A 57,671-nucleotide genomic window follows, 5' to 3' on the forward strand; every position below is an offset into this window, starting at 1 on the left:
ATCTTGTCGCCATGATTGAGGGCATAATCTGTTTCAAATAATGGCGAAATCTCTATATTTTTCTCAATTCCAAATAATCTTGCAAGCCAAAGGGCCATAAGTAATGTAAAACCGCTTTCTGTTTCGGCAATTAAAAAGCGAATAGGGGTTTTGCTATCAATATGTTTAAATATCTGGGTTAACAGCATCATTAATATGCTTGCCGAGGCCTTTTCAGTTAGCAAAGCACCGAAATCCACAGGAACAGGGTCAATTTTATCCAATGCTGTATTTATCGTATTAAAAAGTGTTCTTGTATGAGAAGGATTTTCAGGATTACTGGTTATCCCCAATCGTTGACGGGCCATATTGTGAATTTGGGTGGAATTAAGTCTAACATGGGAATGTGAAAGACTTAAACCATGAGTGACAAAACCCGCCTTCGCGATCAATAAATCAATAATGAAATTATCATCAACATCGTTCATGGCTTGATCAAAAAGAGGAAGGAGCTGATCGGTTGAAAGAATTGATTCATGACGGTTTTCAATCAATATTCGGGAAAAATTTGAAAATTGATCAGGGTCAGGCTTTAAAGGACAGTTATGGATTTGATCCTTGACATGGTTTAGGGCAATTGCAACAGTATTTTTTAATTGGTCGACACCATTTGGGATGTTGTCTAATTGCTGATATAGACGTTCCAATTGTAGTTTTTTCATCTGTAGGCGTATGAGTAAACTATCCCACCAGCCTATGTCGCTTCGGCCATCCGTATCATATCCTACCCAACTGCTCAGTAAAATTGGACTGGGATTCAGATTGGTCCAATGGTCAGGCCAATATTCCTTTGCTGTCTCAAAAAGTGTATAATTGAACAGATCCAAAGCATTTCGTCCCCTAACAATAGCATTATTTGCAATTTGAAGTTCCTCTTTCAAATCAGGGGGGGCAGATCGTCTGTGAGTGGTAAAAAAAGGAATATTTGTGTCATCATCTATAGGATGACTGGCCATATCTGCCAAGGCTGTGTAAACCGGATTGGCAAGGGAAAAAGTTGGATGTGCCGTAAATATTGCGGCAAATTTGGTAGTTTCAACTAATTTCTTGAAATTTTCAAAACTCGTTTCCTTATTTTTTTCGTTTGTGTAATTGGATTGCTGGATTAATTTTTTTAAGACGGTTTCGATACGTTGCCGAATATTATCTTTAGTGGGATTGTAAAGGTATTTCTGCAGATGTTTGGCATGTGACAAAAAAGCGGAATCTCTTAATTTCTGGATTATTTCTTTGAGATTTTCTGTAGTAAGATCATTTGACTCTAATTTTTGGTTAATTTTCTGTGCTAAGGTCAGGACAGGATTTTCTGTTGGTTGGTGATCTTTTTTTGATCTCAATTGATTAGTTAACTGTAGCAGCTCATCAAGTATCTGGGAAGAGGAGTTCGTTGATTCCGTCATGATCCAAAATTATCCATTACTAGTTTCATATAAATAAATCTGTCTTAATATGATTAATTATTATAAAGAGAAATAAAAGGTATAAATTCACGATAACAATAATTACACGAAAAAATGTTGAAGGCGATGAATAAAGTTTCAAGTCCAGATGACCACGTAAAAATAATTTTCCTACGCTATCATCGATTGGCAACTATTTTGCTGTTAATCATGGGATGTATAACTTTATTAGGCTATTATCTGACGACTTATACAGGAATCAAACATAATTTCTGGGTTGAATTGATTTTGGCTGGTAGTCAGGCTGGATTTATCGGTGGATGTGCTGATTGGTTTGCGGTGACAGCATTATTTCGACATCCCATGGGTTTGCCCATTCCTCATACCGCAATTCTACCAAAACAAAAAAAACGTCTAGGATACGGGTTGGGATGGTTTATAGCTCAATATATTTTTACTGAGAAAGACATCACTCTTATTTTGAAAAAAATGGATCTTCCAAGTTTTTTGGGAAAATATTTGGATAAAACAGAGAATATTGAATATCTGAGCAGTATTTTGTTGAAATCTCTTCCTGATTTTCTTGATCGGATTGAAGATGGTCGGATCAGCAACTTAATAACAAAAATTATAAATCGTCTTTTGAGTGGAGAATCAATCTCACCTTTTATCGGTAGAATCATAAGAACAATGCTTGATATCGATCAGCATCAAGACATAATTTCATTCATTTTGGAAATTCTTAAGAAAACGCTTAAAGAAAAGGAATCCAGCCTCAGGGAAATGATTCATAGTCGAGTGGAAGAACAGGGTGGTCGTTTTCTGGGATGGATGATCGGTGATTCAATTGCGACAAAAGTTTTGGTCGCTGTAAATAAGGAAATGGATCGGATAGATCCACATAATGATGCTGTAAGAGAAAAAATCGGCCAGTGGATAAAGGATGAAATTGATAAAATTGAGAATGATCCTGAACGTGTCAAAAATATATCTGAAGCCTTTAGACAAATTGTAAATCATGAAAGTATACAGGAATGGCGTGAAAATCTTTGGAAAAAAATTAGAAAATTTATTCATGATGATGCCAGGAATGAGGAAGGATGGTTTAGGAATGTGATTATTGATTCAATTCATTATTTTTCTGAACTGCTACAAAAAGATCCCAAAATCAGAAAAAAAATAAACAAGGCTATATTGAAACTTATTTCAAGATCATTACCAAATTTTAAGGAAGGGTTGATCCGTTTTACTGAAACTGCTGTTTCGCAATGGGACAGTCAAGCGTTGGTTGATCGACTTGAATGTCGAATAGGCAAGGATTTGCAATATATACGGATAAATGGTTCTATTGTAGGATTTTCAATCGGAATAATCTTTTTTTTATTTGTTAAACTGTTTTTTAATCCTTAAACTGTTGTATTATAAAAAAAATAAAAAAAACTTTTAAATCGATAAAAATGGACTTATATAGTCCTATATAATATGTTTTATTTGATCGAATTGATAAATTATGTTGAAACTATCCAAACTTATTGATTATGCAACGATTATTATCATAAGCCTTGATCAATATAAAACTGTTGTCTCTTCATCCACACTTGCTGAGAGAACACATATTCCTGAACCTACTGTTGCTAAGATACTGAAAATGCTAACCAAGGCTTCCTTGACAAAATCTTCGAGAGGACCGGGGAGTGGGTATTATCTATTGAATGAGCTTAGTGAAATTTCCCTTGCTACGGTTGTTAGAATTATTGAGGGACCCATTAAGTTGGTTGATTGTAAAAAGGATGATTGTCGTATTGAGAATGAAGAGTGTATTTTATATGGAAAATGGGAAGTATTGAATTATCAAATAAAAAATGTTTTTGAAACTTTAACTTTGGCAGATTTAAAAAAGAGTTCTGCCAGACTTGACTTAAATAAGAATTAACAAATTCAAGAAACGAACATTTAGAAACAGAGCATATTATGAATAAACATGTCCAAGATGAGGCCTTGTTGAAGCAGCTTAAGACAGATACCTACAAGTGGGGGTTCGAAACGGATATTGAAATGGATATCCTACCCAAGGGACTTGATGAAAATGTTATCCGTTCAATTTCTGCTCGCAAGAATGAGCCTGATTGGATGCTGGAATGGCGTTTGAAAGCCTATCGGATGTGGATGACCATGGAGGCTCCAACATGGGGTAAGTTCAAACATCCTGAAATTGATTTCCAGGACTTGCATTATTATGCAGCTCCAAAAAAGAAAAAAGGACCAAAGTCTCTGGATGAGGTTGATCCCGAATTGTTAAAAACATATGCAAAATTGGGTATACCCTTAAGAGAACAGGAAATTTTGGCGGGGGTTGAAAAACCGGAAAATGGAGAGACTGTACCTGTTGCCATTGATGCAGTTTTTGATAGTGTCTCTGTTGCCACGACGTTTAAAGAAACTCTTGCGAAAGCGGGTGTGATTTTTTGTCCAATTTCAGAAGCTATACAATCTTATCCAGATTTGGTTAAAAAATATCTTGGTAGTGTGGTGCCACAGGGAGATAATTTTTATTCAGCCTTGAATTCCGCTGTTTTTACGGATGGTTCATTTGTATATGTTCCGAAAGGTGTGAAATGCCCTATGGAACTTTCAACCTATTTTCGTATAAATGCAAAAAATACCGGACAATTTGAACGTACGCTCATTATTGCTGATGATGCTTCTACAGTATCATATTTAGAGGGATGCACAGCTCCTCAACGGGATGAAAATCAATTGCATGCTGCTGTTGTAGAACTTGTGGCCATGAGTGAGGCTTTTATAAAATATTCCACAGTCCAAAACTGGTATCCGGGTGATAAAAATGGTAAGGGTGGAATTTACAATTTTGTTACCAAGCGTGGTGCTTGCCGTGGTGTACGGTCACGTATCTCATGGACACAGGTTGAAACCGGATCAGCAATTACCTGGAAATATCCTTCCTGCATTTTACAAGGGGAGGGATCAATCGGGGAATTTTATTCTGTAGCCGTAACAAATGGGCATCAGCAAGCTGATACCGGTACAAAAATGATTCATATAGGAGCCAATTCACGTTCCACCATTTTGGCAAAAACCATTAGTGCAGGAAAATCTGACAGTACATATCGTGGATTGGTTAGAATGATGCCAAAAGCCCGAAACAGTCGCAATTTCACTGAATGTGACAGTTTACTGATCGGAAATAATTGCGGTGCACATACAGTTCCCTATATTGAAAGTAAAAATAGTTCCGCCAAAATTGAACATGAAGCAACAACTTCGAAGATTTCCGAAGAACAGTTATTTTACTGTCAACAGCGTGGATTAACCAAGGAAGCGGCAATCGGATTAATTGTGAACGGGTTTTGTAAAGATGTTTTAAAAGAGCTTCCAATGGAATTCGCTGTAGAAGCGCAACAGCTTTTACAGATAAGTCTTGAAGGAAGTGTGGGTTAGTTTAAACTATGAATATGTTATTAGAAATAAAAAATTTACATGCATCCGTTATTGATGACACTGTTGAAAATGGATCAAAGCAAATTTTAAAAGGTGTCAATTTATCAATTCCCGCTGGTGAAACTCATGTTATTATGGGACCTAACGGTTCTGGTAAGTCAACGCTTTCCTATGTCTTGTCTGGTCATCCCAGTTATAAAGTGACATCTGGTCAGGTATGGTTTAAAGGGGAGAATCTTCTGGAAATGTCTCCTGATGATAGAGCCGTGGCGGGATTGTTTCTTGCCTTTCAGTCTCCCGTGGAGCTTCCTGGGGTCAATAATGCCAATTTTTTACGTACAGCAACCAATTCCGTTCGTAAGGCGCGAGGACAGGAAGAACTTGACGCGGTGTCATTTCTTAAACTGGCCCGTCAGTTGGCAAAAAAGCTTTCATTTCCAACAGACATGCTTAAACGCAATGTAAATGTCGGTTTTTCTGGAGGTGAGAAAAAACGAAATGAGGTTCTGCAAATGTCCTTACTGCAACCATCTTTTGCAATATTGGATGAAACTGACAGTGGGTTAGATATTGACGCGCTGCGTATTGTCGCAGAAGGAGTTAATACTCTTCAATCTCCAGAATTTTCCTCTTTAATTATCACTCATCATCAGCGTTTATTGGATTATATCAAGCCTGATTATATCCATATTTTAGCAAGGGGTCGCATTATCCATACTGGAGGAGCTGATTTGTCACTTCAGCTTGAAAAAGAAGGTTACGGACGGTTTTTGGATGAAATTGATGAATAATGTCACCGCGATGAACAAGCGTGAAAATTGGTTGGAAATATTAAATAGGTTGTCTTTATCTGAATATTTACAAGACAAGAGAAATATTGTTGATAAATTGCTGACTCTTCAATTCCCGACACGTAAAACTGAAGCTTGGAAATACAGCGATTTGAAATGGTTGCAAAAAACAGATTTTTCGCGTGATTTTGTTATTGATGAAGCGTTTGTTCATAGGGCCTTAGAAGAAATATTAACCGTAGATTTGCTAAATTTACCTAGAATAATCACCTATAATGGTCAATATCTAGAGACTTTTTCAACAATTAGTCTTCATTCAAACGAATTTTCTTTAAACAAGAATCTCAAAAGTGGTTGGTCAATTCCGAACGATGATTTTTTGACGGCATTGAACAAAGTTGTTGAAAATCCCGTTTTACAATTTAATTGTAATAAAAATTTCAATGATCAGACAATTTTATGTATTAATCTAGGGAAAGCTGAAACAACTGAAAAACTGTTTTTTTCACCAAAGTATTCATTTTATATTGAGAAAGAAAATAAATGTTCTGTAATTGAAATAAATTATGGAAAAGGTGTTTATTTTGCAAATTCCGTTCATGAAATAGAACTGGGAAGAAAGTCTAAACTAAACTATACCATTATCAACCATACATTATCAGAAAGCTATAATTGTTCTAGTAATTATGTTAAATTGTCTGATCATGCATGTTATCAGCAATTTTTGTTAAATAAAGGTTCCAGATTTTCACGTTATGAACTGAATATTGATTTGGCCGGAGAATGGAGTAAGGCAGATTTTGATGCTGTCCAGATTTTGTCAGGTCAACAGCATGCCGATATTGCATCAAAAGTGGTTCATAGTGTTCCACATTGTCAATCCAATCAGAATGTTAAAAATATCCTGTCTGATAATAGTCATGGGGTTTATCAGGGCAAGGTGCTAGTCAATCGTTTAGCTCAGAAAACGGATGCACAGCAGCAAAACCAGGCCCTATTATTGTCAGATAAAGCGGAAATAGATACTAAACCTGAGCTTGAAATCTATGCAGATGATGTTAAATGTTCCCATGGTGCAGCAATAGGGGCATTGGACCAAGAACAATTGTTTTTTTTAATGTCTCGTGGAATTTCTTATGAATTGGCCAGAGAAATGTTGATTAATGCATTTGTTAACGAGTCTATTGAAAAGATCGAAGATACCCTATTGCAGAATTTATTATATCATCACGTAACCGCCTCAACTTGAAAAGTGATTGCGATGTCTAACCCTGTCTATTCTTTTAATATTGAGCAAATTAGAAATGATTTTCCAATTTTAAAACAAAAAATTCACGGTAAAGATTTTGTATTCTTGGATAGTGGCGCATCAGCCCAAAAACCAATACAGGTAATTGAAGCGATGCAAAACGCCGCATATACGCAATATGCAAATGTGCATCGAGGCATTTATGCCATGAGTGAGGCTGTTACAGATCAATATGAATCAATCCGAAAAAAAATTGCCGGTTTTTTAAATGCATTTACGTCCGATGAAGTGATTTTTACAAAAAATAGTACTGAAGCGATCAATCTTGTAGCTTTTTCCTATGGAGGTCTGATAAAAAAGGGGCAGGGTGTTTTAATAACTGAAATGGAGCATCATGCCAATCTTGTTCCCTGGCAAATGTTGCGTGACAGATTAGGGATCCATTTATACATTGCACCGATATTGGAAAATGGTGATATCGATATATTGGCATTTGAACAAATTTTAATTGAAAATGATATTGCATTGGTTGCTGTAACCCATATGTCCAATGTGTTGGGAACGATTAATCCAATCAAAATGCTGGCTGAGATGGCACACAAGAATGGTGCCAAAATTCTTGTTGATGGCAGTCAAGGAATTGTTCATCAATCGGTTAATGTTCAGGATCTTGATATAGATTTTTACACTTTTACAGGACACAAACTTTACGGTCCTACGGGTATTGGCATTTTATGGGGGAAAAAAGAATGTCTGGATCAAATGCCTCCCTTTATGGGAGGAGGGGACATGATTGAGAATGTGACTTTTGAACGGTCAATTTGGGCAAAAATTCCTACTAAATTTGAAGCCGGTACACAACCCATACTTGAGGTGATCGGTTTGGGGGCTGCAATAGATTATGTTTTATCTATCGGATATGATATTTTAATGCAGCATGATAAAAATCTGGTTGAATATGCGCTGATTAAAATGAGGAATATTCCTGGTTTATCTATATTGGGATCACCATCTGTAAGGGGAGGAGTAATCTCTTTTTCGATAAAGGATATTCATGCTCATGATATTGCAACCCTATTGGATCAAAATGGTATCGCCATTCGTGCAGGTCAGCATTGTGCTGAACCGTTAGTGAAAAAATTTGGTTATACAAGCGTATCGCGGGTTAGTTTTGCAGTTTATACAACTTTTGATGAGATCGATAAATTTGTGGATGGATTGAATATGATTATTGATTTTTTTCAAAGATCTAATCATTGATAAAGATTTTTTACCCATAATTATATGAATGGCAGAGTTTTTTATGGATAATGTTGATCAAAAAAGGTCAGATAATATTGGAAAAGCAGTATCTACATCTGAATCTGATGTTAATCAAGAAAATATCGAGGCTTGGAAACCTGAGGATAATTCAAACTCACAGATTAACAATCCTAAGGAAGAAATTGATGAAAATGCAATTATTGATGCTGTTTCAACAATTTATGATCCAGAAATTCCAGTTAATGTATATGACTTGGGATTAATTTACGCTATCGATTTACATGATGATGGAAAGGTGCAAGTTGAAATGACTTTAACAGCGCCCAATTGCCCAAGTGCGCAAGAATTACCCGTCATGGTTCAGCAAGCTATTGAAAAAGTTAAAGGAGTGACCGAAGTAAAGGTGGAAATTGTCTGGGACCCTCCCTGGGATCCTTCAAGAATGAGCGATGAAGCTCGACTAACCCTGAATATGTTCTGAAATTCATATCGGTTTAAATTTTATCTGAAGATAAATAATAATGTTATTTATCTTCAGTTTCTTTTTTAAAGCTTACGAAACGGCGATAGCATAAAGGCAGGTACAAATTGTCCAAATCCAATAACAGGTGTATCGTTATCAATTAATGCATGTGTTAGAGGAATACGAGGAGCAACTTCAATCAAATTCTTATTATCCGCCTTTCTAGATTTGGTTTTTTGTTGACGAGAATTTTTATTTTTAACCAATTTCTTATCTGTTTCTTTAGAGGTATTCATAAAATCGTTAATATCAAGAACGGGAATGGTTTCATTTATAAGTTTTTCGATATTTACAATTAACTCTTTTTCCTCAAGTGTTGCAAGGCTATAGGCATAACCCGTTTTTTCCGCTCTTCCTGTTCTTCCAATGCGATGCACGTAATCTTCGGGTTGAAGAGGTATATCAAAATTGAAAACGTGCGTTAGATTTTCAACATCTATCCCTCGTGCGGCAATATCAGAACAAACGAGGAACTGAATTTTTCCATTTTTAAAATCTTCCATCGTTTGGGTACGATGATGTTGTGCGATATCACCATGAAGAGAGGCACTTTTGAAATCATGTTTCTTCAGGGAACGAGTTAAAATGTCAACATCTTTTTTTCTATTGCAGAATATTATCGCATTTTTTACATTTTCCTGCTGTAAAAGAGTGCGTAAAATTTTTCTTTTTTTGTTATCAGGAACGATGATAACTTTCGATTCAATAGTTGAGGCTACTGATGAAGGTGGTGAAATAGATATTTCAATTGGATCTACAAGGAAAGAATTTGTCAATCTTTTGATTTCTGGGGGCATCGTAGCTGACAAAAGCAGGGTTTGTTTTTGTTGGGGTAAATAGGAAACAATTTTTTCAATGTCTGGGACGAAACCCATATCGAGCATACGATCTGCCTCATCAATGACGAGTATCTGAATCTGATTGAGTAAAATTGCTCCCTGACCAAACAAATCAATCAATCGACCCGGTGTTGCAATAATAATATCGGTTCCACGTCGAAGATTTTCTTTCTGTTCAGACTGACTTTCGCCACCAACGAGTAAACTATGGGAAAATTTTACATATTTATTATATAGTTTCAGATTATCTGCAACCTGAAGTGCCAATTCACGAGTGGGTTCTAGAATTAAAGCGCGTGGCATTCTTGCCCGTCCCTTGGACTGGGAAAGCATCTCGAGAATTGGTAATGTGAAAGAGACGGTTTTACCGGTACCAGTTCTGGCTATCCCAACGATATCTTTTTTTTGCAAAGCCATGGGAATGACAGCTGCCTGAATTTCCGTAGGCTTGTCAAATCCTATTTTATCAATGGCTGACAAAATTGAGGGAGACAATTTGAGTTGTTCAAAAGTCTCAATTTTTTCAATCTCAAGATTTGTAGATGTATTGTTGTCAATTAATTTGTTTTTTTGTATATGAGAAGGCAAAATAAAACTTACCATTAACACTTAAAAATAATAAAAATCGCTTATTCATTTATATAATAAGAATATTGTAATTAATCAATATACTTATTTTGTTGTGAAATAGAATAACTAATAATAATTTCATTAAAAATTTAATAATAAAATATCTATTATTCCCAAAAATATAATTAATTTGAAAATATTACAAATTTTATTATAAAGATCAGTCTTAGGTCGTATAGATCGGTTTGCTTTTTGATAGGCTGACGTAAAACTATATAGATGGAAAATTATCATTAGAATAGTGGTAATTATGGCTGCATAACCAGACCAGTTTACAGTTTTGTCAAAATAGTGGTGAATAAAAAGAATCAATTGACAAATCAGGATGGCAAAAGCGTTAAAACCATTAATTTGATAAATTCTTTTCAGGTTTTGCAATAATACGGAAGATTTGAGTGTTTTATCAAGTAATCCCACTGATGATTGAACACTCAGACAATAAAAAAATATACTTCCGATCCATATGGAAAGAGCAATAGAGTTAATCGAAGTGATAATTCCCCAGTAAAAATTCATATGAGCCATACTAATTCCCTAGATATTGTGGTTTCGATAGATTAAATCCGTCTTATCATTGACGTGATGATTGTTAAAATCATTCATGTCAAATAAAGGCAAAAAAAGCAATTTTTCTTTATAGTTTGCCATATTATAATCATTCGTAGTTATAATTATAAGTGATATACTTAATTCATCACATTGAAAGATATATCATTATGCAATTAAAAAATGAAAAAACTAATTTGCTTCTGATAAATCCAGAAGAAATGAATCAGGTTGACAAGATCGCAATGCAATATTTGCCTGTTTTAACTTTGATGGAAAATGCTGGATTAGCCGTTGCACGGGCAATTATGCAATTTTATAAACCTTGTAAAATACTTGTTTTATGCGGTCCTGGAAATAATGGAGGTGATGGATATGTCGTGGCACACATACTTGCCAATGAGGGATGGCCAGTTAAGGTTGCCTCTTTGAAACCTCCAGAAAAGGGAACTGATGCTTACAAGGCTTTTGTTCAATGGAATGGAGATAAAACTGATTTCAATATTCAATCTGTGAGAGATGCAGATTTAGTTGTGGATGCTGTTTTTGGTGCGGGATTATCTCGTGACATTGATGATCATATAAGTTCGGTGTTGAAAGCTGCAGATCATCTTGTTGCCATAGACATGCCCTCTGGTGTTGATGGCAAGACGGGTATAATCAGAGGTTATGCTCCCCACGCTGAATTGACCGTAACGTTTTGTAGAGCCAAAGCGGGACATTATCTTTTACCTGGACGAGAATATATAGGTAAACTTGTTATTGCAAATATAGGTATACCAGAAAACATATTGTCAGAGCTATCAATAAATACCTGGTTGAACGAACCGGGATTATGGGAACTTCCAATTGCAGACGTTGAAGATTATAAATATCATCGTGGCATTGTAAATGTTGTGGGAGGGGGAACGGTAACAGGAGCCGCTCGTTTATCAGCATTAGCAGCTTCTTCCTGCGGGGCTGGATTGGTGCATATCTTTGCCTTTGGTAGCCGTGATTTATATTTGTTAACTTCACCCTGTTTTATGGTTGATGAGGGTGATTTCACTGATACCTTACAGGATAAACGAAGAAAAGTCTGGGTATGCGGGCCTGGTCTGACAGAAGATGAGGTTAAAATATCCCTAACAAATTTAATTAAGACAAATAAAACGATTGTTGCCGATGCAAGCGCTTTGACAAAAGAAAATTTTGATTTGTTGAAACAATGTGCCGTTATTACGCCTCACATAGGTGAATTCAAACGGATATTTGGTGATTTTAAAGATTGCCGGATTGAAGCGGTTAAAAAGGCAGCTAGTATTCTTAATACAGTGGTCATTCTCAAAGGTCCGGATACATTAATAGCTTCTCCCGATGGCAGGGTAGCGGTCAATTGTCATGCAAATGCACGATTGGCGACAGCAGGATCTGGGGATGTACTAACGGGAGTCATCGCGACTTTGCTTGCATGTGGTATGGAGGTATGGGAAGCGTCTTGTGCCGCGGTCTGGATTCATGGGGAGGCAGCTTTTTTACATAACAATTCTTGGCCTAATGCAATGGACTTAATTCATAATCTTGGCAAGGCAAGAGATAATGGTCGATATCACGTGGAAAAATGAAAATAAGAAAAATTGAGTTTTGTTAAAAAAATTGTTGCCCTGCGATAGATAGTGCGTTAAATAGAAAAACTTCAATGCACAGACGTGCGGATGTGGTGAAATTGGTAGACACGCTAGACTTAGAATCTAGTGGCGTAAGTCGTGGGGGTTCAAGTCCCTCCATCCGCACCAAAAACGTATGATGTTGATTCCATATGATTTTTGTGATCTGCTGTTAAAGTGATATAAATTAATGTTAATTCTGAAACGCTCTATAATATTAGGGTAAAATTTAATTTAGACCGAGAGGATGGCCTGGCTGATGCAGGTTACTGAAACGCTTTCTGAAAGCTTAAAACGCGGCTTCAAAATCATTATTGAAGAAAAACAACTCGCTGAAACGAGAAATCAACGATTAACAAAACTTGGACACGAGATGAATATCCCTGGTTTTAGGCCGGGAAAAGTGCCATTAACGATTGTTGAGCAACGTTATGGAGAATCTGTTCAGAATGAGGTTGTCAATGAGGCGATTTCAAATGCAGTCAGAGATACATTGAGTGAAAGAGGTCTGCGACCTGCCCGTCAACCATCGGTCAATCTCAAAGAGGGTTATAAAAAGGGGGATGATCTGGAATTCACTTTTGAAGTTGAATTGATTCCAGACTTTGAAATTCCAGATCTTAAAGATATTCATTTGACTCGCTTAAAAGCCAAGCCAGATGAAAAATCGCTTAAATCTGCTTTTGACACAATTGCCCAACGGCAACGTGAATTTAAGGCTATTGATGAAAAGCGGCCTGCTAAATCCGGTGATGTTCTGTCTGTTGATTTTGTGGGTAAGGTTGAAGGCGTAGCTTTTGAGGGTGGCACTGCAGAGAATGTTGATGTTGAAATTGGTGGTAAGGGGTTTATTCCGGGATTTGCAGAACAGATTGAAGGAATGACACCAGGAGAGGAAAAAGTAATAACGGTTACTTTCCCTGAAAACTATCAGGCTGCCAATTTGGCTGGCAAGGAGGCAACATTCGATATCAAGGCAAAATCCTTAAAAGAGGCTATTGTTCCTGAAGTGAACGATGAATTTGCAACCAAACTCGGATTTGAAAATTTAGATAAACTAAAAGAAGCTGTTGAAAAACAAATTGTTGCTGAATATGATCAGATGTCCCGTTTGAGATTGAAACGTGATATTTTGGATGTGTTGGCTGAGAAAGTTAATTTTGAATTGCCTGAAGGATTGGTTGATACAGAATTCAAGCAAATTTGGCAGCGTATTGAAAATGACCGTAAAAATGATCTTCTTGATGAAGAAGACAAGAACAAAGACGAGGAAACTTTAAAGGCGGATTATCGCAAAATTGCAGAAAGACGTGTTCGCCTTGGATTGCTGGTTGTTGAAATTGGAAGAGTCAATTCGATAACAATTAATGAAGACGAACTTGTTCAGGCGATGCGGGCCGAGGCAATGCGTTATCCGGGGCAAGAAAAAGAAGTTATGGAATTTTTCCAGAAAAATCCGCAGGCTGTCGAATCTATTCGCGGTCCACTTTACGAGAATAAAGTTCTTGATTATATTACAGAGCTTGCCACGGTAGAGGATAAAGAGGTGAGTCCGGAAGAGCTCTCTAATATGCCCGCTGTTAAGATTTAGGAATTTTATAGATTTTAGTATTGGGAATGTCTGGAAATTTTTCCAGACATTCTTTTTTTGGAAAATTGAATTCTATCTTATTTTTGTTGTATTTATTTTCTTAAATTGAATAAATATACTATTATTTAATCAAACATAAATTTGGGAAGAAAATTAATGAGAGATTTCAAGTCTCTGGAAATATATGATAATACACTTGTTCCAATGGTTGTTGAACAAACGTCCAGAGGGGAACGTGCTTTTGATATTTATTCTCGTCTGCTTAAGGAAAGAATCATTTTTCTCACGGGTCCTGTATATGATCAAGTTGCATCTTTGATTTCTGCTCAGTTATTATATTTAGAAAGTGTAAATCCAAAAAAAGAAATTTCTTTCTATATCAACAGTCCTGGTGGTGTAGTATCGGCTGGTTTGGCAATTTATGATACGATGCAATATATACGTTGTCCTGTGAGTACTGTCTGCATTGGTCAAGCTGCCTCAATGGGATCATTACTTTTATGTGGAGGTGAACCCAATAATCGATTTGCCTTGCCCAATGCGAGAATCATGGTTCATCAGCCTTCTGGTGGTGCGCAAGGTCAGGCAAGCGATATAGAAATTCAGGCCAAAGAAATATTGGAAATACGTAAAAAGCTTAACGAGATTTATAAATTGCATACCGGAAGAACACTAGAGGAAATTGAACAACGTCTTGAAAGAGACAGTTATATGTCACCTGAAGAGGCTAGGGATTTTGGTATAATTGATAAGGTAGTTCAAAATCGTAATGCAGATTTGTTAAAAGAAAGTGACAAATAGTCATAATATTATTATAAGATTTCTTTAAAAATTATCTTATTTAACTAAATAATTTATATAATGATATTTACTGGTTGGTATTTCTGACCCTGACTTTAATTGGGGGTGAAGGTTAAAATGACTGATAATAAAAAAGATTCAAAAAATGCGTTATATTGCTCTTTTTGCGGGAAGTCACAGCATGAGGTGCGTAAATTAATCGCAGGTCCAACCGTATTTATTTGCGATGAATGTGTCGAATTATGTATGGATATTGTGCGTGAAGAAAATAAAACGCAAATAGCAAAAAAACAAGGCAATCTACCCACTCCTAAAGAAATTTGTAAAATTTTGGATGATTATGTTATAGGACAGACAGACGCAAAAAAGGTTTTGTCCGTTGCTGTTCATAATCATTATAAACGGTTAAACCAGATCGATAAAGCTGGTGATGTGGAGATAGCTAAATCCAATATCCTGCTTATTGGACCAACCGGAACCGGTAAAACCTTGTTGGCCCAAACCCTTGCAAGAATTCTGGATGTTCCTTTTACAATGGCAGATGCAACAACCCTGACCGAGGCAGGATATGTTGGTGAAGATGTTGAAAACATATTATTGAAATTGTTACAGGCTGCAGATTATAACGTGGAACGGGTGCAGCGGGGTATCGTTTACATTGATGAAATTGATAAAATTTCACGTAAATCTGATAATCCTTCAATTACAAGGGATGTAAGTGGCGAAGGTGTTCAGCAAGCTCTTCTTAAGATTATGGAAGGTACTGTTGCATCTGTTCCTCCTCAAGGAGGACGGAAACATCCGCAACAGGAATTCCTGCAAGTGGATACTACGAATATTCTCTTTATTTGTGGTGGTGCATTTGCAGGTTTGGATAAAATCATTAGTGATAGGAGTGTAGGGTACACGATTGGATTTGGTGCAGATGTAAATTCACAAGATCATAAAGAAGTTGGGAAATTGTTTCGACAGATGGAACCCGAAGATTTGATGAAATTCGGGTTAATTCCTGAATTTATTGGAAGATTGCCCGTAATCGCTACACTTGATGATCTTGATCAAAAAGCATTGATGAAGATACTGACTGAGCCAAAAAATGCTCTAATAAAACAATATCAAAAACTGTTTGAAATGGAGAACGTACAATTGCAATTTACAGAAGAAGCTATTCGAGAAATTGCTAATAAGGCTATTGAACGACAGACAGGTGCGCGTGGGTTGCGTTCAATTCTGGAAGATATTCTTTTGTCGACAATGTATGAATTGCCAGATCTTAAAGGGGTAAGCAAAGTCGTCATTAATAAAGAGGTGATTAACCATAAAGAGGAACCGGTTTATGTTTATGAGGAGATATCTCCTCATAAAGAACAAACAGCATAAACACTTATTGTTTTATGGAAAAGACTCTTTTAAAAGGGTCTTTTTTATTATTATCAAAAAAGGTTGAGAAATATCTTATTTTTGATGTAAATTTTTTTTATATTAATTTATTATCTGTAATAAATCTTGATATTTAGGATTGTTTTTTACTCATAAAGGTTCAGGATAATTAATTCTGTTTATTACTTTAAAAAAAATTAATACACTGCATATATAATATTAAGATTGTAATCTTATAGAATGTGCCATCCTGGGCATTCTTACAGGATCGTCCATATAAGGAGGTCATAAATTTATGACAGAAAAGAAAATTGAATCCGAAATCTCTGAAAAAAAAGAGAAGGATGCCAATAAAGACCAAGAAATAAGGCAGCCCAATAATATGGCTGTTCTACCGTTAAGGGATATTGTTGTATTTCCATATATGATTGTACCTTTATTTGTAGGGCGAGAAAAATCGGTCTGCGCTTTAGAGGAAGTTACAAAAAATCATTCAAAAATATTGCTTGTTTCCCAAAAAGATGCTTCAGTTGAAGATCCTACGGAAAAGGATGTTTATTCATTTGGAACAATTGCAACTATTTTACAGTTGTTAAAATTACCTGATGGAACAGTCAAGGTATTGGTAGAGGGTATTCAACGTGCCAAGGTCAAGAAATTTATTGATCATGAAGCTTTTTTTGAGGCAGAGGTTGAGCTTATTGAAGAAACGGAGAATGATGACAAGGAGATTAATGTCTTAAAAAGAACAATGACTAATCAGTTTGAGCAATATGTTAAACTGAACAAGTCAATCGCGCCTGAAGTTCTGGTAGCTGTCAATCAAATTGAAAATTCTTCCAAGGCTATAGATACAATTACAAGCCATCTTAATCTTAAAGTTTCTGAAAAACAGGAAATACTTGAAACGGTTGATTTGAAAAAACGCTTGGAAAAACTTCTTGAACATTTGGAAACAGAAGTTGGAGTATTACAAGTTGAAAAGCGTATACGAAACCGTGTTAAAAAACAGATGGAGAAGACACAGCGCGAATATTATTTGAATGAGCAGTTAAAGGCTATTCAAAAAGAATTGGGCGAGGGCGAAGACGGCAAAGATGAGTTGACAGAATTAGAAGACAAGATAAAAAAACTTCGCTTAACCAAGGAAGCTCGTGACAAGGCATTATCTGATCTTAAAAAATTACGCGGGATGAGTCCGATGTCTGCAGAGGCAACCGTTGTGCGTAATTATTTAGACTGGATTGTAGGTTTGCCTTGGAAAAAACGTTCCAAAATTTCCAAGAATCTAAAAAAAGCGGAGGAAATTTTAAACTACGATCATTATGGACTGGAAAAGGTTAAGGAAAGAATTCTTGAATATCTTGCTGTTCAAATCCGCTCTTCTAAACTTAAAGGTCCAATTTTATGCCTTGTTGGACCGCCAGGTGTTGGTAAAACATCCCTTGCCCGTTCTATAGCCAAGGCAACGGGACGTGAATATGTTCGCATGTCCTTGGGGGGTGTACGCGATGAAGCCGAGATTCGTGGACATCGTCGAACATATATTGGTGCAATGCCCGGTAAAATTATTCAGGGAATGAAAAAGGCTGGGACTTCTAATCCTTTATTCTTACTGGACGAAATTGATAAACTTGGAGCAGACTGGCGCGGAGATCCAGCTTCCGCTCTTTTGGAAGTTCTTGATCCTGAACAGAATTCCACGTTTGTAGATCATTATCTAGAAGTCGATTATGATCTTTCTGATGTAATGTTCATTACAACGGCAAATAGTTTCAATATGCCACAACCTTTATTGGATCGTATGGAAATTATCCGCATTGCCGGTTATACAGAAGATGAGAAGGTTCAGATCGCCCGTCAGCATTTGATCAAGAAGGAGGGGGAATCTCATAGTCTTAAACCTACAGAATGGTCAATTGATGATGACGTGTTGCGTGAACTTGTCCGCACATATACCCGTGAGGCAGGTGTACGTAATCTTGAACGAGAGATAGCGAAAATTGCTCGTAAAATTGTGAAGAAGATCGTTTCTGGAGAATGTGACCATATAAAGATCACGTTGGATAATCTGGAGGATTATGTCGGGGTTAAACGGTATTTTTATGGTGAAAGTGAAGAACGCGATATTATAGGTGTCGTAACTGGACTTGCGTGGACAGAAGTAGGTGGTGACATTCTTCATATAGAAAGTGTCATGGTTCCAGGCAAGGGGCATATAAAGATAACCGGGAAGCTTGGCGAGGTAATGCAGGAAAGTGTATCTGCAGCCTTATCTTATGTAAAAAGTCGAGCTTTGCAATTTGGAATACATCCTGATTTGTTTGAAAAGCATGATATACATGTTCATGTTCCTGAGGGTGCAACCCCAAAGGATGGACCATCTGCTGGTGTTGCGATGGCAACCAGTATTGTCAGCATTATGACAGGTATTCCTGTTCGTAAGGATATAGCCATGACAGGGGAAATCACTTTGCGGGGCAGGGTTTTACCTATAGGCGGTCTTAAGGAAAAATTGCTTGCTGCATTGCGTGCAGGAGTTAAGAAAGTTTTCATTCCTCAAGAAAATGAAAGGGATTTGGTGGAAATACCTGAAAATGTCAAATCAAATCTGACAATTGTTCCGGTTAAAATGGTAGATGATGTTATTCATCAAGCATTGATTAGACCCTACGAATCTATTGAGCTAGAGGAAACCTCTGCACCAGTAATTGCGAAAAAAAGTAATGTTTCATCAAAAAAACAGCTGGCACATTAAATAATGTGGTGATATTGCAACCAAAAATAGAATAAATGTATTAAAATAACTATTGAAGTCCTTGAACGGTTGACGTTCTTGAAAAGTGCTTCAATAGTTTAAGATATGGATGTAATATCCATTAGCAGTTAAATTTAGTCTGTGATTATTATAGAAAGAAAAAAGAATGGAAAAACCTCTAAATAAACAAGAACTTGTTGCCGCTGTTGCTGAAAAAACAGAATTGTCAAAAGCCAAATCAGGTGAGGTTATCGATGCAGTATTGAGTACTATTGAAGAAACACTTGCAAAAAAACAAGAGGTTCGCCTTGTAGGTTTTGGCAGTTTCGTCACTGCTCATCGTAAAGCAGCCAAAGGGCGTAACCCACGTACAGGTGAAGAAATCAAGATTCCAGCATCTACTTCAGTACGTTTTAAACCTGGTAAATTGTTAAAAGAAGCTGTTAGTAAATAATTTTAAAAAAAGTTCATTTTTTTTGAAAAAATAACTGGACAACACAACGGCTTCAGTGTTAAGAAGTCGTTGTTCCGGTAAACGGAGCGGGCGATTAGCTCAGTTGGTAGAGCATCTCGTTTACACCGAGAGGGTCGGCAGTTCGAGCCTGTCATCGCCCACCATAAATTAATATTTTGTTAGATATTAATATTGACAAAATATTAAAGAGCTTTTAGAAAGCTTCATGTAATGCGCGGGTGTAGCTCAGTTTGGTTAGAGCGCCGGCCTGTCACGCCGGAGGTCGCGGGTTCGAGCCCCGTCACTCGCGCCATTTAATTTATAGTATAATGGCGCAATAATAGAAAATCACTAAAATTTTCATCAAAATAATTTGTTCCATTAAATTTATTAAAATAATCAATAAAAATCAATATATTTAATATTAACAGTGTAATTCTTTTTTTTCTTTGATATAAAGAATTGAGTTCATTTTTGACAAATGATTTAATTTTCTATAAAAAATTAAAGAGTATTAGCCATGCAGGCAATTTTAAACAGTTATTTACCCGTGTTAATATTTGGGATTATTTCTTTAATAATTGCGGTTGCAATGTTGGGTGCGGCATTATTTTGTGCAAAACAAAAACCATATGCTGAAAAGATAACGCCTTATGAGTGCGGATTTCCGGCATTTGAAAATGCACGTCATATGTTTGACGTGCGCTATTATTTGGTGGGAATATTATTCACGATATTTGATCTGGAAATGGTGTTTCTGTTTCCATGGGCTTTGACCCTGTCTAAAACTGGCATGTTCGGTTTTTTCTCTATGGTTGTATTTCTTTTAGTCCTGACCATAGGTTTCGCGTATGAATGGTGCAAAGGTGCACTGGAATGGGATTAAGTAAAAATTATTCCATTGTCGGTTAAAACGAGTAGATAATGAATATAAAAATAACAAATAAATCTGATCCTGATCAGGTTTACTGGAATCAAGAAACGTTACCTCCTGGATCTGAACAGGATGCAGTTATTAAAGGAATAACGGGGGCAATTTCAAATAAAGGTTTTGTTGTTGCCAAGCTTGACCAATTAATCAATTGGGGAAGAACTGGCAGTCTTTGGCCAATGACATTTGGGTTGGCTTGTTGTGCTGTTGAAATGATTCATGCCTATATGCCACGTTATGATTTGGACCGTATGGGGGTTGTTCCAATGGGATCGCCCAGACAGGCAGATGTCATGCTTGTGGCTGGTACGGTAACGAATAAAATGGCACCTGCTTTACGTCGATTATATGACCAAATGTCAGAACCAAGATGGGTTCTTTCAATGGGATCCTGTGCAAATGGTGGGGGATATTATCATTATTCCTATTCAGTCGTAAGGGGATGTGATCGTATTGTCCCTGTAGATGTTTATGTACCCGGGTGTCCGCCAACCGCTGAGGCATTGATTTATGGTATTATGTTGTTGAAAAAGAAAATCAAGCGTACAGGGACAATTCTTCGTGGTTAATTTTACAGAAAATTCTAAAAAAAGAACTTTAAATCAAAAAGCAAATTTGCAGGCGATTGGTATGATGCTCATGTCTTCGTCAAATGGCGTTGTCAAGGCTGAGTTTGATCACGATGAATTAATCATATTGGTTAAACTCAACTGTTTGCTTGATGTGTTAATTCTGCTTAAAAATCATCCCATTTGCAAATTCGAACAATTGATGGATTTGTGCGGTGTTGATTATCCCTACCGTCAAAAAAGATTTGATGTTGTCTATAATCTTTTATCTGTAACATTGAATCAGCGTATTCGTATCATTGTTCATACAGATGAAAAAGAACCGGTTCCCTCCGTTCATCATTTATGGAAAAATGCAACGTGGTGGGAACGTGAATGTTATGACATGTTTGGTATATTATTTTCCGGACAGCCTGATTTGAGGCGCATTTTGACGGATTACGGATTTGATGGACATCCTTTGCGAAAGGATTTCCCTGTTACAGGATATGTAGAAGTTAGATATGATGCTGATCAAAATAAAGTAATTTATGAACCGGTCCATTTGACACAGGAGATGCGGGACTTTGATTTTGATTCACCCTGGGAAGGTATTGTAACACTTCCTGGTGACGAAAAGATTCATGAGAAGCGTCAAAATATTAAACCGTATTCTATATAGGATTAAACGGTAAAAGGATATTTGATGAGTGAAATTATACAAGAAGGGGTAACCGATAAAACATCAGAGGTGAAATCTGAAATTTCTCAGAATATATCACATGTTTTATCAGGTGATACGCACACGATTAATTTTGGACCACAACATCCTTCTGCTCATGGTGTGTTGCGTGTTGTGATGGAATTAGAGGGTGAGGTTGTTAAAAGGGCAACTCCGCATATTGGTTTATTACATCGTGGAACAGAAAAATTACTGGAGCACAAGGCTTATCATAAGGGACTGCCTTATTTTGATCGTTTGGATTATGCCTCTCCAATGAGCGAGGAACATGCCTATGTTCTTGCTACAGAAAAATTGCTGGGGATTGATGTTCCTGATCGTGCAAAATGGATAAGAGTTCTGTTTGCTGAAATAACCCGTATATTAAATCATTTACTGAACGTGACTGCCATGGGTCTCGATTGTGGGGCGATGACACCTGCATTGTGGGCTTATGAAGAGCGCGAAAAATTAATGGAATTTTATGAAGGTGTATCTGGCGCCCGCTTTCATGCGAATTATTTTAGGCATGGGGGGGTGGCTAAGGATATGCCCGCAGGTATGGAAGAGAAAATTGGAAAATGGGTTAGAGATTTTCCAAAATTAATTGATGATATTGAAGGATTGTTAACAGAAAACCGTATTTGGAAACAGCGAACTGTTGGAATTGGAATCTGTACAACTGAAGATGCATTGTCATGGGGATTTTCTGGTCCATGTTTGCGAGCATCGGGAGTTGCATGGGATTTGCGGCGATCCCAACCCTATGATAATTATGATAAAGTTGATTTTAAAATTCCCGTTGCTCGGCAAGGGGATTGTTATGATCGGTATTTGATTCGTGTTGTTGAAATGCGCGAGAGCGCCAAAATAATTGAGCAATGCCTAAGCAAGATAAAACCTGGTCCAATTAAGACTGAAGATGATAAAATCTCACCTCCAAAACGCAAAGATATGAAACATTCAATGGAGGCATTGATTCATCATTTCAAACTTTATAGTGAAGGATTTCATGTTCCTGCAGGCACAACCTATACCGCTGTTGAAAGTCCAAAAGGTGAATTTGGGGTATATCTTGTGGCGGATGGCGGAAGCAAACCTTATCGTTGTAAAATACGTCCGACAGGTTTTTCGCATCTTCAAGCATTAGATGAATTATCCCATCGATATATGTTGGCTGACATGGTTGCAATTATTGGTTCGTTGGATTTGGTTTTTGGTGAAGTGGATAGATAGGGTGTAATGTCAGAAAGTAAAATGAATATTGAGCCATCTGACTTCACTTTTGATAAAGAAAGTGAAATGCAGATAGAGAAGGTGCTTGCAAAATATCCGACAGGGAGAAAAGCAAGTGCTGTTATACCTTTATTATATATCGTTCAAGATCAGATGAAACGTTTGACCAAAAGTGCTTGGGTGCCAAAGGCGGCCATGGCTGCTGTTGCAAAACGTCTGGAAATTGCGCCTGTGAGGGTATTAGAAATTGCCACATTTTATACAATGTTTAACCTCGAACCCATAGGGCAATATCATTTGCAAGTTTGTGGAACAACACCATGCTGGTTGAGGGGATCGGATGAAGTGGTTGAAGCCTGTAAAAAAGCGACAGGAATCAGGGAATTTGGTCAAACCAGTGAAGATGGATTGTTCACGCTTTCCGAGGTTGAATGTTTGGGTGCCTGTGCAAATGCGCCTATTCTACAGGTTGATCATGATTATTATGAAGACATGAATGGTCCAAAAACCATTGAGTTAATTAATGCATTGAGAAGAGGGGAAAAATCGCCTCCAGGATCTGCATTAAATCGTTTGAATTCGGCTCCTTTGCGTCAAGATCATTCCTTATCAGATAATTCAAAGGCCAAAAAACGATGCTAGAATCTAAAGACCGTATTTATGTCAATTTGCATGGTCAGGATGACTGGAAATTGGCAGGTGCTCGTAAACGGGGTGATTGGGATAATACCAAGGCTATTTTAGCTTTGGGACGTGAAAAAATCGTCAAAGAGGTAATTGACTCAGGGTTAAGGGGACGTGGTGGCGCAGGTTTCTCTACAGGTCTAAAATGGTCGTTTATGCCCAAAGGGGATGGTCCCTTACCTCATTATTTGGTAATTAATGGGGATGAATCAGAGCCTGGCACTTGCAAGGACAGGGAAGTTTTACGTCATGAGCCTCATAAAATTGTTGAAGGTGCATTGCTTGCCTCTTTTGCAATAGGCGCGCATGTTGCCTACATATATATTCGTGGTGAATATTACCATGAAGCCAACAGACTGCAAGTTGCCATTGACGAGGCATATGAAGCGGGATTGATCGGTAAAAATGCCTGTGGTAGTGGTTGGGATTTTGATTTTTATATTCATCGCGGTGCAGGCGCATATATTTGTGGTGAGGAAACAGCCCAGCTTGAAAGTCTTGAAGGCAAAAAGGGACAGCCGCGTCTGAAGCCACCTTTCCCAGCGGGTAAGGGATTATATGGTTGTCCTACCACGATCAATAATGTTGAAAGCATTTCGGTAACCCCTACAATAATGCGTAGAGGAGCCGCTTGGTTTTCAAGTATAGGGCGTAAAAACAATACTGGTCCAAAACTAATGGCGATTTCGGGTCATATTCAAACTCCCTGTGTATTTGAAGAGGCATTGGGATTGCCCTTGAAGGAAATTATTGAACGTCATGGCGGGGGTGTACGTGGTGGATGGGATAACCTTTTAGCTGTTATTCCGGGTGGTACGTCAATGCCCATGCTGAACAAGGAAGTGTGTGATACCGTTATAATGGATTTTGACGGTATGCGTGAAGTTGGGTCCGGGTTGGGAACGGCTGGCATAGTTGTGATGGATAAGTCAACGGATCTTATTAGGGCGATTACACGTATTTCTCAGTTCTATAAACATGAAAGCTGTGGTCAGTGCACTCCATGTCGGGAAGGATCCAATTGGGTGCTGAAGGTCATGAAGAGAATGACAGAGGGACGTGCAGAAATAGAAGAAATTGATATGTTGATGGATGTAACGAAACAGATTGAAAACACAACAATCTGTGCAATGGGTATGTCTGTTGCCTGGCCCGTGCAAGCATTAATTCGTAATTTCCGTCCAATGATGGAACAAAGAATTATGGATTATAAGAAAACCCATGGTGGTGCTGTTCAGGTCCAGGTGCCTGTTGGAACGCCGGTATTGGGATAGGAAGGAATTATGGTAAAAGTTATCGTTGATGGTATTCCTGTGGATGTTCCCAATGGTTCTTCAGTATTACAGGCCTGTGAGGCAGCAGGAAAGGAAATCCCTCGTTTTTGTTATCATGAAAAACTTTCTGTGGCTGGAAACTGCAGAATGTGTATGGTTGAGATAACCGGTTCTCGTAAACCTCTGGTTTCATCATGCTCACAGCCAGTAATGAATGGAATGCAGGTTTTGACTGACACAGAAATGGTCAGGGCAGCGCGTCGCAGTACGATGGAACTGTTATTAATCAATCATCCCTTGGATTGTCCTATTTGCGACCAAGGTGGTGAATGTGATTTACAGGACCAGGCAGTAGGTTATGGACGTGAATGTTCGCGATTCAGGGATGAAAAAAGGGCAGTTACTGATAAGTATCTCGGACCGTTGGTTCGCACTGTCATGACACGTTGCATTCAATGTACACGTTGTATTCGTTTTATGAATGAAATCGCTGGTACGGCAGAACTTGGCGGAATCAACCGGGGTACCAATCTAGAAATCACACCCTTTCTTGAAGAGGGTATCAATACAGAACTTTCCGGAAATCTTATTGATGTTTGCCCTGTTGGGGCTTTAACGGCCAAACCAACCGCGTTCCGTTACCGTTCGTGGGAACTGAAAAATACTGATTCAATAGATGTGATGGATTCTGTGGGAACGAATATAACTTTACAAGTGCGAGGAAGTGAGGTTTTGAGAATTCTCCCCCGTCAAAATGATGATGTTAATGAAAGTTGGCTTGCTGATAAGGGTCGTTTCTCTCTGGATGGTTTGAAACGGCGGCGTCTGGATCGACCATGGATAAGGAAAGAAGGCAAACTTGTCGAAACTTCATGGAATGAGGTAGTCCAGGTTGTTTCCCAAAAATTAAAATCTACGAAAAAAGAGCGTATAGGCGTCATTGCAGGGGATTTATGTGATGCAGAAAGCATGTTCGCATTAAAAAATTTGATGAACGATCTTGGGGTCAGCAATTTAGATTGTCGTCAAGATGGGGCATATTACGATACCTCTTATCGTGGACATTATGTTTTCAATAGTACGATTGCAGGAATTGAGCAGGCTGATGCTTTATTGATGATAGGTGCTTTTCCACGTCAAGAGGCACCTGTATTGAATGCCCGTATTCGTAAAAGATGGTTGTCTCTTACCGAACAATTTCCAATTGCATTTATAGGTGAACTTATTGATGATCCTACGTATAAAATTGAGAATTTAGGAGAGGATCCAACTTTAATTGATTCATTGTTACGAAATGAGCTTGCCTTTAACGAAATTCTGAATAATGCGAAACGCCCAATGATTATTATTGGACATGGGGCATTGGTTCGTGAAGATGCAAAATTAATATTTGAAAAAACCTTGGCTTTGGCTCATAAAATTGGCGCCGTAACCGAAAATTGGAATGGATTCAATGTCCTTCATCATGCAGCCGCTCGTGTTGCGGGTCTGGATATGGAATTTTATCCTAAATCGGATTCACAAGATGCACGCTCGATGGTTACGGGTGGCACAGATCTTTTGTGGTTGCTTGATGCAGATGAAATTGATCTTTCAAAATTGGCTGCCGATTGCTTTGTGATTTATCAGGGACATCATGGAGATCGGTCTGCCAAACGTGCTGATATTATTTTACCTGGAGCCGCTTATACAGAAAAATCAGGTATTTATGTTAATACTGAAGGCAGAATTCAGCAGGGTAACAGGGCGATTTTACCTCCTGGAAATGCCAAGGAAGATTGGAAAATTATTTCAGAAATTGCCCAATCAATGAATATTGATCTTCCTTATTCCAATTTATATGAGTTAAGAACTTGCCTGGCACAGGCCTATCCTGTATTTAAGGAAAAGGGAGTAGTTAGAAACCAGATGTGTTCTTCCATAAATATTTCAGAAAAAAACATTGAAAAACAATCTTTTAGGGCGATTATTTCAGATTATTTCTTAACGAATTCAATCAGTAGAGCCAGCCTCACAATGCATGAATGTTCAAAAACACGTGGTGCCAATTCATCGGCAAAAGCTGCGGAGTGATATCATGGAACATTTCTTTTTTCATACATTACTCGGATCAGTTATCCTGATTATATTAAAAACACTGGCACTATTGGTTCCAGTGCTTGTCGGTGTCGCTTATCTGACTTGGTTGGAACGTAAAGTTTTGGCTGCAATTATGCTTCGTAAAGGTCCGAATGTTGTTGGTCCTTTCGGTTTGCTGCAACCCTTTGCCGATGCGGTTAAAATGATTTTTAAGGAAACGATCATTCCTGCCAAGGCAAATCGGGTCTTGTTTTTTGTCGCGCCAATTCTAGTCTTTACATTGTCCCTATTCGCATGGGCGGTAATTCCCGTGAATGATGGTTGGGCTGTTGCAAATCTTAATATTGGTATACTTTACCTATTGGCGATTTCCTCCTTGGGTGTTTACGGAACTCTGTTGGCCGGCTGGGCCTCGAATTCGAAATACTCTTTATTGGGGGCCATGCGTGCCACGGCACAGATGATATCTTATGAAGTCTCGATTGGACTTGTTATCGTTTCCGTACTGTTGCTTGTTGGTAGTGCAAATATGAACGATATTGTCCTGGCACAAAAACATGTCTGGTTTTTCCTGCCAATGTTTCCCATGTTCATTATTTTCTTTATTTCATGTTTAGCTGAAACCAATCGTCCACCTTTTGATTTTTCAGTTGGTGAAAGTGAACTGGTGGCAGGTTTTTTTGTGGAATATTCCTCAATGGCCTTCGGATTATTTTTTCTGGCTGAATATGGCAACATGATTTTGATGTCTGCAATTACCAGCATCATATTTTTAGGTGGATGGTTGCCACCCTTTGATTGTGTGCCGTTTACCTGGATACCTGCACCTTTCTGGATGATAATTAAAGTTTTATTTTGTCTATTTTGTTTTATATGGGTAAGAAGCGCGTTTCCAAGATACCGTTATGATCAGTTAATGCGATTAGGCTGGAAAATATTCTTACCCTTTTCATTAATATGGGTTGTGCTTACCGCTGCGTTTGTAATGGTAACCGGCGTAGGGATATATGGAGGAGCTGGTTAATGGGTTTTATTGATAGAACCGCACGGTCTTTTTTATTATCAGAATTGTTGACTGGACTTGGAATAACACTACGTTATTTCTTCAAACCGAAGGCAACAATCAATTATCCTTATGAAAAAAGTCCTCTTTCACCACGGTTTAGAGGGGAGCATGCCTTGCGTCGTTATGCCAATGGAGAAGAGCGTTGCATTGCGTGCAAATTGTGTGAGGCAACGTGTCCGGCTGAAGCAATTACCATTGAGGCTGAAGAGCGGAATGATGGTTCGAGAAGAACTACCCGGTATGATATAGATATGACAAAATGCATCTATTGTGGGTTATGTCAGGAAGCATGTCCTGTTGACGCGATTGTTCAAGGACCCAATTACGAATTCGCCACTGAAACTCGGGAAGAGTTGATGTACGACAAAAGCAAATTATTGTCTAATGGGGATCAATGGGAAAGTGCCTTGGCATTGAGACTGGAGCAGGATGCTCCATATCGGTGAGGCAGGAAACATTTAAAATGAATAAATTAATTTATATATCGGGTCTTATAAAGATCTTTGATCAGGAATTAGGATAATGACACCGATTATTCTTTTTTATATTTTCGCAATAATTTTGCTACTATCAGCATCGATGGTTGTTTTTGTTCGAAATTCAGTTCATGCAGCCCTATTTCTAATTCTTGCATTCTGTAATGCCGCTGGATTGTTTATGCTGGCCGGTGCCGAATTTTTGGCTATACTTTTGATAGCCATATATGCTGGTGCAGTCATGGTTCTGTTTATGTTTATTGTAATGACAATGCAAATAGAGCTGGTCCAGTTAAAGGAAGGAATGCAGCGTTACATGCCTGTGGGTTGTATCATTGCTTTTATTCTTGTCGTTGAATTTATTATGATTGCCATCCATTGGCATGTTGATCCTGAATTGATAGGCAAGGGTCAAAATTCTGCGTTGCATGATATTTCGAATACCAAAGCATTGGGGGATATTTTATATACGCATTATGTTTTGTTATTCCAGATTTGTGGATTAATCCTGCTTGTTGCAATGATCGGTGCAATTGTCTTGACCCTGCATAAAAATCCTAAAAACCGTAGACAGAACATTATGCGCCAACATATGCGCGAACCTAGCCAAACTCTGGAAATTCGTGATGTGCCCTTGAATAAAAGCATTCAGGATATTGGCGGTTTCCTTCGTCCCAAAGAGACTTATTATGGTGTTGTACAAGAGGATTCCTTCGGTCCAAAACCTGGTGATAAAACCGATATTACTGAAAAAAGACAGCAAAGGGAGCAAATGAAATGAATATTTTAAATTCTGTGGGGCTTGCTCCCTATATGATTGTCAGTGGTATTTTATTTTCAATTGGTCTGTTTGGTGTTTTTGCCAATCGGAAGAATTTAATTGTTATATTGATGTCTATTGAATTGATGCTTTTATCTGCAAATCTTAATTTAATTGCATTCTCTTCTTTATATAGCAATTTAACAGGGCAGATTATGGTTATGTTTAGCCTTACAGTCGCCGCTGCAGAATCTGCCATCGGACTTGCCATTATTATGGTATTTTATCGTAATCGTCGGTCGGTGGAAGTGCAAGATACGATGATGATGAAGGGGTAAAGAAATGACATCATCATTATTTATTACAGCTGTTATCTCACCCTTGGCTGGTTTTTTATGCGCAGGGTTAATGGGGCGGATAATCGGTGATTCATTTGCGAAGTTTATTTCTATTCTTGGAATGTCCATATCGGTTACATGTGCATGGCTTGTAACTTGGCAATTTTTTGCCAATCATATGGATAGTCAAGTTGTTCATTTTATGGAGTGGATCAATGCCGGTAATTTTCATATTAACTGGTATTTGAAACTGGACAGTTTGTCTGTCGCCATGTTGACGATGGTATCAAGCATATCCTTGTTAATCCATATCTATAGTATGGGATATATGTCGCATGACACGATGCCAACTTATCGCTTTTTTGCATATTTATCTTTATTTACATTCAGTATGATTGCCTTGATTACTTCTAATAATCTGGTTCAATTGTTTTTTGGCTGGGAAGGGGTAGGTTTATGCAGTTATTTACTTATTGGATACTGGTATATGCGTCCAGCAGCTATATCAGCCGCAATCAAGGCTTTTGTTGTAAATCGTATTGCGGATCTATTTTTTCTCGTAGGCATTAGTTTGCTTTTTATCACGACCGGTTCGGTTTTTTATAATGAAATATTTCAAAAATTACCTGATTTAGTTCAACTGCATTATCATTTATTGGGTTTTGATTTCCAGATATATGAATTTATTGCATTCCTGCTATTTGTCGGGGCCATGGGAAAGTCTGCCCAATTGTTTTTTCATGTATGGTTACCGGATGCAATGGAAGGACCAACGCCAGTTTCCGCACTTATTCATGCCGCAACTATGGTGACAGCAGGTGTATTCTTGATGGCAAGAATGTCACCCCTGGTTGAATTGGCTCCACATGTTAAGATATTCATTATTGTTATAGGATCATTAACAGCATTATTTGCCGGTTCTGTTGCTTTGGTACAATCAGATATTAAGAAATCCATTGCTTATTCAACTTGTTCTCAGCTTGGATATATGTTTGTCGCAGTTGGTGTGGGAACCTATCAAATTGCAGTATTCCATTTAACGACACACGCTTTTTTCAAGGCATTGTTGTTTCTTGGTGCGGGATCAGTGATTATCGCGCTTCATGATGAACAGGATATGTTCAAGATGGGTGGATTGTATAAAAAATTACCTTTGACTTGCATATTGATGTGGATAGGCTGTTTAGCATTGGGTGGAATATATCCATTTGCAGGTTACTGGTCAAAAGATGCCATTCTGGAAGCTGTTTGGGCAACCCAATCTTCTTTGGGATATGCGGCTTGGGTTGTATTGTTATTAACTGCGTTTCTTACAAGCCTATATAGCTGGCGGATGTTGTTTCTTGTGTTCCATGGAAAACCAAAACATAAGGAAAATTATGATCATGCAAAAGAATCTCCTTTCTCTATGACTTTACCCATGATCATACTTGGTGTTTCATCAATTATTGGAGGCATTATCCTATATCCTTATTATATAGGTTCTCAACAAGTTATATTTTGGGGAGGTTCAATTGTTAATGTTTCAGCTAATTTGCATATGATTATTGAGCAACATACACCTGCAATTATTGCATTAATGCCACTTATACTTGGTATACTGGGTATTTTAATCGCTTATTTATGTTATATAGTTAATCCGAATATCCCTATATCATTAGCTCAGTCAATGAAGGGGTTTTACCGTTTTCTATTAAATGCATGGTATTTCGATAAACTTTACGATGTAATAATTATCCGTCCTTATGCGGTTTTGTCTAAGGCATTATGGAAAATTGGTGAAAAAGATATTATCCAGGAATTTCCTGTCATACTGGCGCAATTTACAAATCGTTCTGCCAAAGGGATATCCTGGATTCAAAATGGTTCTTTTGCTTTATATGCTTTTACCATGGCAATTGGGTTGGTGGTTATCGTCGCCACTTTCCTGATCTATCAATGATATTAAGTTAAGTCAGGATAAATCCGATGAATTGGACGCTTGCTATTCCAGAAATTGTATTAACAATTGGTGGTCTTATTATATTGTTATTCGGGGCGCTGCAAAAAAAGGAAAATTCCTTTTTTCCCTCTGCCATTTTTTCTACGGCAATATTTATTGCCGCGGGATTTTTAACGTTAACCAATGCAAATGGGTTGGCATATTACGGGTTATTTGTAAATGATGAATTTTCCCGTTACATGAAATTGCTGGTTCTTATTGCAGGTTTATTAACAATTATTTTGTCCTTGGATTTTAATAAAAAAAATAAAACAACATATTTTGAATTTATAGCGTTGATAATTTTTTCCACGGTCGGTGCAATGGTTATGGTCTCATCCAATAATCTTATGAGCCTGTATCTTGGACTGGAGTTATCTTCGTTATCTTTATATATTTTATGTGCAATTGATCGTAACAATCCGTTATCAGCTGAATCTGGGATTAAATATTTCATTTTGGGATCAGTCGCGTCTGCAATTTTACTTTATGGTATTTCTATGCTTTATGGCGCAGCTGGAAGTATGGAATATAACAATGTTCATAAAGCCATTGCAGCGGCAAATTATAATAATATAGGTTTTGTCGTGGGACTGGTTTTTGTTTTAATTGGAATATGCTTTAAAATTTCTGCAGTACCTTTTCATATGTGGACACCGGATGTTTATCAAGGTGCTCCCACGCCTGTTACAACCTTTCTTTCGACGTCGCCAAAATTTGCAGCTTTTGCATTATTTTTACGGTTAATGTCGGAACCTTTTGGAACCTTATCCTATCAATGGCAGTTTTTGATTGAAGTTATATCATTGTTATCCATAATTATTGGAAGTATTGGTGCTATATCACAATTAAATATTAAAAGAATGATGGCATATTCTTCAGTTGCACATATGGGATATGCAATGGTTGGATTAGCTGCAGGAAATTCAAATGGTGTTTTGGGAACGATCATTTACTTGACAACTTATCTTTTCATGAATGTCGGAACTTTTGCCGTGATTACATCTATGACGCGAAAAGGTAAGGTTGTAGAAAACATAAATGATTTGGCTGGACTTGGTAAAAGTGATCCGGGCATAGCGGTTGCTATGGCAATTTTCATGTTTAGTATGGCAGGTGTTCCGCCACTTGCAGGATTCTTTGGTAAATTTATGGTTTTTTGGGCAGCTATTCAGGTGCATTTATACGTACTTGCAACAGTTGGAATTGTTGCCAGCGTTTTAAGCGCTTTTTTCTATCTTAGGATTGTCAAGATCATCTTCATGGATAAATCTCATGGACAACTTGATCATCGTTCATTATCAATTTCTTTTATGTCCTTTGGTATGAGCGCGTTAACGGTAATTTTTATCATATTTATGGGCCCAATGATGCATGTTGGACGCATTGCGGCTAAATCTTTGTTTAATTAATCATTTAAGTGTCTAAACGTGGAAAAAAGAAGGTTCTGGAAATTTGAACATTATTCCACGTTATCGTCTACCAATGATCACTGCATTGAGAGGGCCAGATCAGGACATAAAACAAATCTGGCTGTTTTGGCTGACTCTCAGTCATCACCACGGGGAAGCCGTGGGCGCAAATGGATCGAACCTCAGGGTAATTTAGCCTTTTCTTTATTATATTGGCCAAGATCATCAAATATAAAATTGAATTGGATTCCGTTTGTTGCAGCATTATCTCTTTATGATGCTGTAAGATTTTACAGCAAAGTCGATCATGAATTATTTATTAAATGGCCTAATGATCTATTGTATAAAAACAGGAAAATTGGTGGAATTCTAATTGAAAGCAATATTTCCAAGACCAGTCAATTAGAATGGTTGGTTATAGGTTTTGGTGTCAATATCAATAGTTATCCTGATTTGAATAGAAAATTGGGTTGTTTAAAAGATTTTGTAACTAAACCACCCTTAGCAAAAGAGTTATCAAAGAAAATTATATATTATTTTGATTACTGGATAAATTTTTTAACAAATGACCAAGAAAAAATTATACGTGAGGCATGGATAAAGAAATCAATACCTTTAAATTCAAAATTAACTGTAAATTTACAGCAAAATAGTTGGGAAGGAATTTATTGTGGTATTGATGAACATGGGTTACTATTATTACAAACTGTAAAGGAAATGCGAAGTTTCTCTACGGGTGAAGTTTTTTGGTTAGATAATTCTCAGGATTGTTAAAGCGTGTTAATGGTCATTGATGCGGGCAATACCAATGTTGTATTTGCTATACATAATGGTGAAAAATGGGTGGGTTCATGGCGAATGAGTACAATTCCCAACCATACATCAGATGAATACGCCGCGACATTACTTATTTTACTGCAAGCCTGTGGGATAAAAACTGATCAGATTGACAACATTATCATTGGTACTGTTGTTCCCCCGATTTTATATCAATTGAGATTATTGTGTCGACAATGGTTTGGCGTCGAACCTCTTATCGCTTCATCTGATCTGGATTGGGGATTCAAAATTTTAATTGATAACCCTCATGAAGTGGGTGTTGATCGTTTGCTAAATGGCCTAGCAGCTCATACTCTATTTGGGGGTCCTTTAATTGTTGTGGATCTAGGGACAGCCACAACATTTGATGTTATTGATGAAAAAGGAAATTATTGCGGAGGAATTATTTCACCCGGTCTTACTTTATCTTTGGAATCTCTACATAAAGCCGCAGCTCGATTACCAAAGATCGGTATAATGAAACCCATTTCCGTGATAGGTAAAGAAACAGTTAACGCAATGCGATCAGGTATATATTGGGGATATATAGGTCTTATTGAGGGTATCATAAAAAGGATTGGAGCCGAAGCTAATTGTTCCTATCGCGTTATAGGAACAGGCGGATTGGCATCCTTATTGGCAGAAGGTACCGATATTTTTGAAAAAATTAGTCTGGAATTAACGTTAGAAGGATTAAGATTGCTTGCAAATCGTAATAAAACATCATAGTAAAAATAATAAAAAGGATAAACATGAATGAAACTGCAAACGATTTTGCCTTTCTTCCCTTAGGAGGAACAGGTGAAATTGGTATGAATTTTAATTTATATCGTCTTAATGGGTCATGGCTTGCATTTGATTGTGGCATTGGTTTTAGTGGTAACGACATGCCGGAAGCCGATATTCTGGTGCCTGATCCTGAGTTCATCATTCGATATAAAGATAGTTTGTTAGGATTGGTTATCACTCACGCACATGAAGATCATATCGGTGCGATAACATATCTTTGGGAAGCATTGGAGTGTCCAATCTATGCAACGTCGTTTGCCGCTTCAATTATTAGAAGAAAATTGAGAGAGGCTAACTTACTAAATGATGTCACAATTCATCTGATTGATATTGGAGCCCGTATCAGAATTGGGGAATTTGATCTGGAATTTATACCTGTAACGCATTCTATACCTGAAGCGCAAAGTGTTGTAATTCGCACTCCTTATGGAACAGTATTACATACAGGTGACTGGAAATTCGATCCTGATCCTGTAATAGGTCATCCAACAAATCTTTCAAAATTTGCCGAGATAGGTGATGAAGGTGTTTTGGCAATGATTTGTGATAGTACGAATGCGATTGTCAGACGTGCGCCTGAATCAGAGGGTGCCGTCAGAAAAAGCATGGTTGATCTTATTGCCAATATCAGGGGAAGAGTTGCAGTAACTTGTTTCGCAAGTAATGTCTCAAGGATCGAGACGATTGCTTATGCAGCAAAACAGGCAAATCGCCCTGTGGTAATTATTGGCCGCTCTTTGCAGAATATTGAAATTGCAGCACGTGAAAATGGATATTTTCGTGATATTCCTCCGTTTTATACGGAACAGAATATGAATGAAATTGATCAGGAAAATGTTGTATTCATTATTACGGGAAGTCAAGGTGAGGAAAGATCAGCCTTAACCCGTATTTCCTATGATACACATCAACATATATCTTTTGGTGTTGGAGATACTGTTATTTACAGCAGTCGTACAATTCCCGGTAATGAATTGGCAATCATGCGTGTACAGGATAATCTGGTGCGTCGCGGGGTCAGGGTAATAACATCCGTAGATCATTTGGTTCATGTTTCAGGACATGCCAGTCATGATGAAGTTACAGAATTATATAAACTGGTAAAACCAAAATACGGTATTCCTGTTCATGGTGAGTGGATTCATTTGAATGCACAGGCGGAAATTGCCAAGTCTTGTAACTCTGAACCTATCCTGCTTGAGGATGGAGATATCATTCAATTGGCACCAGGACCAACCAAAATTGTAAATAGTGTACCTTATGGCCGCTTGACGGTTGATGGAAACAGGCTTTTATCCATAGATGGGAACGTATTGGCGGCACGTCGACGCATGCTTTATAACGGTGTTATTGTTGCAAGTTTTGCAGTGGATGATGAGGGTATGTTGTTGAGTGATCCAAATATAAGCGCGCCCGGTTTACTGGATCAGTATGATGATTGTGATCTGATTATTGATAATTTTGCCGATGCAATTGAACAATTGCCAAGAACAGTTCGGTTGAATGACGAAGAATTAATTGACAAATCGAAATCAATACTAAGACGTATTCTGGGGCGTAAGCTTGGTAAAAAACCGCTTATCGAGGTTCACGTCATACGGTTGTGATATTCTATTGATATTGAGTAATATTGATCGATTGTAATGTTTCATAAAAATATGGTTTTAATAGGATAAATATGCGTCTATCGTCCAGTTTTCTTCCAACTTTAAAAGAAGATCCAGCTGAAGCTCAAATTATCTCTCATCGTCTCATGTTAAGAACAGGAATGGTTCGGCAAATGTCTTCTGGCATTTATGCATGGCTGCCCTTGGGATTGAGAGTTCTTGACAATATATCGAGAATTGTGAGGGAAGAACAAAATGCTATCAATGCACAGGAAGTTTTGATGCCAACTTTGCAATCGGCGGATTTATGGAAACGTTCTGGGCGTTATGATGCTTATGGACCGGAAATGCTTCGTATTGTTGATCGTCACAAACGTGATCTTTTATATGGTCCCACGAATGAAGAAATGATAACGGATATATTTGGACAATTTATAAAATCCTATAAAGAACTTCCACAGCTTTTATACCAAATTCAGTGGAAGTTCAGGGATGAAATTCGTCCACGTTTCGGTGTGATGCGCGGACGGGAATTCTATATGAAAGATGGATACAGTTTTGATCTTAATTATGAAGATGCCGTTGTAACCTATCATAAAATGATGCTTTCTTATCTCAGGACATTTCAAAGAATTGGTGTGAAAGCAATTCCAATGTTGGCTGATACAGGTCCGATAGGCGGGGACTTAAGCCATGAATTTATTATTTTGGCACCTACGGGTGAAAGCGGGATCTATTTTGATTCTGATTTCACGGAACAGAACTGGCTTGAAATGCCGGTTGATACAAATGATAAGGAATCCTTGGCCGCTTTCTTCCAACGTATGACACGATTTTATGCCGCCACTGATGAAAAACATGATCAGAATGAGTGGCAAAAAGTTCCAGAATCCAGACGCTGTGAAGGACGTGGAATTGAGGTAGGTCAAATCTTCTATTTTGGAACAAAATATACAGAGGCAATGAATGTTTCTGTGATAGGGCCTGATAGTGACAAAATAAATCCTCACATGGGTTCTTACGGTATTGGGGTTTCCCGTCTTGTCGGGGCAATAATTGAATCATCACATGATGATCAGGGGATAATATGGCCAGATACTATTGCTCCTTTCAAAGCCGTGATTATTAATTTGGGATTGAAGAATCAAGCTTGTAAGGATGCTTGTGAAGCATTGTATAAAATGGATCAAGAACAGTTGTTGTATGATGATCGTGATGAACGGGCAGGAGTGAAATTTGCAGATGCTGATTTGATGGGGCACCCTTGGCAAATTATTATCGGTCCAAGAGGGATAGGTAATAATGTTGTCGAGATTAAACGTCGTGAAACCGGCGAAAGAACGGAAGTATCTATAGAACAGGTGATGAATTATATTTCCTCTTATCAAGGGTAATGGATTTATGTTTGGCTCTTTTGAAAGAATGGTTGCAAAACGATATCTTCGTGCTAGAAAAGGCGAGCGTTTTGTTTCAATAATAGCTATTTTTTCATTGATAGGAATAGCCTTGGGTGTTGGAACATTAATAGTCGTCATGGCTGTCATGAACGGTTTCAAGGCTGATTTATTGGGACGTATACTAGGCTTGAATGGAGATTTGAGTGTATACAGTCAATCTTATGATGGGCCAACCTCTTTAAGGGGATATAATAATTTATCCAACAGAATTGAACAAATGCCCCATATTACATCAGCCATTCCCTTTATTGAAGGACAAGTGTTGATAAGTGCTGGAAATTTCAACTCTGGTGGAATGGTTAGGGGAATGACAGCTTCTGGTTTGGAAAAACTCAAGGTCATTAGTAAAACCCTTGATCCAACAGTTTTGAAACAATTTCAAGGCGATGATGTCATCATTATTGGTGAAACTCTTGCTGAGCAAGCAAATCTGGGAGTTGGTTCAAGGTTAACTTTAATTTCACCTAAAGGGTCCGCAACAGTAATGGGTAATATTCCCAGAATCAAATCCTATAGAATTATTGGTATTTTTGATTCTGGTATGCATGAATATAATTCCAGTTATGTTTTTTTACCGATGCGGGCTGCACAGAAATATTTTCAGCTTGATGATGAGGTAACAGGAATCCAGATATTCTCGAATGATTCAACCCATATTCAAGCTGTTACGCATCAACTTGAGAATTCGTTTAGAAATGATAATCTGAAATTTGTTGATTGGACTCAGAGCAACAATGCTTTTTTTGGGGCAGTGCAAGTTGAACAGAATGTGATGTTTCTTATTCTGGCGTTAATTATATTGGTTGCTGCTTTTAATGTCATATCCTCTTTGATTATGATGGTCAAGGATAAAACACGTGATATTGCAATACTTAGAACCATGGGGGCATCACGTGGTGCGATAATGCGGATATTCCTGATGTGCGGGGCATCTGTTGGGGTAACAGGAACATTGATAGGTACTATATTGGGAATTTTATTTTGTAAAAATATAGAACATATACGTCAGGGTTTGCAAAAAATCACGGGAACTAATCTATTTAATCCTGAGGTTTATTATCTTGAACATTTGCCGGCTAAGTTAGATTGGTCAGATGTGATACAGGTTGTGTCAATGGCTTTGTTCCTTTCTTTACTGGCCACATTATACCCATCTTGGAAAGCGGCAAAAACGGATCCAGTTGAGGCGTTGAGAAATGAATAATCAAGTTGTCCTTCAGTTAGATAAAATTTCACATGCCTATAAAAATGGTGATGAGAACCTTCAAATTTTGCACAATGCTGATTTTACGCTCAACCATGGTGAAATTGTTGCCCTGATTGCTCCTTCTGGTACGGGTAAATCAACCTTGTTGCATATTGCAGGATTGCTTGAAAAACCCCAAAAGGGCGAAATTATTATTCAAGCTCGAAAATCTTCCAGATTGAATGATCGGGAAAGAACGCAATTAAGATTAAATTCAATAGGATTTGTTTATCAGTTTCATCATTTGCTTGCAGAATTTACTGCCTTGGAAAATGTTTTGATACCACAATTGATAGCAAGGAGTTCTAAAACGAAAGCGGTAAATATAGGTAGGGACTGGTTAAAGAAATTTGGTCTTGGTCATCGTGTCGATCATTACCCAGGAAAGTTGTCTGGTGGAGAGAAACAGCGGGTTGCAATTGCACGGGCTTTGGTAAATTCACCAAAAATTCTATTGGCGGATGAACCAACGGGAAATTTAGATGAAAAGAATTCCGAGCATGTTTTTAATTTGCTGTTACAGGTTGTACGTAGTGAAGGTTTGACGGCTTTGATCGTTACTCATAATCATTGCCTAGCCACCAAAATGGATCGGGTTGTTACCTTGCATGAGGGCAAAATAATTCCTTGTCATTTATAATAAGGTATAAAACATAGATGTCTCTTGCCTCTTTTATCCATCTTCGTAGCCATTCTGCATATTCACTAAGTCAGGGGGCTATTCGCATACCTCAAATGGTTAAGCTGGCCAAGACAATGAACATGCCAGCTATCGCAATTACGGATACAGGAAATTTGTTTGGGGCATTAGAATTTTCAAAAACCTGTGTTGAAGCAGGCATACAGCCGATTATTGGATCTCAGATCGGTATTCCCGTTTTAGGTGAGCAACCGCGTCATATTACAAATTGGCCAATTGTTTTGTTGGCTCAAAATGATATTGGATTGTTGAATTTACAATTTCTTTCATCAGAAGGTTTTCTAAATGGAGATCCATCGGATCCCTTTGTCAATGTAGATACAATATGTGAACATTCAGAGGGTTTGATTCTTTTGACTGGTGGAACACGGGGGCCTATATTTCAATTATTATCTGAGGGTCAGGAAAAGCATGCATCTATGTTGCTTGAACAGTTTGCAAAAGCTTTTCCAGGGCGTTTGGCTGTTGAATTGCAACGTCATAATCTGGCTGAGGAAAAATCGGTTGAGCCAGGTTTAATCGATCTGGCAGACCGGTATGGCTTACCCCTTGTAGCAACAAATGAATGTTTTTTTCCGACTCCTGAATTGTACGAGGCGCACGATGCGTTAATTTGTATCGCGCAGGGATGCACTGTTGATATGCAGGATCGTTGGAGAGTTACACCTGAACACTGGTTCAAGCCTCCGGAAATGATGTGCGCTCTGTTTTCGGATCTTCCTGAAGCATGCGGTAACACGATTGAAATCGCAAAACGGTGTGCAGTTAAAATTGAAACCAGAAAACCTATGCTGCCACATAGTAGAAAAATAAAGGCGGGGACAACGGCCGAGGATACGCTTGAACATATGGCAAAAACAGGTCTGGAAAAACGTTTGATATCCATATGCGATCTTACACAAGATCATCGCCAGAAATATGTGGATCGTCTTGATTACGAAATAAATATTATCAAGAATATGGGGTTTTCAGGTTATTTTCTTATAGTTGCTGATTTTATTCAGTGGGCCAAGGAACATGATATTCCTGTCGGACCGGGAAGGGGATCTGGGGCAGGATCCTTGGTGGCCTGGGCATTGACGATTACTGATTTGGATCCTTTGCGCTTTAATTTGCTGTTTGAGCGCTTTTTAAATCCTGAACGTGTTTCAATGCCGGATTTTGACATCGATTTTTGTCAAGACCGACGAGATGAAGTCATTGAATATGTAAGACAAGCCTATGGAACCAATCAGGTGGCACAGATTATAACTTTCGGAAAATTGGCTGCGCGTGCTGCTGTTCGTGATGTTGGTCGTGTTCTTGGATTTCCTTTCGGAATGGTCAATAAGGTTGCTGAACTCATACCAAACAATCCCGCCCATCCAGTTACCTTGAAACAGGCCATTGAAACTGAACCTAGATTGCAGGAAATGCAGGCAACAGATGAAAATATACATCGTCTTTTACAAGTGGCTTTGCAGTTGGAGGGATTATACCGTCATGCAGGTACGCACGCAGCGGGTGTGGTCATAGGGGATCGTCCGCTGGTTGAACTTGTGCCACTTTATCGTGATCCAAAAAGTGATATGCTTGTTACGCAATATAATATGAAATTTGTCGAACAGGTTGGGTTGGTTAAATTTGACTTTTTAGGATTAACCACCCTGACGATTTTGCAGCGAGCCGTTAAAATGCTGGAAAAGTTGGGACAACATATTGATCTGTCGAAAATTCCGCTTGATGATACCCTGACTTATGAAATGTTGAGTCGAGGTGAATCCGGAGGCGTTTTTCAATTTGAAGGCGCCGGGATGCGTGATGTTTTGCGTCAAATGCAGCCCAGTCGTATAGAGGATCTGATTGCTGCTGTCGCTTTGTACCGACCAGGCCCGATGGCCAATATTCCCGATTATTGCCGACGTAAGCATGGAGAGGAATGGCAATCACCGCATGAAAAAATAAGGGATATTCTTGAAGAGACTTATGGCATCATGGTCTATCAAGAACAGGTCATGCAAATTGCCCAGAGATTGGCTAATTACAGTCTTGGGGGGGCGGATCTCTTACGTCGAGCAATGGGTAAGAAAATTCGTTCCGAAATGGATAAGCAGCGTGAGATTTTTACTGAAGGTGCAACTAAAAATGGTATTGATCGGCAAAAAGCGATAGAGATATTTGATTTGATGGCGCGGTTTGCTGATTATGGGTTCAATAAATCCCACGCCGCTGCTTATGCTCTGGTTTCTTATCAGACAGCATGGATGAAAGCGAATTATCCAGTGGCTTTTTTTGCTGCGTGTATGTCACTGGCACGAGAAAAGACGGATAAATTAGCCATTCTTCGACAAGAGGCGAAAAGAATTGGTATTTCTGTCTTGCCTCCTGATATCAACAAATCCGGTGCTGATTTTGAAATTGAGAAACAACCTGATGGCAGTTTGGCTATACGCTATGCATTAGCTGCGGTTAAAAGAGCGGGTTTTAGCGCCATGGAAGCCTTGGTTCATGATCGGGATGGTCGAGATTTCAAAAATCTTGCAGATTTTGCCGAACGCATTGATTATCAGAATTTAAATAAGGGCCAACTTGAAAATCTTGCCAAGGCGGGTGTTTTTGATTCAATCGAAAATAACAGACATAAGGTTTTTGCATCAGCCGAAGTGATTTTACGGAGAGCCCATGCACGAAAAGAGGAAAAAGCAAGTGGCCAAATTGGATTATTTCAAAATGCCACGGCACAAATGGCAGAACCGTTAAAAATTAACAGTGTGGCTGAATGGCCCGAAATTGAACGGTTAACTTTGGAAGCTGAGGCAATAGGCTATCATATGACAGCCCACCCACTAGATTCGTTTAGGGCTTTACTGATCAAATTGGGAATACAACCGATAAATAATCTCGAAACAATTGCTCGTTCCGGTGAGGGAAGAATTAAACTTGCTGGCTGTATATTAAATTGTAAGGAACGTCCTACCCGTAAAGGAACCAAAATGGCTTGGGTTGGATTATCGGATAAAACTGGAGCCTGTGAGATAACTTTTTTTTCTGAAAGTTTGAACCGTTTCCGTGATTTGCTTGTGACTGGTAAAATGGTTATCGTAACGGTTGATTTAAGATTGGATGCAGAAAATTTGCGTATAACGGCAAATCACGTGGAAGATCTTGAAACATCGATATCTGGTTTGGTCAAGGAACTCAAAATATGGATTGATGACGTCCAAGCTGTAGAAACAATTTCAAAATTGTTAGAAAATACGCAGAAAGGCAATGGTAAAATCATTTTAATTCCCAATCTTGTTCAGCAACAAGAAGTGGAAATTTTATTACCAGGATACTATAATGTATCACCCGTTCTCGCACAGCATATCAAAGTGATCAATGGCGTTGAAAAAGTAGATCAATTCTAAAAAATAAAAAATTATAATAAAGTTTTTTGAAATAATTTGTTAATCGGGCTAGTTAAAACATCATAAATGATAAATAGTTATTAATATTTTACAATAGGTTTAATCAGTTATAAATCATAGAGATTTGAATGATAGAGAATAAAATCAAAAGAATTACTGTTCCCCAGATATTGGCAAAAAAAAATAAGGAACCAATTGTTTCCTTGACTGCCTATACTGCTTCAGTTGCACAAATTGTGGATCCTCATGTTGATTTAATACTTGTGGGTGATTCACTCGGGATGGTCATTTACGGATTTGACACGACTTTGGCCGTGACAGTTGAAATGATGATCGAACATGGCAAGGCTGTTATGCGTGGATCAAAAAATGCGTGTGTTATGGTTGATTTACCTTTCGCCTCCTATCAGGAAAATCCGCAGCAGGCCTTTAGGAACGCAGCACGCATATTGCAGGAAACGGGTGCAGCGGCAGTTAAATTGGAAGGTGGGGAGGAAATGGCTGAAACCGTTGAATTTCTTGTCAAAAGAGGTATACCTGTTTGTGGACATGTTGGATTGATGCCTCAAGCTGTTCAAACCATGGGTGGGTTTAAAATTGCAGGAAAAAATGCCAAACAAATTGAAAAAGTCATGCGGGATAGTAATGCTATTGCCAATGCGGGTGCTTTTGCAATTGTTTTGGAGGGAGTGGTTGAATCAGTGGCAAAAACAATTACTGAACAATTATCAATTCTAACAATTGGAATAGGTGCTTCTCCAGCCTGTGATGGACAAGTCTTGGTATGTGATGATATTTTTGGCGTTTTTCAGGGATTTAAACCAAAATTTGTTAAACGGTATGCCCAAATTGGTCAAACAATGGAAGAGGCAGTCAAATCTTATGCCATGGAAGTCAGATCCAGAACTTTTCCAAGCGCTGAATTCTGTTTTGAAAAATAGACTAAATATTTCTTGTTTAAGGTTTTGAAAAAGGCGAGCATTCATTGATGCATCGCCATTTTTGATATATCTAGGATTATGCTAATGCGGCTGCAATACGTTTTGCAAATAATGTTGGATCAGATGGCATTTCCCCATCCTGTATTTTTGCAAGATCAAGCAGTATAAATGCAGCTTCATCTATATTCTCGCCTGAATTTACTTTCTTGATTAAAGATTTGATTAAATTATGATTTGGATTAATTTCCAGCACAGGTGGGGCTGAAGGAATTGAGCGATCGTTACGACGCATTAAACGTTGCATTTGTAAATCGGGTCCGTCCTCTTTTGCAGCCAAAATTACAGGACTGTCAACAAGGCGTGTCGTCATGCGAGCATCCGTAATTTTGTCTTTCAAACTTTCCATCAAAGTTTTTAAAAGTTTTTCTTCTTCCTCGCTGTTGGATCTTTCCTCTTTTCCCATAAGTTTATCGAGATCTTCCTTGGCACGGGTAATGCTGCGTAAAGGTTTTTCCTCAAATTTTCCAAAACGATCAGGCCAGAAAGCATCCACGGGATCAGTGAATAATAAAACCTCGATTCCTTGTGCCTTGAAACCTTCAAGATGAGGTGAAGTTTTTAAGACTTCAAGGGAATCTCCAGCCAAGAAATAGATGGCCTCCTGATTTTCTTTCATACGTTCCACATAGTCGGAAAGACTTGTCAAACCATCAACGGTAGATGAATAGAATCTTGAGATTTTGGCAATTGTATCATTATTTTCATTGGGTTCCCAAAGTCCTTCTTTAAAAATTGCCCCGAAAAGTTCCCAAAACTTTGTATATTTTTCTTTATCTTCCGAAAGTTTTTTTAATTCACTGATCACACGGTTAACAAGGTTCTTACGAATACGTGCAAGAACGGGTGTATTTTGTAGCATTTCCCTAGATACATTTAGGGGAAGATCTTCAGTATCCACAATCCCCTGAATGAAACGTAACCAAGGTGGAAGCATGTCCGCTTCATCTGTAATAAACATACGGCGCACATGCAATCGTACCTTGCTTTTTCTTTCTTGATCGACTGGTGCGAATGGAGAAACCATTCCGGGAATAAATAACAAAGAAGTAAATTCAATCACGCCTTCAGCATGCCATAAAAGCGTAGCCAATGGTTTGTCAAATAAATGGGTTACATGACGATAGAATTCATCTAGTTGTTCATCGGATATATCGCCACGTGGTTTTGTCCAGATTGCTTGACCTTCATTGGCGGATGTTTCTTTGTCATCCTGTTTAATCGTAATGGGCCAGGCAATATGATCTGCCCATTTACGGATAATATTCTCCAGTCGCATGCTTTCCAAATATTCTTCAGCATCTTTTTTAATATGAAGAATAACATCTGTACCAGGTGTATTTCTTGTTGAGGAAGCGATACTATATTTACCTTTACCTTCAGAGTTCCATGCCCAGGCTTCATCCGATCCGGCACGTCGTGAAATTACCTCAACTTTATCCGCCACCATGAAGGCTGAATAAAATCCAACACCAAATTGACCGATGAGGTTAACACGATCTTCGGGTTTGGCATCCTTAAGCTGTTTTTCAAACGCTCTTGTTCCTGATTTTGCAATGGTTCCGAGATTTTGGATCATCTCATCTTTACTCATACCGAGACCATCATCACTGATCGTTAATAAATTTCCCTTTTTATCAACGGTTAAAATTATTTGGGGTTTATCGGGCAAGGCAACTGTTTGATTGGTAAGCGATTCAAAACGTCTTCTATCCAATGCATCTGCAGAATTGGCAATTAATTCTCTTAAAAAAATTTCTCTCTCTGAATAAAGTGCATGAACAACCAGATCCATAAGGCGTTCAACTTCTGCACTAAAATTGTGTTGTTCTTCAGCATGCGTAGATGTTGCATCACTCATTTTCACTTGTAAGCCTTTATCATATTTATGGGTTAAAATTAAATTTGAATTAATTATATAACAAAATAAACTGGAAATTAACGAAGACAATTAATAATTTTTTTTGGTAACAATTAAATTTTTAAAAATTCTTTCCATTGGCTGGTAATCATAATCAGAAATTCAGTCATAATTTTTTGAATTCTAAAAAAATTTTCATTGAGTTGGAAACATTCTTCATTCAAATACAATTTTTTATTTATTTCAATTTGTAAAACATGAATATTTTTAAAAGGATTTCCATAATGACTGGTAATATACCCTCCTGCATAAGGTATATTTTTTTTCACTGTTAAGCCTTTTGATTGAAAATATCTAGCAGTCTGGTTTATTAACAGCGGGCAACAGCTTTTTGAAAAATTGTCCCCTAATATTATATCTGCAAAGGCAGGGGTTTGGATGCGTGGGGATGGCATTGAATGTACATCGAGGATGATGCCTCCATTAAAACGATTTTTAAAGTTATGAATGAAATTTTTAATTTGTTGATGATAGGAAAACCAATAATTTTGAATTAGTTTTTCAATATGAGTAAATGAAAGATAATATTTGAAAATAACTTTTCCTGAATTACTGATTTTATGAACTGTTCCAATTCCGTTTTTTACCCGAGCGGATTCTGTATCACACCATGGGGGAAGTTGTTCTTTGAACATTTTTGGATCAAGTTCCCATGCCCATCGATTGAGATCACAGAAAATACGGGATAATTCTGCATTTAACAAACTTCCACCATAATTAGATACATGATGAAAAAGTTCATGGACAAAACTGTCTTCACTCTTGCGTAATTCATCCAAGGGTAATCTTGTTAGTTCAAGCAAATTCTGTGGATAGAATTGTCCAGAATGAGGTGAGCTGACTAAAAACGGTAAAACATTACCATCAGGTTTCTGTAAACGATATATTTTTGTTTTATGAATTGGCACAAAATAACCTTGCTAACGGAAAAAAAAGAATGATTTTATATAAAATATTTTATTTTTTTGCATTTGACCACTTGCGCTTTTAAACTAAGATGTGTATCAAGCAGTTTATCAAACGTTAAGATGGGCGCATAGCTCAGCGGGAGAGCACTACCTTGACATGGTAGGGGTCACAGGTTCAATCCCTGTTGCGCCCACCATCTTATCATAACCGTGAAAAAAACTAATCATCATTCAAAAATTATTGTCTTTCGTTTTTACGTATAATCATCATAATTTACCTGTATAATTTAAAAAACATCTAAAATTTCCTGTTTGTGTATTGGATAAAATGATGATTAATAATATTTATTGTGTTGGCAGAAATTTTGCTGAACATGCAAAAGAATTGGGAAATCAAATCGAATCTGTCCCCGTAATTTTTAGTAAACCCAATACCTCCTTGGTAGAGGGAGATTCAATTATCCTACCTGATTTTTCACAGGATATTCATTATGAAACAGAAATTGTATTAAAGATTTCCCAGGATGGTTTTAAAATTTCGGAGAACAAAGCCGAAAATTATTATGATGAAATCGCTCTTGGCCTTGATTTGACGGCTAGAGACCTGCAAACAGCATTGAAAGAGAAAAAATTACCCTGGTTTTTGGCAAAGGGTTTTAAAGATTCCTGTTACCTTTCCTCTTTTGTAAAAAAGGAACTGTTATCTCATCCTATTTGCTTTTCAATGAAATTAAATGGAAAAGAGCGTCAGAGAGGTAATAGCAATAACATGATATTTAATTTCAGCAAGATTATATCCTATATTAGCCAGTTTGTTCCATTAAAAAAATCAGATGTGATTTTCACTGGTACGCCAAAGGGTGTAGGCAAACTGAAATCTGGGGATCAAATATCACTCTTTTTGCAGGAAAATGAAATTGCTATAGTGAAAGTAAAATAATTACATAATTTTTAATTAAAATTATTTGGTAAGCCAATGTATTTTAATCGACATAAAAGGGTAATAGCGATGAGGCGAAGACAATTTTTGGCAAATTCTATTGGCACAGCAGTTATGGCAGTTGGAAGTGGAAAATTTGTTTTTTCGAATATACCCGCTTTTGCGAGATCATCATCCGAATATAAATCCTTTCTTTTCAATATATATCAACAGGCTGTTCAGCTAGGATTCAATGCCTCTATTATGAGGCATGCTTTGAATTATTCTTTACCGAATAAAAAAGTGATTGAACTTGATCATAAACAGCCAGAATTTGTCATGACATGGCAACAATATTACAAAAAAGTCATAACAGTAGAAAAAATAGAACAAGGTCGCAATAAATTTCATGAAATTCAAACGTTTTTGACTGCCCTTTGGCAGAGTTATGAAGTTGATCCTTCTATACTTGTTGGAATATGGGGAATAGAATCCTTTTATGGCAAATTTCTCGGAAAATTTAATGTTATTGATGCTTTGGCAACTTTGGCTTATGAAGGTAGAAGAGCTAAATTTTTCAAAATTGAGCTCATGAATGCATTAAGAATTCTTAATCATAGAAATATCAATCCCGAAAATATGATGGGCAGTTATGCTGGTGCAATGGGCCAGCCCCAATTTATGCCCAGTGCATATTTACGGTATGCGGTTGATTTTTCAGGAAACGGTCATCCAAATATTTGGACAAATGAAAAAGATGTACTGGCTTCGATTGCCAATTATCTGAAGAAAAATGGTTGGCATGGATCTGAATCCTGGGGACAAAAAATTTTATTGCCAAATGATTTCAATGGTTCATATATCGGACATAGTGTTTCAAAAACACTTGGTGAATGGAAATTAATGGGCGTTAAGCGATTAGATGGTTCGGATTTTTCCCGTCTGGATATTTATGGCAGTATTTTGAAACCGGATGAGAAAAATAATAATGGTTTTATGATTTATCATAATTTTAATGTAATACGCCGCTACAACCCTTCGGATTATTATGCACTTGCAGTCGGATTGCTGGGAGATGCGATGATTGCATAAAATGATTGTTTTTTTGTAATATAAATATAAAATAACAAAATATTAATTTCGTGAATTTGTATTATATCGTGAAAAAATATTTATTTTCTCTATTGTTGATAAGTATAGTCTGTTGTACCAAGGAAGAAAAACCGTTGCAACCAGCTCAGATTCACTATGTGGTTGGTCAACCTTATCAGGTTGGGGAACAATGGTATTATCCAGAGGAAAATTTTTCCTATCATGCAACAGGTTTGGCAGTTATATCCAAAAATCAGAAAGATAAAGTGACAGCTGATGGGGAATATTATGACCCGCAACGTATGACAGGAGCACATCCCACATTGCAATTACCGAGTATTATAAAAGTTCGCAATGTTGACAATGGTAGGGAAATTTCAATTCGTTTAAATGATCGTCCATCATCTTATCCTTTAAGATTGTTGGAATTGACGCCAAAAGCTGGTGAATTGTTAGGAATTTCAAACGGGCAAACAGTGAAAATCGAAATTGTTGAGGAAGAAAATCAAAGCCAAAATCTTGCTTTTGAAATGCCCAATGGTCCGCAAACGGAAATGAAAGTTAACACTGCGCCTTTGGATACAATCATGGTTGAAAATCTGAATGGCAAATCAAGCGAAAATAATGCGAAAAAAAAATCAGATCCCACTTTCCAAAAAGCATTAAATTCTTCATTAATATTAAAAGATTTGCCCGTCACTTTTACGCAAGGTCAAATTACAGGGGGGCAAATATGGATTGATTGTGGCTCTTTCACCTTGCGAATTTATGCTAATAAATTGGCGGCACGTATTGGTGGGAGAGTGATCTATAGTTTTGAAGGAGGGCGCAGAATATTGCATGTTCGTTCTGGTCCCTATCAATCAGTCGAAAGTGCTGATCAAAATCTTGATTATTTGTTAAAATCTGGCATTAAGGGTGCCAAAATTATAGTTGAATAGGAACAAGCGTGCATACTCGTAGATCAATATTGACTGGAATTAGTGGCGTAGCTGCATCTCTGGCTCTGATAGATTCAAATTCAGCAAGTGCCCGAAGAGCCATTCGTAAGGCGGCAGGAAGGAAATTCTCGTCAGCAACTCAAGAAACGGTTTCGAATGGTCCACCAGCCGTAACACCAATAGGTCTTTTTGATACGTTGGCACAATACGCCTTTATCATGGATTATAATACAGGTACCGTTTTGATGGATAAATTGGCAGACCAACCTATGCATCCGTCGTCTTTGACAAAAATCATGACCTGTTATATTGTTTTTGCCATGCTGCGAACCGGGCGTTTAAAACTTGATCAGTTGCTTCCCGTAAGTGAGAAAGCCTGGAAAATGCAGGGATCAAAAATGTTTGTTCCCCTGAATGGACAAGTTTCTGTCCAGGATTTGATCCAGGGTGTTGTTATACAGTCCGGGAATGATGCCTGTATTGTACTTGCCGAAGGAATTGCCGGATCTGAACAGCAGTTTGTATCCATGATGAATGAAATGGCGCCCAAGATGGGATTGCGGAATTCTCATTTTATGAACTGTACCGGATGGCCGGATAGCAATCATCTGATGTCTGCCCGTGATATTGCTCTGATAGCCTATCATCTTATTCATGATTATCCCGAATACTATCATTTTTTTTCCGAAAAAGAATTCACTTTTAATAAAATCACCCAGGGCAATCGAAATGTTTTGGTAGACAAAGGGCTTGCGGACGGTTTGAAAACAGGACATACTGATGCTGGTGGTTATGGATTATGTGCCAGTTCTGAACGGAATGGTCGTCGGGTCATAATGGTGGTCAATGGATTAACCTCGATGAATATGCGGGCCCATGAGAGTGAACGTTTGATAGAATGGTCTTTCAATCAATTTGAAAATGTTAAGTTATTCAATAAAGGGGATATTGTTGAACAGGCACCAGTTTGGATGGGAGCACAAGAAACAGTTCCGCTGGTTGCAGGTGAAAATCTTGTTTTAACCTTGCCTGTCGGGATGCGTGAAAAATTGAAGGTAACCCTTGATTATAATGCCCCTTTGTCCGCACCTGTTATGAAAGGACAAAATGTTGAGGCCTCTCTGTCCGTAAAAAATGGTGGAATTACTGTACAAGTTCCCATAATAGCTGGTGAGACTGTTGAAAAAGCTAATATTATTTCACGTATGATGAAAAATGTAAGCTATCGATTAACGAATAAAAATTAATCAACATTATTTTATTATTTATGTCAGGATATTTTATTACTTTTGAGGGCGGTGAAGGTGCTGGAAAATCTACACAAGCTCAATTATTGAAAGAAAAGCTGCAAAAAGATAATATTGATGTTCTCTTAACCCGTGAGCCAGGTGGAACAACGGGTGCCGAGGCCATTAGGAAATTATTGTTATTTGGGAATTGCGATTTTTCGCTTAAAGCTGAAATCCTGGCTCATTTTACCGCAAGGTGCGATCATGTAGATCAGGTCATAAAGCCAGCGCTGCAGCAGGGTAAAATAGTGCTGTGTGATCGTTTTATTGATTCAACACTGGCATATCAAGGTTATGGATTAGGTAAGGAAAATCCGGATATTTTGGAATTTATTCAAAAATTATCCAATTTGATAGATTTAATTCCCAATTTAACATTGATATTCGATGCCCCTTATGAAACGCTTATTGAGCGTTGTCTAAAACGTCAAACAAAAATTGATGCTTATGAACAACTCGGGTATGATTTTCATTATCGTGTTCTGAATGGTTTTCAATTGATAGCTAAAAATAATAAAAATCGATGTAAAGTTATCAAAGCTCATAAATTATTGCATGAGGTAACTCGGGAAGTTTACAATCTCGTCACGCATAAACTATCTGAATCAAGATATATTAAAAACAATGACAGCAAAACTAGATGACTCTTTATGGGGACATGAAAGGGAATATGATTGTTTCAAACAAGCCATTTTCCAAAATAAGCTTCATCATGCATGGTTGATATGTGGTGAGGTCGGGGTAGGCAAAAAAACTTTTGTCAATCATGTCATTCGTTTGATTCTTGGTAGCTCTGAAAATGTGTTGGCTAAGATAAGGGCGGGTAGTCATCCTGATTTATTAACGGTTAGTCGAAGAATAGATGAAAAGAAAAACCGTCTTCGTTCGGAAATTTTGATGGATGATATAAAAACGGTTGGAACGTTTTTACGATTGACTTCTGCCAATGGCGGGTGGCGCATTGTCATTATCGAAGAGGCGGATTTGATGAATCAGAATGCGGCCAATAGCTTATTAAAAATTTTGGAAGAGCCACCAGATGCTGCTTTAATTTTTTTAATCACTGCACATCCAAACCGTTTGTTGCCAACGATTTTAAGTCGTTGTCGTAAATTAATGCTTCATCCCTTATCAAATACTGTTTTATTAGAAGCTTTGATTAAATTAGCCCCCGAATATTCTGAGGCAGAATATCAAAAGATAATTACCCTGTCTCAGGGATCGATCGGTAAAGCATTATCATTATTGAATTCTGACGCCTCAAATTTGCAAAATATTGTTGATGCCTTTTTCGAGAAGCCTTTCAAAGGAAGTGAGCTGAATGAAAAAGTTAAGTATATTTTACAAAAAGAAGATGGATTTTCTGTTTTTTTTAGCTTATTGACAGATAAATTCAATATGCTGATCGGTGAGGCTATAAAATCAAGGCAGAAACGATTTGGCAATCCATCTCGAACAGTAATGGAATGGATTGACATTTGGCAAAAAATTTTAAAATGGCATAAAGATACAGAATCTTTTAATTTGGATAAAAGACAAACCCTAATTTCCGATTTCGAACTAGTAAGTGAATTATGAAAAACCATTATATGATAACCACCCCGATTTATTATGTAAACGGGTTCCCCCATATTGGTCATGCCTATACCTCAATCGCTGCGGATGTTTTGGCCCGATTCAAACGATTGGATGGATATGATGTATTCTTTTTGACGGGTACTGACGAGCATGGACAAAAGGTTGAGCAGGCTGCCCACAATAATGAACAAACATCGGAAGTATTTGTAAATGAAATTTCTGCAAAATTCAGAAATATGGCTGATCAGTTAAACATATCATATAATGATTTTATACGAACGACCGAGCAACGTCATAAAAGAAGCTGCCAGACTTTATGGAAAAAAATCGCTGATGCTGGTCACATTTATCTTGGCGCTTATGAAGGGTGGTACTCACTCAGGGATGAGTGTTATTATAGTGAAGATGAACTAACTACTACAGCAGATGGACAAAAGATTGCGCCCACAGGGGCACAGGTCAAATGGTTAAAAGAACCATCCTATTTTTTTAGATTGTCTGCCTGGCAAGACAAGTTGTTGGAATTTTATGAATTGCATCCAGAATTTATCGGCCCAGAAAGTCGTAAGAATGAACTGTTAAGTTTTGTAAAATCTGGTTTACGTGATTTATCCATCAGTCGTACGAGTTTCAAGTGGGGTATTCCAGTTCCAGGCGATAAGGATCATGTCATGTATGTATGGTTCGATGCGTTGACAAATTATATTTCCGCATTGGGCTATCCTGATACGGAATTATCAGATCGGTGGCGTTTTTGGCCAGCAGATTTGCATTTGGTGGGGAAAGAAATTGCACGTTTCCATGCGTTGTATTGGCCAGCTTTTTTAATGGCGGCGGGTTTGGAAGTTCCCAGACGAATATTTTCGCATGGCTGGTGGACTGTTGAAGGTGAAAAAATGAGTAAATCAGTAGGAAATGTTGTTGAGCCTATTGAATTGATCAATGAGTTCGGACTGGATCCTGTCCGATTTTTTCTTTTGCGTGAAGTTCCTTTCGGTGGAGACGGAGACTATAGCAGACAATCCCTGATCAATCGCATGAATAATGAATTGGCCAATGATCTGGGTAATCTTGCACAGAGAACTTTGACTCAAATTACCAGAAATTGTGACGGTATTTTACCAGATACTGGAAAAAGATTGGATGTGGATATACAGTTGATAGCAAAAGCTAAACTGTTGCCGATTTTATTAAGGGAACAAATGGACCGTCAGGCTTTTAATGAATCTTTAGAGGATATTTGGAAGGTTATACGCGCTTCAAATGCATATATCGATCATCAGGCGCCATGGAAATTGAAAAAAACTGATTTCGAGCGTATGAAGACTGTTTTAAGAACCTTGGTTGATGTGTTGCGCGAAATTGCCACTTGTTTACAGCCATTCATGCCTAATAGTATGGATAAATTATTGACCCAGCTTGGGGTTGGTAAAAATGAACGTAATTTTTCAGATCTTGAAAAAGAAATTCATTCAGGAATAAAATTACCTTTACCTTTTCCTATTTTTCCTCGTTATACGGAAGCTGAACAAATCTGATGCATCTGGTTGATTCACACTGCCATCTTGATTTTTTTGATGATGATGAAAAAAAAGCCATTATTGATCGTGCAACACATGCAGGTTTGGGTGAAGTTGTAACAATAGGAACGCGTTTATCAAATGCGCGGCAGCAAATAGGAATAACCGATTATACAACTGATCATTTGAGTGTATGGTGCACGATTGGAACTCATCCTGAATATGTGATGGATGAACCTCTTTGTTCTATTAACAGAATTGTTGAATTAACCAATCATCCCAAAGTTATAGGTATAGGTGAAACCGGACTTGATTATTTTTACGGTAAACAAGAGGCTTTTGAACGACAGAAAGAATCTTTTGAAAATCATATCCGTGCCTCGCAACAAACTGGATTGCCTGTATGTATTCATGCCCGGGATGCAGATGATGATATTGCCAAAATCTTAAAGAGAGAGACAGAAAAAGGGGGAGGATTTCCATTTTTAATTCATTGTTTTACATCTAGTATGAAACTGGCCGAAACAGTTCTAGATTTGGGTGGATATATTAGTATTTCAGGTATAATCACTTTTAAAAAAGCCCAGGATTTACGCGATATCGTTCTTCATTTACCTCAAGATAAAATTCTTGTTGAAACTGATTCTCCTTATCTGGCTCCCGTACCATTTCGGGGCAAACAAAATGAACCTGCATATGTTTATCAAACAGCAGAATTTATGGCAAAATTGTTGGCGGTTGATTTTGAAACGTTTAAAAAACAAACAACAGATAATTTTCATCGTCTTTTTAAAAAGGCGTCTTTTTAAAGGTAAATTGTTTAATGAAAATTACTATTCTGGGATGCGGAGGTTCGGGTGGTGTCCCATTGGTAGGAGGTGATGATGGTCAGGGGAATTGGGGAATATGTGATCCCCTGGAACAAAAGAATCAACGAACTCGATCCTCTATCGTTATTGAGTTGAATAATGGCAAAAGAATTCTAATTGATTCAGGTCCTGATATACGAACTCAGTTATTGAGAGAAAAAATTGGCAGGGTTGACGCTGTTATTTATTCTCATGCACATGCAGATCATATTGCTGGTCTGGATGAATTACGTTCAATCAACAGAGTTTTGGGTAAAGCCTTACCAATATATGCAACGAAAGATACATTATCTGAATTGAAATCAAGATTTGCCTACGCATTTAAGCCATGGAAAACCCAACCATATTTTTTTCGTCCAGTTTTGGATGTTCATCAGATTGATTATTATGATAACTTCATGATTGAAAATCAATCTATTCAAACATGTGAACAGATACATGGTTTTTGTAAATCCATGGGCATACGATGTGGTGATGTGGCATATTGTACTGATGTGGTTCGGATTCCAGAACAAGGGTTGAAAATTTTATCTAATCTTGATCTGTTTATTGTGGGATGTTTTCAACGGAATGAACATCCTGCCCATGCATGGATTGGCAAGGTTCTGGAATGGAAAAAAATTATCAAGCCAAAAAGAACGATTTTAACGCATATGGGACCTGATATGGATTGGAATTGGCTAAAGGCAAATCTGCCGCCGGACATCGAAGTTGCCTATGATGGACTAATTCTCTATTCTTCGTAATCATACAAATAATAAATTAAAACATACAAGAGTATAATATGACTGCTGCATCTGACGGTTTAATTAAGGACGCTCCCTTTGCAAGGGCATTAAGTGAACGCTATTTGGCCTATGCCCTGTCAACAATAATGTCGCGTTCATTACCAGATGTAAGGGATGGATTGAAACCTGTTCATCGTCGTTTGATATATGCCATGCGTCAATTGAAACTTGATCCAAAATCAGGATTTAAGAAATGCGCCCGTATTGTTGGGGATGTTATTGGTAAATATCATCCCCATGGGGATGCCGCTGTCTATGAAGCGCTCGTTCGTCTCGCACAGGATTTCGCTGTACGGTATCCCTTGATTGAGGGACAGGGAAATTTTGGATCCATTGATGGTGATAATGCTGCGGCCATGCGTTATACTGAATCCCGTATGACAAGAATTGCCCAGTTTTTATTGCAAGGTATCGATGAAGATTGTGTTGATTTTCGTGATACCTATGATGGAGAGGAAAAAGAACCCGTTGTTTTACCAGGTGCATTCCCAAATCTTTTGGCAAATGGTGCAAGCGGAATTGCTGTTGGAATGGCAACAAATATTCCCCCACATAATGTGGGTGAAATTTATCAGGCCGCTATGATCCTTATTAAAAATCCTGAAGTTTCTACACAGGATTTGTTGCGTTTTGTAAAAGGTCCAGATTTTCCAACAGGAGGGAAAATTGTTGAAAATCAAAATGTTATTCAACAAACTTACGAAACTGGTCGAGGCTCATTAAGGCTCAGGGCAAAATGGGAAGTTGAACATGGCCGATTTGGAACTTGGGTTATCGTTGTTAAGGAAATACCCTACCAAGTGCAGAAATCCAAATTGATTGAACAGATAGCCACTTTGATGGAACAGAAGAAACTTCCATTATTGGCAGATATAAGAGATGAAAGTACTGATGAAATACGGCTTATATTAGAGCCCAAAGTTAAAACAGTGCAGCCTGAAATTTTAATGGAATCCATGTTTAAACTGACTGTCTTGGAAAACCGGTTTGCTTACAACATGAATGTGCTTGATCGCAATGCCGTTCCTAAATTGATGGGATTGAAAGCCATTTTGAAATCATGGTTGGATCATCGTTATGAAGTCCTCAAACGTCGAAGTCAATATCGGTTAAATGTTATTGAACAGCGATTGGAAATTCTGGAGGGTTTATTAGCGGTATATCTAAATCTTGATGAAGTTATTCGTATAATTCGAGATGAAGATGAAGTTAAAACTGTTTTGATGCAAACTTTCAATCTGTCAGATGTTCAAGCTGAAGCCATTCTCAATATCCGTTTGAGAAGTTTGAGACGATTGGAAGAAATTGCAATAAAAAATGAATATGCACAACTCACAAATGAAAAATCTAATTTAAAAACGTTGCTGGCAAGTGAATCTCTTTGCTGGAAAGAAATCAACAAAGAATTGAAAGAGGGTTTGAAAACGTTCGGTCAGTCCGATGATGGTTTGAGAAAAACGGAAATTTCTGAAGCGCCTAAAACAATAGATGTTATGGATATTCTGGAAGAGGTGGAACGTGAACCTCTGACAATTATTTTATCCTCCAAAGGTTGGATACGTGCTTTGAAAGGACATAATCTTGACAGTGATAAGCTGAAATTCAAAGAAGGGGATCATTTATTTAAAATATTGGAATGTCATAGTAATGATCGAATTTGCATTATCGGTAGTGAAGGTAAATCATTCAATATAAAGGCATTAGATTTACCAAGAGGCCGAGGTGATGGTCAACCCATACGTCTTCTTGCTGACATAGCAAATGATGCTGAGGTTATTGAATTTTTTATTTTAGATGAAAAAAAGAAATATGTTCTTGTTTCAACCTCAGCAAAGGGATTTGTCATTTCTGGGGAAAATCTTGTTACTGAACGGAAAACGGGTAAACAAGTTCTAACTTTAAAGGATAATGAAAAAACATTCGCTTGTCTTGAAGGTAATGGAAATTATATTGCCATTGCGAATTC

48 protein-coding genes and 4 tRNA genes (2 of these 52 only partly in view) are annotated in these 57,671 nt (G+C 37.8%); 48 read left to right on the forward strand and 4 right to left on the reverse strand.

The window, feature by feature from the left end; all coding sequences use genetic code 11:
- Window positions 1-1,439, reverse strand: the 5' portion of a protein-coding gene (locus D9V35_RS04115) for a phosphoenolpyruvate carboxylase (protein ID WP_122123483.1). The gene continues 1,387 nt to the left of window position 1, outside the view; only the first 1,439 of its 2,826 coding nucleotides appear in the window; its start codon is at window positions 1,437-1,439; its stop codon lies off the left edge, out of view.
- A 126-nt stretch (window positions 1,440-1,565) separates the two neighbouring features.
- On the opposite strand from D9V35_RS04115, the gene D9V35_RS04120 reads away from it, so the two are divergent.
- The 7 genes from D9V35_RS04120 (at window position 1,566) to D9V35_RS04150 (ending at window position 8,682) form a co-directional block, all read left to right on the forward strand.
- Window positions 1,566-2,849 carry a DUF445 domain-containing protein gene (locus tag D9V35_RS04120; protein WP_162988572.1) on the forward strand — a complete coding sequence of 428 codons (1,284 nt, stop codon included), beginning with the start codon at window positions 1,566-1,568 and terminating at the stop codon, window positions 2,847-2,849.
- Between the two features lie 100 nt (window positions 2,850-2,949).
- The gene (locus D9V35_RS04125) at window positions 2,950-3,372 is read left to right on the forward strand and encodes an RrF2 family transcriptional regulator (RefSeq protein ID WP_122123485.1); all 423 of its coding nucleotides are present in this window, start codon (window positions 2,950-2,952) and stop codon (window positions 3,370-3,372) included.
- A gap of 38 nt (window positions 3,373-3,410) precedes the next feature.
- Entirely contained in the window at window positions 3,411-4,898 is a 1,488-nt protein-coding gene (gene sufB / locus D9V35_RS04130; protein WP_122123486.1) for a Fe-S cluster assembly protein SufB, read from the forward strand.
- 8 nt (window positions 4,899-4,906) lie between these two features.
- Entirely contained in the window at window positions 4,907-5,689 is a 783-nt protein-coding gene (gene sufC, locus D9V35_RS04135) for a Fe-S cluster assembly ATPase SufC (RefSeq protein WP_122123487.1), read from the forward strand.
- Window positions 5,682-6,938, forward strand: coding sequence for a Fe-S cluster assembly protein SufD (sufD, locus tag D9V35_RS04140; RefSeq protein WP_122123488.1), 1,257 nt, complete (start codon window positions 5,682-5,684; stop codon window positions 6,936-6,938). The genes sufC and sufD overlap by 8 nt, the downstream gene beginning before the upstream one ends.
- A gap of 12 nt (window positions 6,939-6,950) precedes the next feature.
- Window positions 6,951-8,198, forward strand: a complete 1,248-nt coding sequence (locus tag D9V35_RS04145) for an aminotransferase class V-fold PLP-dependent enzyme (RefSeq protein ID WP_122123489.1) — start codon at window positions 6,951-6,953, stop codon at window positions 8,196-8,198.
- A gap of 43 nt (window positions 8,199-8,241) precedes the next feature.
- Window positions 8,242-8,682 carry an SUF system Fe-S cluster assembly protein gene (locus tag D9V35_RS04150; RefSeq protein ID WP_122123490.1) on the forward strand — a complete coding sequence of 147 codons (441 nt, stop codon included), beginning with the start codon at window positions 8,242-8,244 and terminating at the stop codon, window positions 8,680-8,682.
- A gap of 65 nt (window positions 8,683-8,747) precedes the next feature.
- On the opposite strand, the gene D9V35_RS04155 is transcribed toward D9V35_RS04150, so the two are convergent.
- Window positions 8,748-10,151, reverse strand: a complete 1,404-nt coding sequence (locus tag D9V35_RS04155; protein ID WP_347376853.1) for a DEAD/DEAH box helicase — start codon at window positions 10,149-10,151, stop codon at window positions 8,748-8,750.
- A 758-nt stretch (window positions 10,152-10,909) separates the two neighbouring features.
- Between D9V35_RS04155 and D9V35_RS04165 the strand changes: the two genes are divergently transcribed.
- The 30 genes from D9V35_RS04165 (at window position 10,910) to panB (ending at window position 43,823) form a co-directional block, all read left to right on the forward strand.
- Window positions 10,910-12,343, forward strand: coding sequence for an NAD(P)H-hydrate dehydratase (locus tag D9V35_RS04165; RefSeq protein ID WP_122123493.1), 1,434 nt, complete (start codon window positions 10,910-10,912; stop codon window positions 12,341-12,343).
- Between the two features lie 86 nt (window positions 12,344-12,429).
- Window positions 12,430-12,514, forward strand: a tRNA-Leu gene (locus D9V35_RS04170).
- Between the two features lie 130 nt (window positions 12,515-12,644).
- Complete coding sequence (tig, locus tag D9V35_RS04175; RefSeq protein WP_122124266.1) at window positions 12,645-13,976, forward strand: trigger factor; 1,332 nt, start codon at window positions 12,645-12,647, stop codon at window positions 13,974-13,976.
- 156 nt (window positions 13,977-14,132) lie between these two features.
- Window positions 14,133-14,777: an ATP-dependent Clp protease proteolytic subunit gene (locus D9V35_RS04180; protein WP_110438935.1), complete on the forward strand. Its 645-nt coding sequence runs from the start codon at window positions 14,133-14,135 to the stop codon at window positions 14,775-14,777.
- A gap of 117 nt (window positions 14,778-14,894) precedes the next feature.
- On the forward strand, window positions 14,895-16,157 hold the full coding sequence (gene clpX / locus D9V35_RS04185) for an ATP-dependent Clp protease ATP-binding subunit ClpX (protein WP_122123494.1): 1,263 nt from the start codon (window positions 14,895-14,897) through the stop codon (window positions 16,155-16,157).
- A 382-nt stretch (window positions 16,158-16,539) separates the two neighbouring features.
- Window positions 16,540-18,915, forward strand: a complete 2,376-nt coding sequence (lon, locus tag D9V35_RS04190) for an endopeptidase La (protein WP_240993408.1) — start codon at window positions 16,540-16,542, stop codon at window positions 18,913-18,915.
- A 166-nt stretch (window positions 18,916-19,081) separates the two neighbouring features.
- A complete protein-coding gene (locus D9V35_RS04195; protein ID WP_110438938.1) occupies window positions 19,082-19,369 on the forward strand; it encodes an HU family DNA-binding protein in 288 nt (95 codons plus the stop codon).
- An 88-nt stretch (window positions 19,370-19,457) separates the two neighbouring features.
- Window positions 19,458-19,533 (forward strand) — tRNA-Val (locus tag D9V35_RS04200).
- A 71-nt stretch (window positions 19,534-19,604) separates the two neighbouring features.
- Window positions 19,605-19,682, forward strand: a tRNA-Asp gene (locus D9V35_RS04205).
- Window positions 19,683-19,889: 207 nt separating this feature from the next.
- Window positions 19,890-20,255, forward strand: coding sequence for an NADH-quinone oxidoreductase subunit A (gene ndhC, locus D9V35_RS04210; protein ID WP_122123496.1), 366 nt, complete (start codon window positions 19,890-19,892; stop codon window positions 20,253-20,255).
- Between the two features lie 38 nt (window positions 20,256-20,293).
- Window positions 20,294-20,869 (forward strand): NuoB/complex I 20 kDa subunit family protein, encoded by a 576-nt coding sequence (locus tag D9V35_RS04215; RefSeq protein ID WP_110438940.1) that lies wholly within the window; start codon window positions 20,294-20,296, stop codon window positions 20,867-20,869.
- Entirely contained in the window at window positions 20,862-21,530 is a 669-nt protein-coding gene (locus tag D9V35_RS04220) for an NADH-quinone oxidoreductase subunit C (RefSeq protein WP_408869339.1), read from the forward strand. Before D9V35_RS04215 ends, D9V35_RS04220 begins: the two co-directional genes overlap by 8 nt.
- Window positions 21,531-21,554: 24 nt before the next feature.
- A complete protein-coding gene (locus D9V35_RS04225) occupies window positions 21,555-22,805 on the forward strand; it encodes an NADH-quinone oxidoreductase subunit D (protein WP_122123497.1) in 1,251 nt (416 codons plus the stop codon).
- A 6-nt stretch (window positions 22,806-22,811) separates the two neighbouring features.
- On the forward strand, window positions 22,812-23,447 hold the full coding sequence (locus D9V35_RS04230) for a complex I 24 kDa subunit family protein (RefSeq protein ID WP_122123498.1): 636 nt from the start codon (window positions 22,812-22,814) through the stop codon (window positions 23,445-23,447).
- Window positions 23,441-24,763: an NADH-quinone oxidoreductase subunit NuoF gene (gene nuoF, locus D9V35_RS04235; protein ID WP_122123499.1), complete on the forward strand. Its 1,323-nt coding sequence runs from the start codon at window positions 23,441-23,443 to the stop codon at window positions 24,761-24,763. Before D9V35_RS04230 ends, nuoF begins: the two co-directional genes overlap by 7 nt.
- 9 nt (window positions 24,764-24,772) lie before the next feature.
- Window positions 24,773-26,836 (forward strand): NADH-quinone oxidoreductase subunit NuoG, encoded by a 2,064-nt coding sequence (gene nuoG, locus D9V35_RS04240; RefSeq protein ID WP_122123500.1) that lies wholly within the window; start codon window positions 24,773-24,775, stop codon window positions 26,834-26,836.
- 4 nt (window positions 26,837-26,840) lie between these two features.
- A complete protein-coding gene (gene nuoH / locus D9V35_RS04245; RefSeq protein ID WP_122123501.1) occupies window positions 26,841-27,866 on the forward strand; it encodes an NADH-quinone oxidoreductase subunit NuoH in 1,026 nt (341 codons plus the stop codon).
- Window positions 27,866-28,354, forward strand: coding sequence for an NADH-quinone oxidoreductase subunit NuoI (gene nuoI / locus D9V35_RS04250; RefSeq protein ID WP_110438946.1), 489 nt, complete (start codon window positions 27,866-27,868; stop codon window positions 28,352-28,354). The genes nuoH and nuoI overlap by 1 nt, the downstream gene beginning before the upstream one ends.
- Window positions 28,355-28,430: 76 nt before the next feature.
- Window positions 28,431-29,165, forward strand: a complete 735-nt coding sequence (locus D9V35_RS04255; protein ID WP_122123502.1) for an NADH-quinone oxidoreductase subunit J — start codon at window positions 28,431-28,433, stop codon at window positions 29,163-29,165.
- Window positions 29,162-29,482 carry an NADH-quinone oxidoreductase subunit NuoK gene (nuoK, locus tag D9V35_RS04260; protein ID WP_122123503.1) on the forward strand — a complete coding sequence of 107 codons (321 nt, stop codon included), beginning with the start codon at window positions 29,162-29,164 and terminating at the stop codon, window positions 29,480-29,482. Before D9V35_RS04255 ends, nuoK begins: the two co-directional genes overlap by 4 nt.
- Window positions 29,483-29,486: 4 nt before the next feature.
- Window positions 29,487-31,424 carry an NADH-quinone oxidoreductase subunit L gene (gene nuoL / locus D9V35_RS04265; protein WP_122123504.1) on the forward strand — a complete coding sequence of 646 codons (1,938 nt, stop codon included), beginning with the start codon at window positions 29,487-29,489 and terminating at the stop codon, window positions 31,422-31,424.
- A gap of 26 nt (window positions 31,425-31,450) precedes the next feature.
- Entirely contained in the window at window positions 31,451-32,875 is a 1,425-nt protein-coding gene (gene nuoN, locus D9V35_RS04270; RefSeq protein ID WP_122123505.1) for an NADH-quinone oxidoreductase subunit NuoN, read from the forward strand.
- 18 nt (window positions 32,876-32,893) lie between these two features.
- A complete protein-coding gene (locus D9V35_RS04275; RefSeq protein WP_122123506.1) occupies window positions 32,894-33,649 on the forward strand; it encodes a biotin--[acetyl-CoA-carboxylase] ligase in 756 nt (251 codons plus the stop codon).
- 3 nt (window positions 33,650-33,652) lie between these two features.
- Complete coding sequence (locus D9V35_RS04280) at window positions 33,653-34,423, forward strand: type III pantothenate kinase (protein WP_122123507.1); 771 nt, start codon at window positions 33,653-33,655, stop codon at window positions 34,421-34,423.
- A gap of 23 nt (window positions 34,424-34,446) precedes the next feature.
- Window positions 34,447-36,090, forward strand: coding sequence for a ribonuclease J (locus D9V35_RS04285; protein WP_122123508.1), 1,644 nt, complete (start codon window positions 34,447-34,449; stop codon window positions 36,088-36,090).
- Between the two features lie 71 nt (window positions 36,091-36,161).
- On the forward strand, window positions 36,162-37,484 hold the full coding sequence (gene proS / locus D9V35_RS04290) for a proline--tRNA ligase (RefSeq protein ID WP_122123509.1): 1,323 nt from the start codon (window positions 36,162-36,164) through the stop codon (window positions 37,482-37,484).
- 7 nt (window positions 37,485-37,491) lie between these two features.
- Window positions 37,492-38,751: a lipoprotein-releasing ABC transporter permease subunit gene (locus D9V35_RS04295; RefSeq protein WP_122123510.1), complete on the forward strand. Its 1,260-nt coding sequence runs from the start codon at window positions 37,492-37,494 to the stop codon at window positions 38,749-38,751.
- Window positions 38,744-39,433, forward strand: coding sequence for an ABC transporter ATP-binding protein (locus tag D9V35_RS04300; protein ID WP_122123511.1), 690 nt, complete (start codon window positions 38,744-38,746; stop codon window positions 39,431-39,433). Before D9V35_RS04295 ends, D9V35_RS04300 begins: the two co-directional genes overlap by 8 nt.
- 17 nt (window positions 39,434-39,450) lie before the next feature.
- Window positions 39,451-42,882 (forward strand): DNA polymerase III subunit alpha, encoded by a 3,432-nt coding sequence (dnaE, locus tag D9V35_RS04305; RefSeq protein WP_122123512.1) that lies wholly within the window; start codon window positions 39,451-39,453, stop codon window positions 42,880-42,882.
- A 128-nt stretch (window positions 42,883-43,010) separates the two neighbouring features.
- Window positions 43,011-43,823, forward strand: a complete 813-nt coding sequence (gene panB, locus D9V35_RS04310) for a 3-methyl-2-oxobutanoate hydroxymethyltransferase (RefSeq protein ID WP_122123513.1) — start codon at window positions 43,011-43,013, stop codon at window positions 43,821-43,823.
- A 76-nt stretch (window positions 43,824-43,899) separates the two neighbouring features.
- On the opposite strand, the gene htpG is transcribed toward panB, so the two are convergent.
- The gene (gene htpG, locus D9V35_RS04315; protein WP_122123514.1) at window positions 43,900-45,741 is read right to left on the reverse strand and encodes a molecular chaperone HtpG; all 1,842 of its coding nucleotides are present in this window, start codon (window positions 45,739-45,741) and stop codon (window positions 43,900-43,902) included.
- A gap of 113 nt (window positions 45,742-45,854) precedes the next feature.
- Window positions 45,855-46,709, reverse strand: coding sequence for an N-formylglutamate amidohydrolase (locus D9V35_RS04320; RefSeq protein WP_122123515.1), 855 nt, complete (start codon window positions 46,707-46,709; stop codon window positions 45,855-45,857).
- Window positions 46,710-46,831: 122 nt separating this feature from the next.
- Here D9V35_RS04320 and D9V35_RS04325 point away from each other — a divergent pair.
- From D9V35_RS04325 to parC, 11 genes are all read left to right on the forward strand, one after another.
- Window positions 46,832-46,906 (forward strand) — tRNA-Val (locus D9V35_RS04325).
- 134 nt (window positions 46,907-47,040) lie between these two features.
- Window positions 47,041-47,649 (forward strand): fumarylacetoacetate hydrolase family protein, encoded by a 609-nt coding sequence (locus D9V35_RS04330; RefSeq protein WP_122123516.1) that lies wholly within the window; start codon window positions 47,041-47,043, stop codon window positions 47,647-47,649.
- Between the two features lie 69 nt (window positions 47,650-47,718).
- Window positions 47,719-48,720 (forward strand): lytic murein transglycosylase, encoded by a 1,002-nt coding sequence (locus D9V35_RS04335; RefSeq protein ID WP_122123517.1) that lies wholly within the window; start codon window positions 47,719-47,721, stop codon window positions 48,718-48,720.
- Between the two features lie 68 nt (window positions 48,721-48,788).
- Window positions 48,789-49,661, forward strand: coding sequence for an SPOR domain-containing protein (locus D9V35_RS04340; protein ID WP_162988573.1), 873 nt, complete (start codon window positions 48,789-48,791; stop codon window positions 49,659-49,661).
- Window positions 49,662-49,669: 8 nt separating this feature from the next.
- On the forward strand, window positions 49,670-50,908 hold the full coding sequence (locus D9V35_RS04345; RefSeq protein ID WP_122123519.1) for a D-alanyl-D-alanine carboxypeptidase family protein: 1,239 nt from the start codon (window positions 49,670-49,672) through the stop codon (window positions 50,906-50,908).
- Window positions 50,909-50,928: 20 nt separating this feature from the next.
- Entirely contained in the window at window positions 50,929-51,594 is a 666-nt protein-coding gene (tmk, locus tag D9V35_RS04350) for a dTMP kinase (protein ID WP_110438965.1), read from the forward strand.
- The gene (locus tag D9V35_RS04355) at window positions 51,575-52,528 is read left to right on the forward strand and encodes an AAA family ATPase (protein WP_122123520.1); all 954 of its coding nucleotides are present in this window, start codon (window positions 51,575-51,577) and stop codon (window positions 52,526-52,528) included. The genes tmk and D9V35_RS04355 overlap by 20 nt, the downstream gene beginning before the upstream one ends.
- Complete coding sequence (gene metG, locus D9V35_RS04360; RefSeq protein ID WP_122123521.1) at window positions 52,525-54,066, forward strand: methionine--tRNA ligase; 1,542 nt, start codon at window positions 52,525-52,527, stop codon at window positions 54,064-54,066. Before D9V35_RS04355 ends, metG begins: the two co-directional genes overlap by 4 nt.
- On the forward strand, window positions 54,066-54,857 hold the full coding sequence (locus D9V35_RS04365; protein ID WP_122123522.1) for a TatD family hydrolase: 792 nt from the start codon (window positions 54,066-54,068) through the stop codon (window positions 54,855-54,857). The genes metG and D9V35_RS04365 overlap by 1 nt, the downstream gene beginning before the upstream one ends.
- A 14-nt stretch (window positions 54,858-54,871) precedes the next feature.
- Window positions 54,872-55,663 (forward strand): MBL fold metallo-hydrolase, encoded by a 792-nt coding sequence (locus tag D9V35_RS04370; RefSeq protein WP_110438969.1) that lies wholly within the window; start codon window positions 54,872-54,874, stop codon window positions 55,661-55,663.
- 38 nt (window positions 55,664-55,701) lie between these two features.
- Window positions 55,702-57,671, forward strand: the 5' portion of a protein-coding gene (parC, locus tag D9V35_RS04375) for a DNA topoisomerase IV subunit A (protein WP_122123523.1). 235 nt of this gene lie beyond the right edge of the window; only the first 1,970 of its 2,205 coding nucleotides appear in the window; the start codon lies at window positions 55,702-55,704; its stop codon lies off the right edge, out of view.

This window comes from Commensalibacter melissae, from assembly GCF_003691365.1.
Classification (GTDB): Bacteria; Pseudomonadota; Alphaproteobacteria; order Acetobacterales; family Acetobacteraceae; genus Commensalibacter; species Commensalibacter melissae.

What these genes read in the sequence shown, in the direction of transcription:
- D9V35_RS04120 (WP_162988572.1), top strand. Translation starts at nt 1,566, where the DNA reads ATGAATAAAGTTTCAAGTCCAGATGACCACGTAAAAATAATTTTCCTA.
- D9V35_RS04125 (WP_122123485.1), top strand. Translation starts at nt 2,950, where the DNA reads ATGTTGAAACTATCCAAACTTATTGATTATGCAACGATTATTATCATA.
- sufB (WP_122123486.1), top strand. Translation starts at nt 3,411, where the DNA reads ATGAATAAACATGTCCAAGATGAGGCCTTGTTGAAGCAGCTTAAGACA.
- sufC (WP_122123487.1), top strand. Translation starts at nt 4,907, where the DNA reads ATGAATATGTTATTAGAAATAAAAAATTTACATGCATCCGTTATTGAT.
- sufD (WP_122123488.1), top strand. Translation starts at nt 5,682, where the DNA reads ATGAATAATGTCACCGCGATGAACAAGCGTGAAAATTGGTTGGAAATA.
- D9V35_RS04145 (WP_122123489.1), top strand. Translation starts at nt 6,951, where the DNA reads ATGTCTAACCCTGTCTATTCTTTTAATATTGAGCAAATTAGAAATGAT.
- D9V35_RS04150 (WP_122123490.1), top strand. Translation starts at nt 8,242, where the DNA reads ATGGATAATGTTGATCAAAAAAGGTCAGATAATATTGGAAAAGCAGTA.
- D9V35_RS04165 (WP_122123493.1), top strand. Translation starts at nt 10,910, where the DNA reads ATGCAATTAAAAAATGAAAAAACTAATTTGCTTCTGATAAATCCAGAA.
- tig (WP_122124266.1), top strand. Translation starts at nt 12,645, where the DNA reads ATGCAGGTTACTGAAACGCTTTCTGAAAGCTTAAAACGCGGCTTCAAA.
- D9V35_RS04180 (WP_110438935.1), top strand. Translation starts at nt 14,133, where the DNA reads ATGAGAGATTTCAAGTCTCTGGAAATATATGATAATACACTTGTTCCA.
- clpX (WP_122123494.1), top strand. Translation starts at nt 14,895, where the DNA reads ATGACTGATAATAAAAAAGATTCAAAAAATGCGTTATATTGCTCTTTT.
- lon (WP_240993408.1), top strand. Translation starts at nt 16,540, where the DNA reads ATGGCTGTTCTACCGTTAAGGGATATTGTTGTATTTCCATATATGATT.
- D9V35_RS04195 (WP_110438938.1), top strand. Translation starts at nt 19,082, where the DNA reads ATGGAAAAACCTCTAAATAAACAAGAACTTGTTGCCGCTGTTGCTGAA.
- ndhC (WP_122123496.1), top strand. Translation starts at nt 19,890, where the DNA reads ATGCAGGCAATTTTAAACAGTTATTTACCCGTGTTAATATTTGGGATT.
- D9V35_RS04215 (WP_110438940.1), top strand. Translation starts at nt 20,294, where the DNA reads ATGAATATAAAAATAACAAATAAATCTGATCCTGATCAGGTTTACTGG.
- D9V35_RS04225 (WP_122123497.1), top strand. Translation starts at nt 21,555, where the DNA reads ATGAGTGAAATTATACAAGAAGGGGTAACCGATAAAACATCAGAGGTG.
- D9V35_RS04230 (WP_122123498.1), top strand. Translation starts at nt 22,812, where the DNA reads ATGTCAGAAAGTAAAATGAATATTGAGCCATCTGACTTCACTTTTGAT.
- nuoF (WP_122123499.1), top strand. Translation starts at nt 23,441, where the DNA reads ATGCTAGAATCTAAAGACCGTATTTATGTCAATTTGCATGGTCAGGAT.
- nuoG (WP_122123500.1), top strand. Translation starts at nt 24,773, where the DNA reads ATGGTAAAAGTTATCGTTGATGGTATTCCTGTGGATGTTCCCAATGGT.
- nuoH (WP_122123501.1), top strand. Translation starts at nt 26,841, where the DNA reads ATGGAACATTTCTTTTTTCATACATTACTCGGATCAGTTATCCTGATT.
- nuoI (WP_110438946.1), top strand. Translation starts at nt 27,866, where the DNA reads ATGGGTTTTATTGATAGAACCGCACGGTCTTTTTTATTATCAGAATTG.
- D9V35_RS04255 (WP_122123502.1), top strand. Translation starts at nt 28,431, where the DNA reads ATGACACCGATTATTCTTTTTTATATTTTCGCAATAATTTTGCTACTA.
- nuoK (WP_122123503.1), top strand. Translation starts at nt 29,162, where the DNA reads ATGAATATTTTAAATTCTGTGGGGCTTGCTCCCTATATGATTGTCAGT.
- nuoL (WP_122123504.1), top strand. Translation starts at nt 29,487, where the DNA reads ATGACATCATCATTATTTATTACAGCTGTTATCTCACCCTTGGCTGGT.
- nuoN (WP_122123505.1), top strand. Translation starts at nt 31,451, where the DNA reads ATGAATTGGACGCTTGCTATTCCAGAAATTGTATTAACAATTGGTGGT.
- D9V35_RS04285 (WP_122123508.1), top strand. Translation starts at nt 34,447, where the DNA reads ATGAATGAAACTGCAAACGATTTTGCCTTTCTTCCCTTAGGAGGAACA.
- proS (WP_122123509.1), top strand. Translation starts at nt 36,162, where the DNA reads ATGCGTCTATCGTCCAGTTTTCTTCCAACTTTAAAAGAAGATCCAGCT.
- D9V35_RS04295 (WP_122123510.1), top strand. Translation starts at nt 37,492, where the DNA reads ATGTTTGGCTCTTTTGAAAGAATGGTTGCAAAACGATATCTTCGTGCT.
- D9V35_RS04300 (WP_122123511.1), top strand. Translation starts at nt 38,744, where the DNA reads ATGAATAATCAAGTTGTCCTTCAGTTAGATAAAATTTCACATGCCTAT.
- dnaE (WP_122123512.1), top strand. Translation starts at nt 39,451, where the DNA reads ATGTCTCTTGCCTCTTTTATCCATCTTCGTAGCCATTCTGCATATTCA.
- panB (WP_122123513.1), top strand. Translation starts at nt 43,011, where the DNA reads ATGATAGAGAATAAAATCAAAAGAATTACTGTTCCCCAGATATTGGCA.
- htpG (WP_122123514.1), bottom strand. Translation starts at nt 45,741, where the DNA reads ATGAGTGATGCAACATCTACGCATGCTGAAGAACAACACAATTTTAGT.
- D9V35_RS04330 (WP_122123516.1), top strand. Translation starts at nt 47,041, where the DNA reads ATGATTAATAATATTTATTGTGTTGGCAGAAATTTTGCTGAACATGCA.
- D9V35_RS04335 (WP_122123517.1), top strand. Translation starts at nt 47,719, where the DNA reads ATGAGGCGAAGACAATTTTTGGCAAATTCTATTGGCACAGCAGTTATG.
- tmk (WP_110438965.1), top strand. Translation starts at nt 50,929, where the DNA reads ATGTCAGGATATTTTATTACTTTTGAGGGCGGTGAAGGTGCTGGAAAA.
- D9V35_RS04355 (WP_122123520.1), top strand. Translation starts at nt 51,575, where the DNA reads ATGACAGCAAAACTAGATGACTCTTTATGGGGACATGAAAGGGAATAT.
- metG (WP_122123521.1), top strand. Translation starts at nt 52,525, where the DNA reads ATGAAAAACCATTATATGATAACCACCCCGATTTATTATGTAAACGGG.
- D9V35_RS04365 (WP_122123522.1), top strand. Translation starts at nt 54,066, where the DNA reads ATGCATCTGGTTGATTCACACTGCCATCTTGATTTTTTTGATGATGAT.
- D9V35_RS04370 (WP_110438969.1), top strand. Translation starts at nt 54,872, where the DNA reads ATGAAAATTACTATTCTGGGATGCGGAGGTTCGGGTGGTGTCCCATTG.